57 protein-coding genes, 1 tRNA gene and 1 pseudogene (1 of these 59 only partly in view) are annotated in these 54659 nt (G+C 64.7%); 30 read left to right on the top strand and 29 right to left on the bottom strand.

Translation table 11 applies throughout. The features are described 5' to 3' along the window. A protein-coding gene (gene lipA, locus AC0L3X_RS16715) for a lipoyl synthase (RefSeq protein ID WP_085399550.1) crosses the window boundary here: on the top strand, positions 1–885 show its 3' portion. 72 nt of this gene lie to the left of the window's left edge; only the last 885 of its 957 coding nucleotides appear in the window; the start codon falls outside the window, past its left edge; it ends in the stop codon at positions 883–885. Between the two features lie 6 nt (positions 886–891). Then, a complete protein-coding gene (locus AC0L3X_RS16710) occupies positions 892–1362 on the top strand; it encodes a type II toxin-antitoxin system RatA family toxin (RefSeq protein WP_071914058.1) in 471 nt (156 codons plus the stop codon). Positions 1363–1472: 110 nt separating this feature from the next. Here the strand turns inward: AC0L3X_RS16710 and AC0L3X_RS16705 are convergent, their stop codons facing one another. From AC0L3X_RS16705 to AC0L3X_RS16680, 6 genes are read right to left on the bottom strand one after another with little or no spacing between them, the layout of a single operon-like run. Then, on the bottom strand, positions 1473–2288 hold the full coding sequence (locus AC0L3X_RS16705) for a c-type cytochrome (RefSeq protein ID WP_283016459.1): 816 nt from the start codon (positions 2286–2288) through the stop codon (positions 1473–1475). Beyond that, entirely contained in the window at positions 2288–3910 is a 1623-nt protein-coding gene (locus tag AC0L3X_RS16700) for a b(o/a)3-type cytochrome-c oxidase subunit 1 (RefSeq protein WP_473316527.1), read from the bottom strand. Before AC0L3X_RS16700 ends, AC0L3X_RS16705 begins: the two co-directional genes overlap by 1 nt. After that, positions 3897–4466 carry a cupredoxin domain-containing protein gene (locus tag AC0L3X_RS16695; RefSeq protein ID WP_208086771.1) on the bottom strand — a complete coding sequence of 190 codons (570 nt, stop codon included), beginning with the start codon at positions 4464–4466 and terminating at the stop codon, positions 3897–3899. The genes AC0L3X_RS16700 and AC0L3X_RS16695 overlap by 14 nt, the downstream gene beginning before the upstream one ends. Beyond that, entirely contained in the window at positions 4463–4639 is a 177-nt protein-coding gene (locus AC0L3X_RS16690; protein ID WP_166341619.1) for a hypothetical protein, read from the bottom strand. The genes AC0L3X_RS16695 and AC0L3X_RS16690 overlap by 4 nt, the downstream gene beginning before the upstream one ends. An 8-nt stretch (positions 4640–4647) precedes the next feature. Continuing rightward, positions 4648–5904, bottom strand: a complete 1257-nt coding sequence (locus AC0L3X_RS16685) for a cytochrome c (protein ID WP_408581365.1) — start codon at positions 5902–5904, stop codon at positions 4648–4650. Positions 5905–5912: 8 nt separating this feature from the next. Next, the gene (locus AC0L3X_RS16680) at positions 5913–6620 is read right to left on the bottom strand and encodes a c-type cytochrome (protein WP_063986378.1); all 708 of its coding nucleotides are present in this window, start codon (positions 6618–6620) and stop codon (positions 5913–5915) included. 466 nt (positions 6621–7086) lie between these two features. Between AC0L3X_RS16680 and AC0L3X_RS16675 the strand changes: the two genes are divergently transcribed. Next, positions 7087–7266 carry a hypothetical protein gene (locus tag AC0L3X_RS16675; protein WP_071914051.1) on the top strand — a complete coding sequence of 60 codons (180 nt, stop codon included), beginning with the start codon at positions 7087–7089 and terminating at the stop codon, positions 7264–7266. Positions 7267–7390: 124 nt separating this feature from the next. Continuing rightward, on the top strand, positions 7391–7576 hold the full coding sequence (locus tag AC0L3X_RS16670) for a hypothetical protein (RefSeq protein WP_354079896.1): 186 nt from the start codon (positions 7391–7393) through the stop codon (positions 7574–7576). Positions 7577–7583: 7 nt separating this feature from the next. Here AC0L3X_RS16670 and AC0L3X_RS16665 read toward each other — a convergent pair whose 3' ends face one another. Continuing rightward, entirely contained in the window at positions 7584–8195 is a 612-nt protein-coding gene (locus tag AC0L3X_RS16665; protein WP_028161429.1) for a CinA family protein, read from the bottom strand. A gap of 3 nt (positions 8196–8198) precedes the next feature. Continuing rightward, complete coding sequence (locus AC0L3X_RS16660; RefSeq protein WP_354079898.1) at positions 8199–9380, bottom strand: bifunctional 2-C-methyl-D-erythritol 4-phosphate cytidylyltransferase/2-C-methyl-D-erythritol 2,4-cyclodiphosphate synthase; 1182 nt, start codon at positions 9378–9380, stop codon at positions 8199–8201. Positions 9381–9662: 282 nt separating this feature from the next. On the opposite strand from AC0L3X_RS16660, the gene dusB reads away from it, so the two are divergent. From dusB to ntrC, 3 genes are read left to right on the top strand one after another with little or no spacing between them, the layout of a single operon-like run. Then, positions 9663–10664: a tRNA dihydrouridine synthase DusB gene (dusB, locus tag AC0L3X_RS16655; RefSeq protein ID WP_187388075.1), complete on the top strand. Its 1002-nt coding sequence runs from the start codon at positions 9663–9665 to the stop codon at positions 10662–10664. Next, complete coding sequence (locus tag AC0L3X_RS16650; protein ID WP_063986376.1) at positions 10661–11836, top strand: two-component system sensor histidine kinase NtrB; 1176 nt, start codon at positions 10661–10663, stop codon at positions 11834–11836. The genes dusB and AC0L3X_RS16650 overlap by 4 nt, the downstream gene beginning before the upstream one ends. Positions 11837–11845: 9 nt before the next feature. After that, a complete protein-coding gene (gene ntrC, locus AC0L3X_RS16645; protein ID WP_028147560.1) occupies positions 11846–13288 on the top strand; it encodes a nitrogen regulation protein NR(I) in 1443 nt (480 codons plus the stop codon). Positions 13289–13455: 167 nt separating this feature from the next. Here the strand turns inward: ntrC and AC0L3X_RS16640 are convergent, their stop codons facing one another. Then, positions 13456–13740: a hypothetical protein gene (locus AC0L3X_RS16640; protein WP_063983321.1), complete on the bottom strand. Its 285-nt coding sequence runs from the start codon at positions 13738–13740 to the stop codon at positions 13456–13458. A gap of 45 nt (positions 13741–13785) precedes the next feature. Here AC0L3X_RS16640 and AC0L3X_RS16635 point away from each other — a divergent pair, with 45 nt between their 5' ends. From AC0L3X_RS16635 to hflX, 4 genes are all read left to right on the top strand, one after another. Next, positions 13786–16173 carry a sensor histidine kinase gene (locus AC0L3X_RS16635; protein WP_071914046.1) on the top strand — a complete coding sequence of 796 codons (2388 nt, stop codon included), beginning with the start codon at positions 13786–13788 and terminating at the stop codon, positions 16171–16173. A 17-nt stretch (positions 16174–16190) separates the two neighbouring features. Next, positions 16191–17561, top strand: a complete 1371-nt coding sequence (gene ntrX, locus AC0L3X_RS16630; RefSeq protein WP_071914044.1) for a nitrogen assimilation response regulator NtrX — start codon at positions 16191–16193, stop codon at positions 17559–17561. A 248-nt stretch (positions 17562–17809) separates the two neighbouring features. Then, entirely contained in the window at positions 17810–18058 is a 249-nt protein-coding gene (gene hfq / locus AC0L3X_RS16625; protein WP_007591126.1) for an RNA chaperone Hfq, read from the top strand. Positions 18059–18069: 11 nt separating this feature from the next. Further along, entirely contained in the window at positions 18070–19449 is a 1380-nt protein-coding gene (gene hflX, locus AC0L3X_RS16620; RefSeq protein WP_354131522.1) for a GTPase HflX, read from the top strand. Between the two features lie 78 nt (positions 19450–19527). Here the strand turns inward: hflX and AC0L3X_RS16615 are convergent, their stop codons facing one another. Together AC0L3X_RS16615 and mazG are read right to left on the bottom strand one after the other, a co-directional pair. Continuing rightward, positions 19528–20550, bottom strand: coding sequence for a DUF2278 family protein (locus AC0L3X_RS16615; protein WP_063983317.1), 1023 nt, complete (start codon positions 20548–20550; stop codon positions 19528–19530). A 193-nt stretch (positions 20551–20743) separates the two neighbouring features. Further along, complete coding sequence (gene mazG / locus AC0L3X_RS16610) at positions 20744–21598, bottom strand: nucleoside triphosphate pyrophosphohydrolase (RefSeq protein WP_063983316.1); 855 nt, start codon at positions 21596–21598, stop codon at positions 20744–20746. Between the two features lie 137 nt (positions 21599–21735). On the opposite strand from mazG, the gene queC reads away from it, so the two are divergent. Both queC and AC0L3X_RS16600 read left to right on the top strand, forming a co-directional pair. Further along, positions 21736–22452, top strand: coding sequence for a 7-cyano-7-deazaguanine synthase QueC (queC, locus tag AC0L3X_RS16605; protein ID WP_354096317.1), 717 nt, complete (start codon positions 21736–21738; stop codon positions 22450–22452). Between the two features lie 340 nt (positions 22453–22792). Then, a complete protein-coding gene (locus AC0L3X_RS16600) occupies positions 22793–23887 on the top strand; it encodes an HD-GYP domain-containing protein (RefSeq protein ID WP_063980092.1) in 1095 nt (364 codons plus the stop codon). A 103-nt stretch (positions 23888–23990) separates the two neighbouring features. On the opposite strand, the gene AC0L3X_RS16595 is transcribed toward AC0L3X_RS16600, so the two are convergent. Beyond that, entirely contained in the window at positions 23991–25571 is a 1581-nt protein-coding gene (locus AC0L3X_RS16595; protein ID WP_063980091.1) for an AMP-binding protein, read from the bottom strand. Between the two features lie 185 nt (positions 25572–25756). Further along, entirely contained in the window at positions 25757–26167 is a 411-nt protein-coding gene (locus AC0L3X_RS16590; RefSeq protein WP_063980090.1) for a VOC family protein, read from the bottom strand. Between the two features lie 127 nt (positions 26168–26294). Here AC0L3X_RS16590 and AC0L3X_RS16585 point away from each other — a divergent pair, with 127 nt between their 5' ends. The 6 genes and pseudogenes from AC0L3X_RS16585 (at position 26295) to AC0L3X_RS16560 (ending at position 29748) form a co-directional block, all read left to right on the top strand. Continuing rightward, positions 26295–27269 carry a Bug family tripartite tricarboxylate transporter substrate binding protein gene (locus AC0L3X_RS16585; RefSeq protein WP_063980089.1) on the top strand — a complete coding sequence of 325 codons (975 nt, stop codon included), beginning with the start codon at positions 26295–26297 and terminating at the stop codon, positions 27267–27269. Between the two features lie 149 nt (positions 27270–27418). Continuing rightward, positions 27419–27697 carry a DUF3551 domain-containing protein gene (locus AC0L3X_RS16580; RefSeq protein WP_063980088.1) on the top strand — a complete coding sequence of 93 codons (279 nt, stop codon included), beginning with the start codon at positions 27419–27421 and terminating at the stop codon, positions 27695–27697. An 85-nt stretch (positions 27698–27782) separates the two neighbouring features. Beyond that, positions 27783–28076 carry a DUF3551 domain-containing protein gene (locus AC0L3X_RS16575; RefSeq protein WP_321576601.1) on the top strand — a complete coding sequence of 98 codons (294 nt, stop codon included), beginning with the start codon at positions 27783–27785 and terminating at the stop codon, positions 28074–28076. Positions 28077–28176: 100 nt separating this feature from the next. Then, positions 28177–28653: an ArsR/SmtB family transcription factor gene (locus AC0L3X_RS16570; protein WP_063980086.1), complete on the top strand. Its 477-nt coding sequence runs from the start codon at positions 28177–28179 to the stop codon at positions 28651–28653. A gap of 11 nt (positions 28654–28664) precedes the next feature. After that, a pseudogene (locus tag AC0L3X_RS16565) lies at positions 28665–28997 on the top strand (SRPBCC family protein); the annotation flags it as partial. 16 nt (positions 28998–29013) lie between these two features. Beyond that, on the top strand, positions 29014–29748 hold the full coding sequence (locus tag AC0L3X_RS16560; RefSeq protein WP_084795320.1) for a DUF899 domain-containing protein: 735 nt from the start codon (positions 29014–29016) through the stop codon (positions 29746–29748). A gap of 152 nt (positions 29749–29900) precedes the next feature. Here the strand turns inward: AC0L3X_RS16560 and AC0L3X_RS16555 are convergent, their stop codons facing one another. Further along, positions 29901–31145 carry a S1C family serine protease gene (locus AC0L3X_RS16555; RefSeq protein WP_063980083.1) on the bottom strand — a complete coding sequence of 415 codons (1245 nt, stop codon included), beginning with the start codon at positions 31143–31145 and terminating at the stop codon, positions 29901–29903. Positions 31146–31349: 204 nt separating this feature from the next. Between AC0L3X_RS16555 and AC0L3X_RS16550 the strand changes: the two genes are divergently transcribed. The 5 genes from AC0L3X_RS16550 (at position 31350) to AC0L3X_RS16530 (ending at position 34319) form a co-directional block, all read left to right on the top strand. Further along, complete coding sequence (locus AC0L3X_RS16550) at positions 31350–31967, top strand: hypothetical protein (RefSeq protein ID WP_028155350.1); 618 nt, start codon at positions 31350–31352, stop codon at positions 31965–31967. Then, positions 31954–32328 carry a winged helix-turn-helix domain-containing protein gene (locus AC0L3X_RS16545; protein ID WP_063985952.1) on the top strand — a complete coding sequence of 125 codons (375 nt, stop codon included), beginning with the start codon at positions 31954–31956 and terminating at the stop codon, positions 32326–32328. Before AC0L3X_RS16550 ends, AC0L3X_RS16545 begins: the two co-directional genes overlap by 14 nt. A gap of 27 nt (positions 32329–32355) precedes the next feature. Next, entirely contained in the window at positions 32356–33096 is a 741-nt protein-coding gene (locus AC0L3X_RS16540) for a di-trans,poly-cis-decaprenylcistransferase (protein ID WP_063980082.1), read from the top strand. 121 nt (positions 33097–33217) lie between these two features. Then, complete coding sequence (locus AC0L3X_RS16535) at positions 33218–33754, top strand: GNAT family N-acetyltransferase (RefSeq protein ID WP_063980081.1); 537 nt, start codon at positions 33218–33220, stop codon at positions 33752–33754. Positions 33755–33830: 76 nt separating this feature from the next. Further along, positions 33831–34319, top strand: coding sequence for a Crp/Fnr family transcriptional regulator (locus tag AC0L3X_RS16530; RefSeq protein ID WP_063980080.1), 489 nt, complete (start codon positions 33831–33833; stop codon positions 34317–34319). Here AC0L3X_RS16530 and AC0L3X_RS16525 read toward each other — a convergent pair. After that, positions 34258–35085 carry a metallophosphoesterase family protein gene (locus AC0L3X_RS16525; RefSeq protein WP_063980079.1) on the bottom strand — a complete coding sequence of 276 codons (828 nt, stop codon included), beginning with the start codon at positions 35083–35085 and terminating at the stop codon, positions 34258–34260. The two genes, AC0L3X_RS16530 and AC0L3X_RS16525, sit on opposite strands and share 62 nt — an antisense overlap. A 213-nt stretch (positions 35086–35298) precedes the next feature. Here AC0L3X_RS16525 and AC0L3X_RS16520 point away from each other — a divergent pair, with 213 nt between their 5' ends. From AC0L3X_RS16520 to AC0L3X_RS16510, 3 genes are all read left to right on the top strand, one after another. After that, positions 35299–35988 (top strand): DNA-3-methyladenine glycosylase I, encoded by a 690-nt coding sequence (locus AC0L3X_RS16520; protein ID WP_063980078.1) that lies wholly within the window; start codon positions 35299–35301, stop codon positions 35986–35988. A 25-nt stretch (positions 35989–36013) separates the two neighbouring features. After that, positions 36014–36307 carry a DUF1330 domain-containing protein gene (locus AC0L3X_RS16515; RefSeq protein ID WP_028151136.1) on the top strand — a complete coding sequence of 98 codons (294 nt, stop codon included), beginning with the start codon at positions 36014–36016 and terminating at the stop codon, positions 36305–36307. 205 nt (positions 36308–36512) lie between these two features. Beyond that, the gene (locus AC0L3X_RS16510; protein WP_063980077.1) at positions 36513–36806 is read left to right on the top strand and encodes a hypothetical protein; all 294 of its coding nucleotides are present in this window, start codon (positions 36513–36515) and stop codon (positions 36804–36806) included. A 123-nt stretch (positions 36807–36929) separates the two neighbouring features. Here AC0L3X_RS16510 and dinB read toward each other — a convergent pair whose 3' ends face one another. Continuing rightward, a complete protein-coding gene (gene dinB / locus AC0L3X_RS16505; protein WP_063980076.1) occupies positions 36930–38030 on the bottom strand; it encodes a DNA polymerase IV in 1101 nt (366 codons plus the stop codon). Positions 38031–38073: 43 nt separating this feature from the next. On the opposite strand from dinB, the gene AC0L3X_RS16500 reads away from it, so the two are divergent. Both AC0L3X_RS16500 and AC0L3X_RS16495 read left to right on the top strand, forming a co-directional pair. After that, complete coding sequence (locus AC0L3X_RS16500) at positions 38074–38517, top strand: TspO/MBR family protein (protein ID WP_084794905.1); 444 nt, start codon at positions 38074–38076, stop codon at positions 38515–38517. A 94-nt stretch (positions 38518–38611) separates the two neighbouring features. Continuing rightward, on the top strand, positions 38612–38821 hold the full coding sequence (locus AC0L3X_RS16495; RefSeq protein WP_014491045.1) for a hypothetical protein: 210 nt from the start codon (positions 38612–38614) through the stop codon (positions 38819–38821). Between the two features lie 25 nt (positions 38822–38846). Here the strand turns inward: AC0L3X_RS16495 and AC0L3X_RS16490 are convergent, their stop codons facing one another. From AC0L3X_RS16490 to AC0L3X_RS16470, 5 genes are all read right to left on the bottom strand, one after another. Beyond that, complete coding sequence (locus AC0L3X_RS16490) at positions 38847–39779, bottom strand: ferritin-like domain-containing protein (RefSeq protein ID WP_063980075.1); 933 nt, start codon at positions 39777–39779, stop codon at positions 38847–38849. A 448-nt stretch (positions 39780–40227) separates the two neighbouring features. After that, positions 40228–40304, bottom strand: a tRNA-Arg gene (locus tag AC0L3X_RS16485). A gap of 103 nt (positions 40305–40407) precedes the next feature. Beyond that, positions 40408–41127: a metallophosphoesterase family protein gene (locus AC0L3X_RS16480; protein WP_063980074.1), complete on the bottom strand. Its 720-nt coding sequence runs from the start codon at positions 41125–41127 to the stop codon at positions 40408–40410. A gap of 25 nt (positions 41128–41152) precedes the next feature. Then, a complete protein-coding gene (locus AC0L3X_RS16475; protein ID WP_283017878.1) occupies positions 41153–42064 on the bottom strand; it encodes a hypothetical protein in 912 nt (303 codons plus the stop codon). A 1-nt stretch (position 42065) separates the two neighbouring features. Beyond that, positions 42066–43208 (bottom strand): MBL fold metallo-hydrolase, encoded by a 1143-nt coding sequence (locus tag AC0L3X_RS16470; RefSeq protein WP_231145446.1) that lies wholly within the window; start codon positions 43206–43208, stop codon positions 42066–42068. Between AC0L3X_RS16470 and AC0L3X_RS16465 the strand changes: the two genes are divergently transcribed. Beyond that, complete coding sequence (locus tag AC0L3X_RS16465) at positions 43101–43550, top strand: hypothetical protein (RefSeq protein WP_231145501.1); 450 nt, start codon at positions 43101–43103, stop codon at positions 43548–43550. The genes AC0L3X_RS16470 and AC0L3X_RS16465 overlap by 108 nt on opposite strands. A 35-nt stretch (positions 43551–43585) precedes the next feature. On the opposite strand, the gene AC0L3X_RS16460 is transcribed toward AC0L3X_RS16465, so the two are convergent. The 8 genes from AC0L3X_RS16460 to AC0L3X_RS16425 all read right to left on the bottom strand — a co-directional run bounded on the left by AC0L3X_RS16460 (position 43586) and on the right by AC0L3X_RS16425 (position 54542). Further along, the gene (locus tag AC0L3X_RS16460) at positions 43586–44647 is read right to left on the bottom strand and encodes a sensor domain-containing diguanylate cyclase (protein ID WP_063980070.1); all 1062 of its coding nucleotides are present in this window, start codon (positions 44645–44647) and stop codon (positions 43586–43588) included. A 1-nt stretch (position 44648) separates the two neighbouring features. Further along, positions 44649–47762: a bifunctional diguanylate cyclase/phosphodiesterase gene (locus AC0L3X_RS16455; protein WP_063980069.1), complete on the bottom strand. Its 3114-nt coding sequence runs from the start codon at positions 47760–47762 to the stop codon at positions 44649–44651. Positions 47763–47936: 174 nt separating this feature from the next. Beyond that, positions 47937–49022 carry a branched-chain amino acid ABC transporter permease gene (locus tag AC0L3X_RS16450; protein WP_028149341.1) on the bottom strand — a complete coding sequence of 362 codons (1086 nt, stop codon included), beginning with the start codon at positions 49020–49022 and terminating at the stop codon, positions 47937–47939. Further along, positions 49019–50029 carry a branched-chain amino acid ABC transporter permease gene (locus AC0L3X_RS16445; RefSeq protein WP_063980068.1) on the bottom strand — a complete coding sequence of 337 codons (1011 nt, stop codon included), beginning with the start codon at positions 50027–50029 and terminating at the stop codon, positions 49019–49021. The genes AC0L3X_RS16450 and AC0L3X_RS16445 overlap by 4 nt, the downstream gene beginning before the upstream one ends. Then, positions 50026–50748 (bottom strand): ABC transporter ATP-binding protein, encoded by a 723-nt coding sequence (locus AC0L3X_RS16440; protein WP_063980067.1) that lies wholly within the window; start codon positions 50746–50748, stop codon positions 50026–50028. The genes AC0L3X_RS16445 and AC0L3X_RS16440 overlap by 4 nt, the downstream gene beginning before the upstream one ends. Beyond that, on the bottom strand, positions 50745–51509 hold the full coding sequence (locus AC0L3X_RS16435; protein ID WP_028155337.1) for an ABC transporter ATP-binding protein: 765 nt from the start codon (positions 51507–51509) through the stop codon (positions 50745–50747). The genes AC0L3X_RS16440 and AC0L3X_RS16435 overlap by 4 nt, the downstream gene beginning before the upstream one ends. Before the next feature lie 63 nt (positions 51510–51572). Further along, positions 51573–52757: a substrate-binding domain-containing protein gene (locus tag AC0L3X_RS16430; RefSeq protein ID WP_063985950.1), complete on the bottom strand. Its 1185-nt coding sequence runs from the start codon at positions 52755–52757 to the stop codon at positions 51573–51575. Positions 52758–53102: 345 nt separating this feature from the next. Then, positions 53103–54542: a sigma-54 interaction domain-containing protein gene (locus AC0L3X_RS16425; protein ID WP_063980066.1), complete on the bottom strand. Its 1440-nt coding sequence runs from the start codon at positions 54540–54542 to the stop codon at positions 53103–53105. Between the last annotated feature and the right edge of the window lie 117 nt (positions 54543–54659).

The raw sequence follows: 54659 nt of genomic DNA, 5'->3' as shown, positions 1-54659 counted from the left end.
TCCGCTTCGCCGCCGAAGCCGGACTGGATTCGCGTGCGCGCCCCCAATACCCGCGGCTATGCCGACACCCGCAACATCGTGCGCGCCAACGGCCTGCATACCGTGTGCGAGGAGGCGGGCTGCCCGAACATCGGCGAGTGCTGGGACAAGAAGCACGCGACCTTCATGATCATGGGGGACACCTGCACCCGGGCCTGCGCGTTCTGTAACGTCAAGACCGGCATGCCCAATGCGCTGGATGCGGCCGAGCCGCAGAACGTCGCCGAAGCCGTCGCCAAGCTGGGGCTGGCCCACGTCGTCATCACCTCCGTCGACCGTGACGATCTGGCCGATGGCGGCGCCGAGCATTTTGCAGAGACCATCCGTGCGATCCGGGCCGCGTGCCCCTCGACCACGATCGAGATCCTGACGCCGGACTTCCTGCGCAAGGAGGGCGCGCTGGAGGTTGTCGTCGCGGCGAGGCCCGACGTCTTCAACCACAATCTCGAGACCGTGCCGTCGCGTTACCTCACGGTGCGGCCCGGCGCGCGCTACTTCCACTCGATCCGGCTGTTGCAGCGGGTCAAGGAACTCGATCCCACCATCTTCACCAAGTCCGGCATCATGGTCGGCCTCGGCGAGGAGCGCCACGAGGTGCAGCAGGTGATGGACGATCTGCGCTCCGCCGACGTCGACTTCCTGACCATCGGGCAATATCTCCAGCCGACCCGGAAGCACCACGCCGTGATGCGCTATGTGCCGCCCGACGAGTTTTCGTCCTACGAAAAGGTCGCCTACACCAAGGGTTTCCTGATGGTGTCGGCGAGCCCGCTCACCCGTTCGTCGCATCATGCCGGCGAGGACTTTGCGAGACTGAAGGCCGCACGGGCCGCGACTGCCCGCTGAACCGCCATGCCCAAATTTTCAAGCAAGCGCCGTGTCCATCACAGCGCGTCCGAGATGTTTGATCTGGTCGCCGACGTCGAGCGCTACCCGGAGTTCGTGCCGCTGTGCAGCGCGCTCAAGATCCGCCAGCGGATGGCCAAACCCGACGGCACCGAGGTGCTGGTCGCCGACATGACGGTGTCGTTCAAGCTGGTCAAGGAGTCCTTCACCAGCCGCGTGACTCTCGACCGCGCCAATCTGAATATCCGGGTCGAATATCTGCAAGGCCCGTTCAGCAACCTCGAGAACCGCTGGACGTTCGAGCCCAAGGGTGAGGGCGTCTGCGACGTCGGATTCTTCCTGGCCTACGAGTTCAAGAGCCGGATGCTGGCGATGCTGATGGGCTCGATGTTCGATGCCGCGTTCGCGCGCTTCTCCATCGCATTCGAGAAGCGGGCGGATGCGATCTACGGCCGGCCGAAGCTGGCGTCGTCGTAAGGCGTACTCTCTCCGCCGTCATTGCGAGGAGCCCTTGCGACGAACCAATCCAGGGTCTTGCCGCGGAGGGATTCTGGATTGCTTCGCTGCGCTCGCAATGACAGTGAGGCTCAATCCACCGCCTTCACCACATCCGGCGGCTGCGAGGCGTAGTACGCCGCGGCCGCCTCGATCTCTTGCGGCGTCATCGCGCGGGCGATGTTGCGCATCTGCTGGCTGATGTCGTTGCGCCGCTCGCCGGACGCGAAGGCCTGGAGCTGCGCCTTCATGTAAGCTTCGGACTGGCCTTCGAGCCACGGACTGCCGGTCTTGTTGTCGAGGCTGCCATGGCAGGCGCCGCAGGGCGCGATCCCGCGCATCGGCGCGCCGTAGATGACGATGCTCGGTTTCGGCAGCTGCGGCGTCGGGTGATAGGCTGCCGGCCGCGGCAGATAGGCGTAATAGTTCGAGAGATCGGCGATCTCCTGGTCCGTCAGGTTGACGGCGAACGGCGACATCACGGCATTGGTGCGCGCGCCCGAGTGGAAATCGTGCAACTGCTTGTAGATCACGGCGGCATATTGGCCGGCGAGATTGGGCGAATCCGCGCGGCTGATGCCGGTCGGGCCGTGGCAGATGGCGCAGCGCTGCGCCAGCGTGGCGCCCCGGCCGATCGCTTCCTGGCTCGGACGTGCCAGTGTACGCGAGGTCAGCACGACCTCCGACAATTGCTTGCTCTGCTCGGGCGCCCTGACGTTCGGCGCACGCTGTGGCACGCCCGCGGCGCTGCAAATCGCGTCCCAGACACTGGCGAACTGCACCCAGGGTTGCGCGAATGGCAGCACGATGAAGCCGACGATTGCGGTCACGATCAGGATCGCGGCGGTAATGCCGACGCCAATCCTGAAATGGCTGTTCCGGAGGGTGAAGAGGTCGCGCGTGGTCATCACTGCGCTCCCACATAGACGGCGGGCACCGACGTTCCCGAACTCAGCGCCAGGTTCAGGATCGGATAGCCGTAATTGGTGAGGGTGAGGGCGATCATCAGTGCCACCCACAGCGCGTGAGTGTTGAGCGCAACCGGCACCGTCGTCGGCTGGTGCACGGCGACCGCAAAGCGGTAGGGGCCGGCGTCAACCCGAGGCGCACGCATGCCACGCGCCAGGATGACGATGAACATGATGCCCGAGGTCAGCAGGATGAAGCCGCCGATCGCCGAGAACGTGACCGAGAGCGCCTGCGGCGCGATCGCGGGATCGCCGAAGTCGAAATAGGCCATGCGGCGCGGCATGCCGAGAATGCCGACCCAGTGCCACGGGAAGGTCGTGATGATCATACCGATGAACCACAGCCAGAGCTGGGTGCGGATCAGGCGGATATCGATGAGTTCGCGCCCGGTCAGATGCGGCCACAGATCATAGGCGATCGCAAAATACATGATCACGATGGCGCCGCCGAAGATCAGGTGGAAATGGCCGGTGATCCACTGCGTGTTGTGGATCGACGCATCGAGCTGATAGCTCATGTTGATCAGGCCGCCGGCGCCACCAAAGCCGAGCATGAAGAACGAGAACGCCAGCGCCAGCATCATCGGATTGTCCCAGGGCAGCGCCTTGATCCAGCCGAATAGGCCGCGGCCGCCGCGCAGGCGCGCGGCGATCTCGACGGAGGCGCAGATCGTGAACACGGTCAGAAGCGTCGGCAGCGCGACCAGCGCCGTGAAGGCCGAATGGATGAACTTGAAGCCGGCGCCGACCTGCGGATCGGCGAAGGTGTGGTGCATGCCGATCGGCATCGCCACCACCAGGAACAGGATGAAGGAGATCCGCGCCATGCTGTCGGAATAAACCCGGCCGCCGATCGCGCGCGGCACGATGGTGTAATAGGCGATGTAGGTCGGCATCAGCCAGAAATAGACGATGGCGTGCAGCGTCCACGAGAAGAACACGCGGGCAAGACCCGCGTCGATCGTGGCCTTCAGCCCGGCCGCGACGGGAATGATCTGGAGCAACAGCTCGAGGGCGGCGCCGACCGCGGTCCAGGCCCACAGATAGGAGCCCGCGACATTGGCGAACATCGCCAGCGGCACCGGTGCACCGGGATGGGCCTTCCGCCAGACGCGCAGATTGATCGCCATCAGCGCGACCCAGATCCAGGAGCCGACCACCACGAGCACGACGCCGAGGTAATAGAATACGTTGCCGATCAATGGCGGATAGAACGTGTAGAGGACCGAGGCGCGGCCGAGCGCGACCGGGACCATCGCCATGACGCTGCCGATCACGATCAGCCAAAATCCGGTCCAGGCCCAGCGCACGCCGACCAGGCGCTGCTCCAGCGCGGACTCGCTGATGGCATAGCCAAAGCCCATCGCGACGAGCGTGGGAAAGACGTAGCCCATCACCGTGCCGTGCGCGGTCAGCGAGCGGTAATAGAGCTCGGGATTGGACAGCCAGGTGCCGATCGGGCTGCGGATGAACATCTGCCAAGCGCCGAGTGTCAGCGCAAAGCCGAACACGGCAAAGGCCAGCCAGAAATGGGCGAGGATGAGCTTCCTATTGACCAACACAGCTCAGCCTCCCGCCACCCTTCGCACGATTGGCGAAGTCGGCCTTGTCGATCACCTTGACCTTGCCCCACATGCCCTCATGGCCGAAGGAGCAGAACTCCTGGCAGGGCATCAGATAGTCGCCAGTCTTCGTAAAGCGCATCAATTGCTCGGAGATGTAGCCCGGCACCAGCATGGTGTTGATGTTGGTGCCCTGGATCAGGATGCCGTGGACGACGTCGGCGCTGGTGGCGCGCATCGTGATCGGCGTATCCACGGGCACCACGATACAGGCCGGCGTGAACGAATATTGCTGGCCGATCGCGCGCACCGTCACATTGCCATTGGCCTCCAGCACGCTGCCGAGATTGCTCTCGACGAATTCGCCGGACAGATGAATGCGCGAGGGATCGGTGGTCTCGACGCGCGGCTGCGGCATGGTGGCGCGATGGATGCCGGCGAAGGCCGCCAGAAGCGCCATGCCGACGACGATTATCACGGCAATGGTCGCCCAGCGCCGCTCGACGCGGGCCGCGACCTCGGCGCTGCCATGGGTGTGGGTGTCCCCTGCGCTCATTGCAGCGATCCGCGCGGCAGGAAGACGAAGAGATAGAAGGCAAACCACATCGCGACCACGCAGGCCGTGGCGATGCCGGCCAGCACGATCGCGCCGGACGGTCCTTGCGAGACGACTTCCTCGACGGCCTGGTCGGCGGCGGCTGGGCTGGTCGGCGGATCGGAATTGAACATGACGCCTCTCAGTTCAGCGGTGCGGAGCGCAGGTCGTTGGCCTCGCGCGCCGACACCGGCGTGCCGCGATTGCCCCAGGCGGTGCGGATGTAGGAGACGACGGCGGCGACCTCGTTGTCGGAGAGGAGGCCTGCGAAAGGCGGCATGCCGTACGGCATCGGATTGCCCTTGGTGCCCGGCGGATAGCCGCCATTGAGCACCATGCGGATCGGATTGACCGCCGACTGCATCTCGATCGACTGGTTGTTGGCGAGCGGCGGCCAGTGCGGCGGCTTGCCTTCGCCCTGCGCCCCATGACAGCTCGCGCAATTCTTGTCGTAGACGGTCTTGCCGAGGCTGATCAGCAGGCTGCTCTCGGTGGTCGGCAGCGCCGAGCTCGGCGCCGGCGGAGGCGAGGGCTCCGCGATGCCCTTGAGGTACACCGCCATGGCGCGCGTGTCCTCGTCGTTGAGGTATTGCAGGCTGTTGTGCACGACCTCGGCCATCGGGCCGTAGACCACGCCGCGCATGGAGACGCCGGTCTGGAGCAGGTCGGTGATGTCCTTGATGCTCCAGTCGCCGAGACCCGCCTCGCGGTTGGAGGTGAGGGACGGCGCGTACCAGTTCTGCATCGGGATCAGGCCGCCCTTGAAGGCGTCCGATTGCGAGGTGCCGCCGAGCGCGTTGATCGGCGAATGGCACATGCCGCAATGACCGAGCCCCTCGACCAGATAGGCGCCGCGATTCCATTCCGCCGACTTGGTGGGGTCGGGCTTGAACTCACCCTCGCGGAAGAACAGCGTACGCCAGCCGAGGATGAGCTGGCGGTTGTCATAGGGAAACCGCAGCTCGTGCGGCTTGTTCTTCTGGTTCACCGGCTGAATCGAGCGCAGATAGGCGAAGATCGCGTCGCTGTCGGCGCGCGTGACCTTGGTATAGGACGCGAACGGCATCGCCGGATAGATCAGCCCGCCATCCGGGAAACGGCCGTTGTGCATGGTTCTGTAGAAATCGTCCGCGCTCCACTTGCCGATGCCGGTCTCCGGATCGGGCGTGATGTTGGAGGTGTAGATCGTTCCGAACGGGGTCGGCATCGGGCGCCCGCCGGCAAACAGCCGGCCCTCAGCCGCAGTATGGCAGGCCGTGCAATCGCCGGCGCGGGCGAGATATTCACCCCGCGCAATGACGTCGCCGGCCTTGTCCTGCGCTTGCGCGGCCGTGATGAGCGCGGCAAGGGCCAGGAGCTTGATCGATAGCTGCGTGATCGACAGTCTTGAGCCCATCATGCGCCTCGTCAGTTGGGCTGGCTGCCGCAGCCGAACGGCAGCGCGTAGGTGCCTTTCGGGACGGGGGCCGGGTTGGTGGGCGCCGGCCGCGTCGCGAGCCAGGCCGCGACGGCGGTAACATCTGCTTCTGTCAGATGGCCGGCGACGAGCTGCATGCAGTCCGGCGATTTTGCCGTTCGCGTGCCGTAGCGCCAGGCGCCGAGCTGCGCACTGACGTAAGCGGCGCGCAAGCCCAGCAGACCGGGGATGCCGGGCTGCATGCCCGTGAGGCCCGGGCCGTGACAGCTCACGCACGCCGGTATGTTACGACCGGCATCGCCGCTGGTCGCGAGCAGCTCGCCCTGCGCCAGCACTTCCTTGCTGACTTCGCTCGGCGCGGGCTGCGGCAGCGGCGGATGCTCGCTGGCGAAATATTCGGCCATCGCCTCCAGATACGGATCAGGCAGAAACTCCAGCAGATAGTTCATCGGCGGGTATTTGCGCCGGCCGCTGCGGAAGGCGAGGAGCTGGTTGTAGAGATAGCCGGCCGGCTTGCCGGCAAGCCGCGGGAAATAGACGTCGCTGGTGCCTTCGCCCTTGTTGCCGTGACAGGGCGTGCACGCCTCCACCCGCGCCGCCATCGTATCCGGCGGCTGGTTGGCCGTTTGTGCGGCAGTACCATCAATGGCGGCCAAGGTAGCAATGGCGATTGCCAGTGCAGTGTCGCGAGCGAACACGCCGTCGCCCTCCAGAAAGCAGGACCGGGTTGATTCCTGGCCACAGCGTAGAGCCGCATTATTGCGCCAATACAGTCGCGCGCAAGATCGGACATGGCGATGACGCTTGGTCGCGGTTGCACATTTGCGATCCTGATCGAATTCGACAAGAATTGCGTGCTTTTTGAAAACTGGCGTAACGCCGCGATCTCGCGGCGTATTCCGCCCGAGCTTTGCTTCACAAGCGGGAAGCGCGGCAATGTGGAATCCGTTCGCGCGCGCGCGGATGTTCTGCCGCTTGGGCCGGGCAGACAATCTTTCATAAAAGTGCATCTTCCCGTCGGGCGACAAGTGCAGTTTGTGCCAAAACGCAGCGCGCTGACGCAACACCCCTTGCCGGAAACGGCGCGCCACGAGGTCTGCCCTTCGCGAAGGGTTCGACTACAATCCGAGTCGGGCGCGGGCGCCTTATCGCGGGATCGGGGAGATGGGACGCTGGAAGCAGGCATGGAGCGAAGAAGACCTTGGCAGGCTGAAGGTACTGGCAGGCACCAAGCCGATTGCGCTGATAGCGAAAGAGCTCGGCCGGACCCGCGGCACGGTGCTGGCGAAGGCGATTGAGCAGAAGCTCCCTGTCATTTGTCGGACGAAGCGCCAGGAACAATAATTGGATGTCGCGGAACCCATTCGGCTTCCTTGCGCCGAACGCACATGCCGGGAACGCGCGCTTGGCCGCGCTCAATTGACAGCATGGGACAGGCCGGCAGCTGGCTGACCAGATCCTGAAGAAGTTGCGTGAAAATCCTCGCGGCGACGAGCGGGCCGCGCCATCGGTCAATGTGTCGAAGGTGGTCGCCGCCGATCCCGCAGCGCCCGTCGTGGAATTGACGGTGAGCGCGAAGGTGGCGCCGTCCGACGCCGATGCGGTCAAGCAGCGCGTGCTCGACCACGCGAGCGCGCTGCTGGCGGCGGCATGAAGTGTCTCTAGCCGCGCGGTGACCGCGGCGTCCTGCGCTTCACCGCATGCCGGCGCGGCGAGCGGGTCACGCGAGGCCGCAGGCGGGTTGCCGCGGCGGCGCGCCGGGGCTTGGGCTGGGCCTTCGGGCCGCGGGCGAGATCCATCAGCATGCGCAATGCCTCGACCACCGAGCGCTGGCGCACGGCGGTCCGGCCGATCGCGCCAAAGCGATGCTCGCGATGGACGATGCGGCCGTCGCGCGCGGCAACCGCAAAATGCACGAGGCCGACCGGCTTGCCGGGCGTGGCGCCGCCGGGGCCGGCGATACCGGTGATGGCAACGGCGAGATCGACGCCGGCCCGCTCCAGCGCGCCGACCGCCATCGCGGTTGCGGTCTCCTTGCTGACGGCGCCGAAATTCGCGAGCGTGCTCGCCTCGACCCCTAGCATCGCGCGCTTGGCGTCATTGGAATAAGTGACGAAGCCGCGGTCGATCACGTCGGAGGAGCCGGGAATGTCGGTCAGCGCGCCGGCAACCAGGCCGCCGGTGCAGGACTCGGCGGTGGCAATCGTCAGCTTGCGCATCCGGCACAGATCGAGCAGCGAGCGGGAGAGGGCGCGTGCGTCGCTGCCGCCCATGACCTAGACGCTCCAGGGCAGGCGGATGGTGGCGCTCGCGGTGGCCGCGATGCCCTCCTCGCGGCCGGTGAAGCCGAGCCGCTCGCTGGTGGTCGCCTTCACCGCGACGCGCGAGATGTCGACCCCGGAGATCTCGGCGATGCGGGCGCGCATGGTGTCGCGCAAGGGGCCGATCTTCGGCCGCTCGCAGATCATCGTCACCTCGAGGTTGGCGACGCGGCCGCCACGCTGCGCAACGCGCTCGATGGCGTATTTCAGAAACTGGTCGGAGGAAGCCCCCTTCCATTTCGCATCGCTCGGCGGAAAGTGCGAGCCGATATCGCCGTCGGCGAGTGCGCCGAGGATGGCGTCGACCAGCGCATGCAGGCCGACATCGCCGTCGGAATGGGCGAGGAAGCCTTTGGTGTGCGGGACCCGCACGCCACAGATCATCACGTGGTCGCCTTCGCCGAAGGCGTGCACGTCATAGCCGGTGCCGGTCCTGATGTCGCCGAGCAGGCTGGCCAGGCGCGCTTCCTCGCGCACGAAATCCTCGGGAGTGGTAAGCTTCATATTGGCAACATCGCCTTCAAAGGTTGCGACCGTCAATCCCGCCCATTCGGCAATCGCGGCATCGTCGGTGAAATCGCTGCGCCCGTCCTTTGCCGCGCGACGATGCGCCTCGAGGATGACGTCGAAACGAAAGGATTGCGGCGTCTGCGCGATTCGCAAGGCTGAGCGGTCTGGCGTGTCCTCGACATTGCCGCTCTCGCCGGTGACCTTGATGGTGTCGGTGACGGCAACGACGGGGAGCGCAGCGCCGGTGCGGCTGGCCGCCTCGATTGCGCGCGAAATCACGCCTGCCGAGACGAAGGGACGCGCGGCGTCGTGGATGAGCACGATATCGGGCTTATGCTTGGCGAGTGCTTCGAGCCCTGCGAGCACGGAGGCCTGCCGCGTCGCGCCGCCATTGGTCGGCGGCTCATGGCTGAGACCTGCGACCGCTGCCGTGAACATGGCGCTGTCGTCGGGGTTCACCACCGGCTGCACGGCGAACACGTCGGGGTGGCGGCTGAAGGCTTCCATGGCGCGATAGATCACGGGAACGCCGCCGATCTCGCGATATTGCTTGGGACCACCGGCGCCAGCCCGCAGGCCGCGTCCGGCCGCGACGAGGACGACTGCGGTGCGCTGTGATTTCGCCATAGGACTCAAATACTCAGTTGGTGATGAAGAGAGTCGGGGGAGTGGGGTGATTGCCGCATGCCTCTAGCACGGCAGGCCCGCAAAAAAAGGGGTTTCCCCGGATTGTGGGAAACAGCATTTTGCTGCACTGCACTTGAAAGATTTGCAGAACTGTCTAAACTGTAGGCATGACGCTTGACTGCACAAGAATTGTGCGCAAGATAGGTCATGGCAGGCGCGATGAGGCCCTGCCTACACAACGAGACCCCTGTGACCGGCTCGGCAGTATCAGGCTCTAAGCCGTTGAAAATTGGCGATATCGAGGTCGCCACCCCGGTCTTCCTGGCGCCGATGTCGGGAGTCACCGACTCGCCCGTCCGCAGGCTCGCCGCCGAGCTCGGGGCCGGTCTGGTCGTGTCCGAAATGACCGCCAGCGATGAGCTCGCGAATGGCCACAAGATGTCTCGGTTGCGCTGCGAAGCGACCGGAATCGGGCCTCATGTGGTCCAGCTCGCCGGCTGCGAGGCGCACTGGATGGCCGAGGGGGCCCGGATCGCCGAAGCCGGAGGCGCCGACATCATCGACATCAACATGGGCTGTCCGGCCCGGCACGTCACCGGCGGCCAGTCCGGCTCCGCCCTGATGCGCGATCTCGACCATGCCGTCAGCCTGATCGATGCGACGATCGCGGCGGTGAAGGTGCCGGTGACCCTGAAGATGCGGCTCGGCTGGGACGATCACACCCGCAACGCGCCGGAATTGGCGCGGCGTGCGGAAGCCGCCGGCATCAAGCTCGTCACCGTGCACGGCCGCACCCGTTGTCAGTTCTACAAGGGCGAGGCCGATTGGGATGCGATCCGCGCGGTGCGCGAAGCGATCTCCATTCCGCTCGTCGTCAACGGCGACATCACCACTTACGAGAAGGCGCTCGCGGCGTTGGAGGCCTCCGGCGCCGATGCCGTGATGATCGGCCGCGGCGCGCAGGGGCAGCCTTGGTTGCCCGGCGAGATCGGCCGCCGCCTGAAGGGCGGGGCGGTCGAAGCCGCGCCGTCGCTCGCGACCCAGCTGCATTATGTCCGCACGCTCTATGAGGGCGTCTGCGCGCTCTACGGCCTGCGCATCGGCCTCCGGCACGCGCGAAAACATCTCGGCTGGGCGCTCGACGTCGCGGCCGATGTGAGCCGTGCGCCGGCCGAGAAGCTGAAAGCCTGGCGCCAGAAGATCCTCACCTCCGAGGATCCGCGCCTCGTCCACCAGTCGCTGCAAGATGCCTTCGACGATTTCGCATGGAGCGCTGCTGCATGAGCTCAGCTGCTGACCATCGCCGGCCGCTTCCGTCCGAGAGCGATGCGATCCTGGATGCGCTGCCCAATCCCGTGCTCATGATCGGGCCGGACGGCAAGATCGTCGCCGCCAACATCGCGACCGAAGCCTTCTTCGACATCTCGACGCAGTTCCTGAAACGGCAGTCGCTGAAAGAGCTGGTGCCGTTCGGGAGCCCCTTGCTGGCGCTGATCGACCAGGTTCGTTCGTCGAACTCGCCGGTCAACGAATACAAGGTCGATCTGGGCACGCCGCGCATGGGCGGCGACCGCCAGGTCGATCTGCATGTCGCCCCGCTGACGGAGCGGCCCGGCCATATCGTGGTGATGCTCCAGGAGCGTTCCATTGCCGACAAGATGGATCGCCAGCTCACCCATCGCAGCGCCGCGCGCTCGGTGATCGCGCTGGCCGCCATGCTGGCGCATGAGATCAAGAATCCGCTCTCCGGCATCCGCGGCGCGGCGCAGCTGCTGGAGCAGCAGGCCTCGTCCGAGGACCGCATGCTGACGCGGCTGATCTGCGACGAGGCCGACCGCATCGTGACGCTGGTCGACCGCATGGAGGTGTTCGGCGACGAGCGCCCCGTGGTGCGCGGTCCCGTCAACATCCATTCCGTGCTCGATCACGTGAAGCGACTGGCGCAGTCGGGCTTTGCCCGCAACATCCGCTTCATCGAGGATTATGATCCGTCGCTGCCGCCGGTCCTGGCGAACCAGGACCAGCTCGTCCAGGTGTTCCTCAACCTCGTGAAGAACGCCGCCGAAGCGCTGATCGACGTCCCCGACGCCGAGATCCAGCTCACCACCGCGTTCCGTCCCGGCGTGCGCCTGTCAGTCCCCGGTCAAAAATCCCGTGTATCGCTGCCGCTCGAATTCTGCGTGAAGGACAACGGACCAGGCGTGCCGGACGATCTTCTGCCCAACCTGTTCGATCCCTTCGTGACCACCAAGCAGACCGGCTCGGGTCTTGGCCTGGCGCTGGTCGCAAAGATCATCGGAGATCACGGGGGCATCATCGAATGCGAGTCTCAGCCGCGCAAGACCACCTTCCGCGTGCTGATGCCGATGTATTCCACATCGGTCAAACATGCCGATCCAAGCAGCCGCGACGGCTCTGCCGGGAAGTCGTCGTCTGCGTCACAGGGGGCGAAATGAGGATTAACGATGCCCGCAGGTAGCATTCTCGTTGCTGATGACGACACCGCCATCCGCACGGTTCTCAATCAGGCGCTATCCCGCGCCGGCTATGAAGTCCGGCTCACCGGCAATGCCGCAACGCTGTGGCGCTGGGTCAGCCAGGGGGAGGGCGATCTCGTCATCACCGACGTGGTGATGCCCGACGAGAACGCCTTCGACCTGCTGCCGCGGATCAAGAAGATGCGGCCGAATCTGCCCGTCATCGTCATGAGCGCGCAGAACACGTTCATGACCGCGATCCGCGCCTCCGAGCGCGGGGCGTACGAATATCTGCCAAAGCCCTTCGACCTGAAGGAGCTGATCGCCATCGTCGGCCGTGCGCTGGCCGAGCCGAAGGAACGGGTCTCGACGCCGGACGAGGACGCCGAGATGGAGGCGATCCCGCTGGTCGGCCGCTCGCCGGCGATGCAGGAAATCTACCGCGTGCTGGCGCGTCTGATGCAGACCGACCTCACCGTGATGATCACGGGCGAGTCCGGCACCGGTAAGGAGCTGGTGGCGCGCGCGCTGCACGATTACGGCAAGCGCCGCAACGGCCCGTTCGTCGCGGTCAACATGGCGGCGATCCCGCGTGACCTGATCGAGTCCGAACTGTTCGGCCACGAGCGCGGCGCCTTCACCGGCGCCAACACCCGCGCCTCGGGCCGGTTCGAGCAGGCCGAGGGCGGCACGCTGTTCCTAGACGAGATCGGCGACATGCCGATGGAGGCGCAGACCCGCCTGCTGCGCGTGCTCCAGCAGGGCGAATACACCACCGTCGGCGGCCGTACCCCGATCAAGACCGACGTGCGGATCGTCGCGGCGTCCAACAAGGACCTGCGCGTCCTGATCCAGCAGGGCCTGTTCCGCGAAGATTTGTTCTTCCGCCTCAACGTCGTGCCGCTGCGGCTGCCCCCCTTGCGCGAGCGCATCGAAGACCTGCCGGACCTCGTGCGGCACTTCTTCACGCTGGCCGAGAAGGACGGCCTGCCGCCGAAGAAGCTCGACGCGCTGGCGCTGGAGCGAATGAAGCAGCACCGCTGGCCCGGCAACGTGCGCGAGCTCGAGAACCTCGCCCGGCGCCTCGCCGCGCTCTACCCGCAGGACGTGATCACGGGCTCCGTCATCGACGGCGAGCTCGCGCCGCCCACGGTCAGCCCGGGCGCCGCGGTCCAGCAGGGCGTCGACAATCTCGGCGGCGCCGTGGAGGCGTATCTGTCCTCGCACTTCCAGGGTTTCCCGAATGGCGTGCCGCCGCCGGGCCTCTATCACCGCATCCTCAAGGAGATCGAGGTGCCGCTGCTCACGGCCGCGCTCGCCGCCACCCGCGGCAACCAGATCCGCGCCGCCGATTTGCTCGGCCTCAACCGCAACACGCTGCGGAAGAAGATCCGGGATCTCGATATCCAGGTGTATCGGAGCGGGGGCTAGTTTTTTCGAACGGACGGTGGCTCAGCTCCCCCTACCAAAGCGGAGCTGAGCCTGTCCGGATCGCGCTGGCCGTTGTGGCTAACGCGGTGAGCAAAAGTCCGAATCAGGCCGAAACGTTCCGCTGGAACGTATGAATTGTTATTCAACCGCCGAGCGCTGCGTCGCGCTCATCTGATCAGCCGCGCCGAGACCGGCTGGGCGCTGGCGACGTTCGCCAGCGGCTGCTGCACCCCGAGACCATTGACCAGGAGGTCGGCGGCTACGATCAGCAGCAGCACGGCCGATACCATCATCGCGAGAAAGAACCTGTCCATGGCGGTCAAGCCGCAGGGGCGGGAATCCGTTCCCGCAAGCGAGGTTTGCCAGAACAGCGGCCTGTGGATGCGCCGGTCCGTCGCGGCGAGGGCGCCGCGGAATTGTCGCAATTCGGCAACAATGTGGTACGAATACATCAGTATCCGCCCGCCGCGGACCCCGTTTTCAGCACCATTGCCGGAATGACCAGCGCAGACACCTCGGCCGCACACTTCGACACGGCCCCAGCGGAAGAGCCCCGGCGTTGGTCGGTGCGTCGCTGGCTGGCACCCCTTGCCGTGGCGATGGCGTTGCTGTCGGCCCTCCTGACCTTCCTGGTCCTGACCGGTCTCACGAGGATCGAGCCGACGCCGGAGGTGGTCCGCTCTTTCTATCTGATCAATGCGGCCACGATCCTGCTGCTGGTCGGCATCATCGTCCGCGAGCTCTGGCAGCTGATCCTGGCGCGTCGGCGGGGCCGGGCGGCGGCGCGCCTCCATGTCCAGATCGTCAGCCTGTTCTCGATCGTGGCGGTGCTGCCGGCGGTGCTGGTCGCCGTCGTCGCCAACGTCACCATCGAGCGCGGCCTCGACCGGCTGTTCTCCGGCCCGACCAAGGAGGTGATCCAGAATTCGCTGACGATCGCGCGGGCCTACATGCAGGACCACGCGCAGCTGATCCGCGGCGACATTCTCGGCATGGCCAATGACATCGCCCACGCCCGGCCGCTCTACGATCAGGACCGCCGCTCGTTCCGTGAGCTGCTGACCGCCAGCGCCGGCTCCCGCAACCTGCCGGGCGCGATGATCATCGACAAGAACACCAATATCCTGGAATCGGCCGACACCGGCATGCGGCTCGCCTATTCGCCGCCGGCGCCGGACTTCCTCAGCAACGTCAACGAATCCGAGCCCGAGATCGCCGTGCTGCCGGATGCGAGCTTCGTCGCCGCGGTGATCCGCCTGCGCGCCTTCAGCGACACCTTCCTTTATGTCGCGCGGCCGCTCGATCCGAACGTCGTCAACCAGCTCAAGCAGACCGAGGTCAGCGTCGCCGAATACGCCCAGATCGAGTCGCGCCGGCTCGGCATCCAGGTCGCCTTCGCGCTGATGTTCGCGGTGATCGCGCTGACCATCCTGATGGCCTCGGTGCTGATCGGCCTCAACTTCGCCAACTCGCTGGTGGCCCCGATCCGGCGGCTGATGAACGCCGCCCACACGGTCTCGACCGGCGACCTCCATGTGAAGGTGCCCGTGCACCAGTCGGAAGGCGACCTCGCCCAGCTGGGTGAGACCTTCAACAAGATGACGCAGGAATTGCGCAGCCAGCGTGACGAGCTCGTCAACGCCAGCGATCTCATCGACAGCCGCCGCCGCTTCATCGAGGCCGTGCTGTCCTCGGCGAGCGCCGGCATCATCGGCGTCGACAATTCGGGCAGCGTCGGCATCCTCAACCGCTCCGCCGAGAAGCTGATCGGGCACTCCGAAGCCGAGACGCTCGGCCATCCGCTCTCCGACGTGCTGCCCGAGCTCGAGGAGATGATGAAGACGGCGCGGGAAGGGACCCAGCGCCTGGTGCAGGGCCAGATCACGATCACGCGCGACGGCACCGAGCGCAACCTGTCGGTCCGCGTCAGCGCCGAGAAGACCAGCCAGCCGCACGACAGCTACATCATCACGCTCGACGACATCACCGAGCTGGTCTCGGCGCAGCGCACCTCGGCCTGGGGCGACGTCGCGCGCCGCATCGCGCATGAAATCAAGAATCCGCTGACGCCGATCCAGCTTTCGGCCGAGCGCATCCGCCGCAAGTTCGGCAAGGACATCACCGAGACCAAGGACAAGCAGATCTTCGAGCAGTGCACCGATACCATCGTGCGACAGGTCGACGATATCCGCCGCATGGTCGACGAGTTCTCGCGTTTCGCACGGATGCCGAAGCCGGTGATGGAGGGCGAGGACGTCGCCGACACCGTGCGGCAGGCGGTGTTCCTGATGAAGGTCGCCCATCCCGAGATCGATATCGAGGCCGAATTCAAGGAAGATCCGCTGCGCGCGCAGTTCGACCGGCGGCTGATCTCGCAGGCGGTCACCAACATCGTCAAGAACGCCACCGAGGCGGTCGAGCAGGTGCCGCCGGAGGAGCTCGGCAAGGATTACGGCAAGGGCCGCATCGACGTCGTGGTCTCGCGCGAGGGCGAGGACGTGCTGATCGACGTCATCGACAACGGCATCGGCCTGCCCAAGGTCGCGCGCTCGCGCCTCCTCGAGCCTTATGTGACGACGCGGGCCAAGGGCACCGGCCTTGGCCTGGCGATCGTCGGCCGCGTGCTCGAAGACCATGGCGGGCGTATCGAGCTGAAGGACGCTTCCGATTTCCGCGAGGGCCAGCGCGGCGCGTGGATGCGGATGCGTTTTGCGATCTCCGGTGCCCCCGCGAAGAGCGAGGGGAGCGTGCAGGCATCGTCGGCCGCAAATGCGGTCACGGACATCGCCAAGCCCCCCGAAACAAAGCAGCCGGCCGCCGAAACCAAAGAGCCGGCTGAAAAGACCAATGATTCAACGAAGATCGAAGCCTCAACGGGCATCTGACAAGACAGGCGCGAACCATGGCAAGTGAAATTCTGATTGTCGATGATGAGGCCGATATTCGCGATCTCGTCGCGGGCATTCTCGAAGATGAGGGCTTCGTGACAAGGACCGCCCGCGACAGCGATACGGCGCTCGCCGAGATCGCCAATCGCAGGCCGCACCTGGTGTTTCTCGACATCTGGCTCCAGGGCTCCAAGCTCGACGGCTTGCAGCTGCTGGAGCAGGTCAAGAAGGACAATGCCGATCTGCCGGTCGTGATGATCTCCGGCCACGGCAACATCGAGACCGCGGTCGCCGCGATCAAGCGCGGCGCCTACGACTTCATCGAGAAGCCGTTCAAGGCCGACCGGCTGATCCTGGTCGCGAACAGAGCGCTCGAGAACTCGCGGCTCAAGCGCGAGGTCAAGGAGCTGAAGCAACTCGCGCCGAGTGCAAGCTCGCTCGTCGGCCGCTCGCCGAGCATGAACCAGCTGCGCCAGACCATCGATCGCGCGGCCAAAGCCAACAGCCGCATCCTGATCGTCGGCCCGGCCGGCGCCGGCAAGGAGCTGACCGCGCGCACGCTGCATACGGCCTCGGGCCGCGCCGATGGTCCGTTCGTCGTGATCAATGCCGCCGCGATCACGCCGGAGCGCATGGAGCACGAGATGTTCGGTGTCGAGCAATCTAACGGCGAGCAGGCGCGCAAGCCCGGTGCGCTCGAGGAAGCCCATGGCGGCACGCTGTTCATCGACGAGATCGCGGACATGCCGCGCGAGACCCAGAACAAGATTTTGCGCGTGCTGGTCGAGCAGTCGTTCCAGCGCGTCGGCGGCACCGGCAAGGTGCAGGTCGACGTCCGCATCATCTCCTCCACCGCGCGAAATCTCGAAGAGGAGATCGCGGCCGGCCATTTCCGCGAAGACCTCTATCATCGGCTCTCGGTGGTGCCGATCCGCGTGCCCGCGCTCTCGGAGCGGCGCGAGGACATTCCGGAATTGATCGACTATTTCATGGAGCAGATCTCGGCCGGCAGCGGCCTGCCCAAGCGGCAGATCGGGCAGGACGCGATGGCGGTGCTGCAATCGCATGTGTGGCCCGGCAACGTACGCCAGCTTCGCAACAACGTTGAGAGAGTCATGATTCTGGCCGCGGGCGGACCGGAGGTGATTATCACCGCCGACATGCTGCCGCAGGACGTCGGCTCGATGGTGCCGGCGATGCCGACCAGCAACAATGGCGAGCACATCATGGGGCTGCCGCTGCGCGAAGCGCGCGAAGTGTTCGAGCGCGACTATTTGATTGCACAGATTAGCCGTTTTTCAGGAAATATTTCTCGCACGGCTGAGTTTGTTGGCATGGAACGTTCGGCGCTGCACCGGAAGCTGAAGGCGCTCGGTGTCGGCTGACACCGCGACGTCGCGGCCGCACCTCAGGGATTAGCGAGGAAAATCATCGATTTCCGTAGTTTTTCGGGGCAATTGGGCGTGGCCTGCCGCGTGAAGCGGCTTGCCTAATAACCCGTCCTGTCCTCTAATCGAACCGCTGTTCCTCCGAGGGGGATCTCATGAGGAATAGCAACCGGAAGAGGCCCCGAATGTCACAAAGAGGGCCGCAACCGGCGCAATAAAAAGAAACTCAAAGCGAGAAAAAAACAATGGCGGCAGACCGCGCACAAAACCTACAGGACACCTTCCTCAATCACGTTCGCAAAACCAAGACGCCACTGACGATCTTTCTGGTCAACGGAGTGAAGCTCCAGGGCATCGTGACCTGGTTCGACAATTTCTGTTTGCTGCTTCGGCGCGACGGTCACTCGCAGCTTGTCTACAAGCATGCGATCTCGACCATCATGCCGGGCGCTCCGATCCAGTTGTTCGAAGGCGGCGAGGATCAGCCGGCTTGAGAGTGATCTGATTGGAACCCCGGAATTTCGACGGGGAGGCCGACCGTCCGCGGTCGGCAGGGGCGAAGCAGACGGGGCGGGTGCTTGTCATCGGCCCCTACTTGCGTGTGCGCGCGGGCGGTGCCGACACGCAATCGGAAAGCCATGTTCAGCGTGACGCGGAGGCCCGGCTCGATGAGGCCGCCGGCCTCGCGCGGGCGATCGACCTCGTCATTGCCGATGCCATCATCGCGCCGATCAGCCAGATCCGCCCCGCAACCTATATCGGCAAGGGCAAGGTCGAGGAGATCGCCGCGCTGGCCAAGAGCCTCGATGTCGAGCTCGTGGTGATGGATTGCGCGCTGGCGCCGATCCAGCAGCGCAATCTCGAGAAGGAATTGCACGCCAAGGTGCTCGACCGCACCGGGCTCATCCTGGAAATCTTCGGCCGCCGCGCCAAGACCAAGGAAGGCTCGCTCCAGGTCGAGCTTGCGCATCTCAACTACCAGCGCTCGCGCCTCGTTCGCTCCTGGACCCATCTGGAACGCCAGCGTGGCGGCTTCGGCTTCATGGGCGGTCCCGGCGAGACGCAGATCGAAGCCGATCGCCGCCTGATCCAGGAGCGCATCTCGAAACTCGAGGGCGAGCTGAAGAAGGTGCAGGCGACGCGGCGGCTGCATCGCGCCGGACGCCAGCGCGTGCCGTATCGCGTCGTCGCGCTGGTCGGCTACACCAATGCCGGCAAGTCGACGCTGTTCAACCGCCTGACCCGCGCCGACGTTCAGGCCGCCGACATGCTGTTCGCAACACTCGATCCGACCCTGCGCGCGCTCACTTTGCCGCATGGCGGCAAGGCGATGCTGTCCGACACCGTCGGCTTCATCTCCAACCTGCCGACCCAGCTCGTCGCCGCCTTCCGCGCCACGCTGGAAGAGGTGCTGGAAGCCGACGTCATCCTGCATGTGCGCGACATCTCGCACGAGGATGCCGAGGCCCAGCAGGGCGACGTCGACGCCGTGCTGCGCCAGCTCGGCATCAATCCCGACGACAGTGGCCGCATCATCGAGGTCTGGAACAAGATCGACCGTTACGAGCCTGACAAGCGCGAAGAGCTTTTGAACATCGCCGCGCGCCGGCCGGAAGATCATCCGGCGATGCTGGTCTCGGCCGTGTCAGGCGAGGGGATCGATGCACTGCTTGCGGCCATCGAGGAACGTCTCGCCGCAAAGCGCACCACGCTCGATCTCTCCATCGACGCCGCCGACGGCGCCGGCATCAGCTGGCTGCACAGGAATTCCGAGGTGCTGGCCAAAGAGCTGCACGACGGCCGCTTCGACATGACGGTGCGGGTCGACGAGACCAAGCGGGATATCGTGGTGAACCGGTTCGATGCCGTGCCGCGCGTGGCGTGATCCGAAGGGCGCGGTGCGCCCGACCGGCCTGCGTGCGATATCGACCATATCCGCGTTTCCGGGTTGAGACGCGTAACGCTAGAATGGAATGGTCAGGCCCGGATTCTTCGCCTGCGCCTTGGTATAGGCGACGCCGTGGATCTTGATCCCGCGCTCGTCCAGCAGCGAAATGATGCCGCCCTGGTTCGACAATTCCATCGGCTTCTGCACGACGACGGCGAGCGTGCCCCCGGCCGCGATCTTCCCTGACAGGACCATCTTGTTCTTCTGCTTGTCGGCCAGCATCCAGCCGGTGAGATCGATGTCGCGATCGGCCGTATTGAGCAGCGTGACGACTTCCCGCTCAGGCGTCTTCAAGGCATTGACGAGTGCTGCGATGATGCGCACGAGTCCGTCAGGCATTTGCCCGGTCGGAGGAGCGGTCGGATCTGGCGGCTGTGTCGGAGCGCCGAGATCGATGGGGTCACCGGTCTTGTCGTCGGTGTGCCAGGCCTGGGTCTGGAATTTGAGGAAGACCGCCGTCCATAGCTTCTGATCCGGGAATTCGAACACCAGCCCGCCGTCTTGCCATGGCCCGTTGTCGCCCGAGAATCGTCCGATTGGATTTCCCTGATTCATATGGATATCGTGAATGCCGCGGCCCGGCCGGAAGCCGAAATAATTGTCCGCCTTGGTCTCCGGCCCCCATGTCTCACCGAATGCGTAGATCATCGCGCTTTCGTTTGAGAGCGCGCGCTGGACGAACTGGTCGAGCTTCTCGTTGAGGTCATTGTCGGGTCCGGGCACGGACAGCGGCAGCGGGATCATCTCCTGGGGCTGCATCAGATTGCCGCGAATGAAGTCCAGCGCGATGCTGGCCGGCTTCGGCGGCTGCGGGTGCAGGCCCTCCGGCAGCGCCGCGAGATGATCGGTGATCGGATGGACAAAGTGCGATCGCACCAGGAACTCGACTTCGCTTCCGTCGGCTGACTGCACATTGACGGCGATGCGGAAATCCGCGTTGTCGGCCACGACATGGACTTGATAGTGCGGCGACTGGCCGGTGCCGAAACGCATCGCGATCGGGCGTCCTTTGAGGACCGAATAGTGCTTTAATGGCATCGCACTCACCTGAGGTGGGATTTCGGCTGCGCGGGCTCCGTTGCTCAACTCTAGACTGCTTGTCGTGACGGTTTCATGGCTTGACTGCGATCCGCCATGACCGCCTCGCTGCATTCGGGAAAAGATGCTGACCTATATCTCCTTCGCGACCGCTTCGATCCTTGCGGGTACACCGATGGAGCAGGCCACAACGCTAGCGGCGGGCCTGCGAGCGAGTCTCTGATACCGGTTTCCCCTCACTCTTCGCCGCGTTCCACAGCGCGTCCATCTCCGCCAGCGACGCCTGCTCGAGCGTCCGCCCTTGCGCCTCAAGCGCGCGCTCGATGAAGGCGAAGCGCCGCTCGAACTTTGCATTCGTCGCGCGTAGCGCGGCTTCCGGATCGGCGTCGACGTGGCGGGCGAGATTGACGAGTGCGAACATCAGATCGCCGGTTTCCTCCGCCAGCCCCTCGCTGTCGTTGCGGTCGAGCGCCGCCTCGATCTCGTCGGCTTCTTCGCGGATTTTCGCCAGCACCGCGCGCGGGTCGTTCCAGTCGAAGCCGACGGTGGAGGCCTTGCGCTGGAGCTCCATCGCGCGCGTCAGCGCGGGCTGACCGGCCTTGACGCCCGAGAGTAACGACTTGTGCGTCGGCGTTTCCTCCGGCGGCCGGCGAGCCGCACGTTCGGCTTTCTCCTCGGCCTTGATGCGGTCCCAGACCTCCTTGACGTGGGAGGAGGCGAGGTTGCCGTCCTTGTCGGCGAAGACATGAGGGTGGCGCCGGATCATCTTGCGGGTGATGGCCTCCACGACGTCGCCGAAGGTAAAGGCATTCTGTTCTGAAGCCATCTGGGCGTGAAACACGACCTGGAGCAGGAGGTCACCGAGCTCCTCGCGCAGATCATCGAGATCGCCGCGGCTGATGGCCTCGACCACCTCATAGGCCTCCTCGATCGTGTAGGGCGCGATCGTCGCGAAATTCTGCTCGAGGTCCCAGGGGCAGCCGGTCACCGGCGTGCGCAGCGCCGCCATGATCTCGATCAGACGGGAAATGTCGCGGGAAGGGGTCATTGCGGGGCAGTCTCCTGGCTCCAAAGCCTTATGCCAAAAGCGGCCCGCCGTTCCCAGCGCGGCGCTGCGGAACAGGCCGATTTCCACCGATTGGCGGCAGATTGGCGAGCCGCGCCCGCAGTGCTAAAGCGCGGGCCATGAGTGACGCATTTTCATCACAAACCGCCCTGGTGCTCTTTTCCGGCGGCCAGGATTCCACCACCTGCCTCGCCTGGGCGCTCAGCCGCTTTGCACGCGTGGAGACACTGGGTTTCGAGTATGGCCAGCGCCATGCCATCGAACTCGCCTGCCGCGACCGGCTGTTCGACGGCATCAAGGGGCTGCGTGCCGATTGGGCCGCAAGGCTCGGCGAGAGCCACACGCTGTCGATTCCGACGCTGGCGGCTGTGTCCGAGACGGCGCTGACGCGCGACGTCGCCATCGCGATGGGCGCCGACGGCCTGCCGAATACGTTCGTGCCCGGCCGCAACCTGGTGTTCCTGACGTTTGCCGCGGCGCTCGCCTACCGGCGCGGCATCACCCACATCGTCGGCGGCATGTGCGAGACCGATTATTCCGGCTACCCCGATTGCCGCGACGACACCATCCGCGCCATGCAGGCCGCGCTCTCGCTCGGCATGGCCAGGCAATTCGAGCTGCATACGCCGCTGATGTGGATCGACAAGGCGGCGACGTGGAAGCTCGCTCACGACCTCGGTGGCGCAGGACTGGTCGATCTCATCCGCGAGCACTCGCACACCTGCTATCTCGGCGAACGCGGCGCGCAGCATGAGTGGGGTTTCGGGTGCGGCGAGTGCCCGGCGTGCAGTTTGCGGGCGAAGGGATGGCGAGAGTTTGCGGCGGGGCGCAAATAGCGCTCCAATCTCCGCCGTCATCGCCCGCGAAAGCGGGCGATCCAGTATTCCAGAGAAGGTGCTTGAGCCGAGAAGCCGCGGCGTACTGGGTCGCCCGGTCAAGCCGGGCGACGACAGCGGAGAGTGGGCGAGAGCGCCCCAAATTCCCCTTTCCCATCAAGGCCCGTTCTACTGTGCATGGGGTTGTTTTCGCCGTTTTCGACTGGAACCGCGCCGGGACCCAAAATCCCTAAAATTGCGCGCAATTCCGCAGGGTTCCGTTGAGCACGCCTCTTAAGGGCCGGAGAACCTGATCCGGCTTAGGCTGACGTCAAATCCAGTCCCGTGCTCTGGGGAAGCCATGAACGCGCCAGCCAAATCCGCCGCAAAACGCCGGCTCTTGCTCGCTTCCGACCGGAGCGACGAGAGCACCGAGCTTGCCAGCATCCTGAAGGCCGTGGGCGACGTTTCGACGGTGACGACGCAGGACATTCCCGAGCAGCCGTCGCGCGATCTGTCCGGTCTCGTGGTCGACATCAATCTGCGCTCGCCCGAGAGCGTGCAGCGGGTGCGCAACAAGCTGCGCGGCGATGCCTATCGCACGATGCCGCGGCTGTTCGTGCTCGCCGATGCCCTGCATCACGGCACCATGCAGGCCTGGGCACTGGGCGCCACCGACACGATCTCGCGGCCGCTTCAGCCCGATGCAATTCTTCAGCGCATCCGCGCCGCGTTCCCCGACACCGCCACCTATGACGCGACCGATCGCGGCAAGACGCTCAACCGCGGCGTCGAGGCGGCGCATGCGGTGCTGGCGAAGATGTTCGAGAAGCTGCCGCTCGGCGTGCCCCTGACCTTCGACGACGTCATCGCCGCCGAGAGCAAGATCCTGAAGGCGATCAAGCATTCATCGCTGCGCGAATGGCTCACCACCGTCGGCTGCCATCATGTCGGCAGCTATCGCCACTGCCTGTTCGTCACCGGCTTCGCCGTCGCCTTCGCGCAGCATCTCGGCATGCGCGAGGACGACCAGCGTCGCCTGACCCGCGCCGCGCTGTTGCACGACGTCGGCAAGGCCTTCGTTCCCTCCGTGCTGCTCGACAAGCCGGGCAAGCTCACCGACGAGGAGATGGCCGAGGTCCGCCAGCATCCGCGCCGCGGCTATGACGCGCTCGCGGAGCAAGGCGGCTTCCCGCCGGAGATGCTCGACGTCGTGCTGCATCACCACGAATTCCTCGACGGCTCTGGCTATCCGAACGGCCTGTCGTCGAACCAGATCAGCGACATCGTGCGGGTCACGACGATCGTCGATATCTACGCGGCGCTGGTGGAGAAGCGCGCCTACCGCATGCCCTTCACCCACTCGCGCGCCTTCACGATGATGGAAGGCATGGGCGGCAAGCTGGATCAGCAACTGCTGCAGGCGTTCCGGCCGGTGGCGCTCGGATCGTTTTGATTCCGGTCTCGTAGGGTGGGTTAGCGCAGCGTAACCCACCACTTCTGTCTCCGCGGATACCAAAGAGGTGGGTTACGCCTTCGGCTAACCCACCCTACAAAACTCACCCCACCATCTTCCGCAACTCCGCCTTCGCCACCTTCTCCAGCGTCGAGCGCGGCATGTCGTCGACGAGCCTGATCTCGCGCGGCACCTTGAAATCCGCGAGTCCCGCGCCGCAGGCCGCCATCACGCGATCATGCAGATCGGGCGCCGCGCCCGCGACGCCGCCGTGCGGGATGATGAAGACAACAGGCACCTCGTCCAGCATCGGGTGCTTCTTCGCCACCACCGCGGCTTCGCGCACGCCTGCTACCACCGCGATCACCTGCTCGATCTCGGAGGCCGCGACGTTCTCGCCGCCAACCTTCAGCATGTCCTTGGCGCGGTCGCCGAACCTGATGAAGCCGTTCTCCAGCCGCTCGACGCGGTCGCCGGTGAGGAAGAAGCCGTGCTCGTCGAAGCTTTCGCGCGTCGCCTTTTCATTGTGCAGATATTCGGCGAACAGCGACAGCCCGACGATGCCCTTGATCGAGAGATTTCCGGTGTCGCCGACCTCGGTCGGCCGTCCGTCATCGTCGGTGATGCGGATCTGATATTCGGGCGCGGCGCGCCCGATCGTCATCGGGATGTTGGGCTGGTCGACCTCGCCGACGATGCCGTGGGTGATGGTCTCGGTCATGCCCCACCAGCCGATCATCTTGACGCCAAACGCAGCAAACGCCGGCGGCTCGTTGATGGCGGTGCCCCACAGGCGGAATTTGTGGTCTTTCGGGATCTCCTGCTCGAGCAGGGCCTTCATGCAGAACGGAATCGTCGAGGTCCAGGTCGAGCCATGCTCGCGCGCGACGCCCCAGAAGCGGCTTGCGGAAAAGCGCGGCTGGATCACGCAGGTGGCGCCGACCCACAGCGTTGCCAGCATCGAATAGGCCAGCGCATTGGTGTGGAACAGCGGCAGATAGGTCTGGTGCACGTCGTTCGCATGAAGGTCCTCATGCGCGGCGTTGATCTTGGCGCCCCACAGCGCGTTGGCGTGGGTCCACAGCACCGCCTTCGGGCGCGATGTCGTGCCCGACGTGTACTGCACGCTGCACGGCGCGAGCGGGTCGGTCGCGCGCCTGGGACGGTCGGCGCTGTCGGCGAACAGTGAATCGAAACTGTCGCCGCGCGAGACCGCTTGCGCGGGCGCCGCACCCGCATCGTGCGAGGTCACCGCCAGCCAGCGGATGTTGCGGCAGTTCTGCGCGACGATCTCGGCATAGGCCGGCTGCGTGATCGCAGCGACCGCGCCGCAATGATCGGCGAAATATTCCATCTCCGCCGGAGCCGAGCGGGTGTTGGTGGTCACCGCGATGGCGCCGAGTTCGACGCAGGCGAACCAGGCCAGCAGCGCCTCGATGCAATTGTCCAGATGAATGAGCACATATTCGCCCGGCTTGACGCCGCGCTTCACCAGCCCCGCCGCGAGCGCGCCGACGCGCTCGTGAAACTCGCCGTAGCTCCAGCGCCGCGCCGGCGCGTCGAACGGCGCCCAGATCAGGAACGCATGATCGCGGCGCACCGCGGCGCGCATCTTCAGCAGCCAGGGTACGTCGAGCCCGTCGAACGGTCCTACGAGTCTGGATTCGGTGTATTGAGGTGGCATGGCTCCTCCCGTGCAGCCTGCATCTTGATGGCGGCTGCCTTTTGATTATTGCGTCTTCCTGCCATTGGATGACGCAGGGAGCAAATCGGGGGGCGCGAAAGATGGGCGCGGCGTACTCCGTGGTGCGCGCACGCTCTCTCCTCCGTCATGGCCGGGCTTGACCCGGCCATCCACGCCTTGGCGCGCTAGTCCTCGTACGACGAAATCTCAATCAGGCTGCCATCCGGATCCCTGCAATAGACCGAGCGCAGCGTGCCGCGGGCACCCTGCTTGGGAACCGGGCCTTCCTCGATCGCGACGCCATGTGCCTTCAAATGCGCCACGACTTCGTCGGGCGATGCAGACGTGAGGAAGCACAGATCCTCGCTGCCGGCGGTCTGATGGTCCGCGGTGAACCACTCCACCTTGTCGGCATCGCGCGGCCGGACGTTGATCTTTTGGTTACCGAATTGCAACGAAGTCCGCGGCGCTTTGCCGCCACCGGGGTCGAACACCTTGACTTCCATGCCGAGAATCTTGCGGTACCACTCGGAGGTCACTGCCACGTCGGCGACGTTGATTACGAGATGATCGAGGGCTTCGACCTTGACCGGCATGCCTTAATCCTTTCGTCGTGATGCGCCCGGCGCACTTTCCGCCTGCAGCAAGCTTTGTTACAACCGCGTCGACGCCACTTTGAAGCCATCTGGCTTTCAAGAACAACACGTTGGGAGAATCCTTGAGATGATCACTCGCCGTACCGCGCTGGGCCTGCTCGCCGCCAGTCCGCTTGCAGCAACCCCGCTGTCGAAGGCCTTTGCCGCCGACTATCCGGCCCGGCCCGTGAAATGGGTGGTCGGCTATCCGCCGGGCGGAGCCACCGACATCCTGGCGCGGCTCATCGGTCAGCGGCTGTCGGAACGGCTCGGCCAGCAATTCGTGATCGAGAACAAGCCCGGCGCCGGCAACAATATCGGCACCGAATCGGTCGTCAATGCCGAGCCCGACGGCTACACGCTGCAACTGGTCAATCCGGCCAACTTCATCAACGCTTCGCTCTACACCAACCTCAAATTCAACTTCGTGCGCGACATCGCGCCGGTGGCCTCGTTCCAGCGGGTGCCGAACGTGATGACCGTCAACAAGGACGTTCCGGCCAAGAACGTCGCCGAGTTCATCGAATATGTGAAGGCCAATCCCGGCAAGGTGAACATGGCTTCGTCCGGCAACGGCACCTCGGTGCATCTGTCCGGCGAGATGTTCATGGCGCTGACCGGCTGCAAGATGCAGCACGTGCCCTATCGCGGCGCGGCGCCGGCGATCACCGACATGCTCGGCGGCCAGGTGCAGGTGATCTTCGACAACATGCCCTCGATCATCCAGCACATCCGCTCCGGCTCGCTTCGCGCGATCGGCGTCACCACCACGGAGCGCTCGCCGCAGCTGCCCGACGTACAGGCTATCGCCGAGACCGTGAAGGACTACGAGGCCAGCGCGCTGTTCGGCATGGGCGCGCCGAAGAACACACCCAAGGAGATCATCGCCAAGCTCAACAATGAGATCAATACGCTCATGAAGGAGCCCGACATGACCAAGCGACTGGTCGAACTCGGCGGCGAGCCGCGGGTGCAGACGCCGGAGGCGTTCGGCGAGGAGATCAAGGCCGAGACCGAGAAGTGGAAGAAGGTCGTCGAGTTCGCCGGCCTGAAGGTCGAGTAGCGATCTTGTGATCCCTGAGATTGGAGCCCTGCCGCCTGGCAGGGCTTTTTTCTTGCGTACTTCGTTCCGTTGATCTGGAATAAAACGGCGCGGCGAAACCTGATGATACATGGCGCGTATCTCGCCCTGTGAAGAGAGGAGTCTGGATCATGCGCAAGACGCAATTGGCGCTGCTGACGCTGGGCGCGACGGTCTTTGCCGGCTTCGTCACCGTCACGCCCGCGGCGGCCCGCGACTACCCCTGGTGCGCCCAGGGCGGCGAGTATGACTATCCCGGCGAATGTGCCTACAGCACCTATGAGCAATGCCAGGCCAGCGTCTCCGGCCGCTTGCTGTACTGCGGGCCCAATCCAATGGTGGCCTATGGCCAGGCGCCGCAGCCGCAACCTCGGCCGCACCGTCGCGCGCGGCCCGTTGCACCGTACTAGCCGCGCGCGCATTGCGCAGCCGCGTATTTTGCGCGATCGCTCCGGAATAAACCGGCTCCGCGAGCCTTTCACTCTGTGAGGTCGGATGTCGCGCGGCGAACATGGGAGGTCGGTCATGGGCAAGGCGCAATTTGTGCTGGGCACCATAGTCCTTGTGTGGCTCGCTGGCGGGAGCCCGGCGCGCGCGGACTATGATTACGCGTGGTGCATTCAGAACTCGGAATACGGCTATCCCGGCGACTGCTCCTATCAGACCCGCGAGCAGTGTCAGATGAGCGCGTCGGGCCGCAAGGGCTATTGCGCGCAAAATCCTGCCCAGGTGGCCGTACGGCCTCCGCTTCAGCCGTCACTACGCGGTCGGTACGTTCGTCCGTACTAGTCGCGCCTCACACTGAGCACTGCCTGATCACGCAGTCGTGCAGATCCGGACGCGCGGGTTCCTGCTTGACGCCTTCTCGTTCACGTCTATACTAAACCAAATGGTTAAGTATAGAGACGAGACGCTCGACCGGACCTTTGCGGCGCTGTCCGATCCGACGCGGCGTGCCCTTCTCGCGCGGCTCGGCGAGCGGGACGGCCTGTCGGTGAGCGAGCTGGCCGCGCCGTTTCCGGTCTCGCTGCCGGCGATCATGAAGCATCTCGACGTGCTCACGGATGCGGGCCTGATCGTGCGGGAGAAGACCGGACGCACGGTGTCCTGCCGGCTCACCGCGCAGCCGATGGAGCAGGCGATGAACTGGCTCAATCGCTACGCGCAGTTCTGGTCCGAGAAGTTCGACCGCCTCGCCACCTTCGTGGAGGACAAGACATGGCCAACGCAGCCGTCAACGCCGATCCCCGCACAGCCGAACGTCCAAGCGAGCGTCCAAACGAACGTCCAAGCCTCACGCTCACGCGCCGGCTCCGCGCACGGCCGGAGAAAGTCTACGCCGCCTGGACGCAAGCCGCGCAGCTAGTCCAGTGGTTCGGGCCGCCGAACATGAAGCCGGCGACGCTGGACGCCGAGCTCGATGTCCGTACCGGTGGCCGTTACCGCATCAGCTTCACTGGTGACGACGGCGAATATTTCGAGGCCGGCGGCATCTATCGCGAGGTCGTGCCGAACGAGCGGCTGGTGTTCACCTGGGCCTGGCATTCGACGCCGGAGCGCGAATCGCTGGTGACGATCACGCTGAAGCCCGATAGCGCCGGCACGCTGATGATCTTCCATCACGCCCAGTTCTTCGACGAAACCGCACGCGACAATCACCAGCGCGGCTGGAGTTCGTTCCTCGACAAGCTCGACGCCTTCGTCGCCTGACACCATGGAGGATACCGTGCAGCAACATCAGATCGTCTCGCGCGAGCAATGGATCGCGGCCCGCAAGGCCCACCTGGCACATGAGAAGGAGCTCAGCCAGGCCCGTGAGCGCCTCGCCGAGCAGCGCCGCGCGCTGCCCTGGGTGAAGGTCGACAAGAACTATGTGTTCGACGGACCGAACGGCAAGGTGACGCTCGGCGATCTCTTCGGGGGGCGCCCGCAGCTCGTGGTGCAGCATGTGATGTTTGCACCCGACTGGGAGGCCGCATGCAAGAGCTGCTCGTTCTGGGCCGACGGTCTCGATCGCATGGTGCCGCACCTCGCCGCGCGCGACACCTCCACGGTTGCGATCTCGCTGGCACCTAGCGCCAAGCTAGAGGCCTTCAAGAAGCGGATGGGCTGGACCTTCGACTGGGTCTCGTCAGGAAGCAACGACTTCAACTACGACTACGAGGTCTCGTTCACGCGCGAGCAGATCGACAAGGGCGTGCCCAAATATAATTTCGGCACCACGCCGTTCTACGGTCCGGAGCTGCCCGGTATCAGCGTGTTCTACCGCAACGAGGCCGGCGAGATCTTCCATACCTATTCATGCTTCGCGCGCGGTCTCGACATGATGAACGCGGCCTATCAGTATCTCGACCTCACCCCGCTCGGTCGTCACGAGGGCGGCCTGCCCTATCCGATGGACTGGGTCCGCCTGCGCGACCAGTACGAGCCGCAGGCGAAGGGAGCGTGCTGCCACGGGTGAGGGGGCGGGTGCGCTGTGCCCACACCAACGGTGTCATCGCCCGGCTTGACCGGGCGATCCAGTACTCCGAGACGGTCGTGTCGAATCTAGAAGCCGCGGCGTACTGGATGCCCCGCCTTCGCGGGGCATGACAGCGGAGGCTGAAGCGCAGTCTACCGCTTCGCGTCGGCCTGCTCCGTGCCGTTGCACGAGATCAGCATCGTGTACGGCCGCGCGTTGCCGGCGATGTCGGTGGTCTTGAGCTCGCCCTTCGGTTCGGCGGTCTGGTAGGGCACCACGGAATTGTCGAGGAAGTCGCGCAGCATGCCGGTCTTGATGGCGAAGTTGATGTTCTCCGGAATGTTGCCGGTCGCAGCGACGATGCGCAGTGCGGGGATCTTTGCGGTGACCACGCCCACGATCTGACCGGTGGTGTCGAACAGCGGGCCGCCGCTATTGCCGGGCTGCACCGGCGCGCTGATTTGCAGGAAACGCGTGTCGTTGCGCATGCCGCTGAGCGAGCTCGCGATACCGGTCGTCACGGTGAAGTCCGACGTGAGCAAGCCATGGAAGGGAAAGCCGATTACGATGACGGAATCGCCGGAGCGGATCGAGCGATCGCGGATCCGCGCAAAGTCCTTGAATGTCGTCATCGACGGCGCCTGCAACAAAGCGAGATCGTTGTTGACGTCGCTCGACACGACGCGCAGCACCATCGCGGCCTCACCGGTGAGGTTGCCCTTGATGTCGCCGACACAGCCGTCGATCACATGGTTGTTGGTGACGACGTGGCCGTTCGCGCTGACCACGAAGCCGGTGCCGGTCTTGGCTCTGGCAACTTTGCCGCCGGCCGGCGGCGCCTGCTTGTCCGGCGCAGGCTGCGGCTTGGCGGCGATCTTGGTGAAGTCGCCGGCCTTGTCGAGCCCGTCGGCTTTTACCTTGGTCACGCAATTGGCCAATGCAGCGATCACCGGCCCGGTCGAGGTCAGATCGAAATTCAGAACGGCGCGGCCGGCCGTCGCCACCATCAGGCTCGCCTTCTGAAACGTACGCACAACATTGACCGGCATGATGGCCGTGAGCATGTTGGGCTGGTACGCCGTGGCGAACAGCCTGGCTTGCTCCTGCCCGTCAAAGGTCACGTCGATCGCGGCGTTCTCGCCCTTGTTGAAGCGGTAGCTGGGACTCGCAAAGGCGAGCGACCATGTGCCGGCGGCATTTTGGCTCACGACGAGGATGACGCCGTTCGCATAAGGCGTCGTCGCGGCGCAATGCGAGAAGGCGCCCGTCTCGTCATTGCTGAAGGCGCCGCCGATCCAGTTGCCGACATTGACGCTGCCGAATGGTCCTTTCGCATGCGCGATGCCGGCGACGCTCGCCTGCAACAGAGACGCGACGACAAATGACTTAAGCCACATACTTCCTTCCCCCCGGAATGCTTTTGAAGCCATCTTATCCGGCCGAGGTCGTGCGGCGCAACCGACAGTTGTTTGTGCGGATCGAACCATCCGGCTGCGACTTCCGGGCTTGCCTTTACTTTGCGGTGCTATATACTTTGCGATACAAAGTGACGGGACGGGCGGTCCCGGTTAATTGGGCGGAGCGGGGTTTTGGCGTTGCCAATGCGCGATCTCGACAAGGCACTGGCCGACATCGTGGCGATCCGCAACCAGATTGCGGCGGGCACGGCGTTCCGCGGCTACGGCCCGGCGACGATCGCTGCGACGGGCGCCGTCGCGCTTCTCACCGCAATCCTCCAATTCTGGCTGCTCGGCGATCCCACCAGCGAGCCGGTCGGCTTCTTCTTCGGCTGGTTCATGGCCGCGGTGCTCTCCGTCCTGATGATCGGCATCGAGATGCGCGCACGCTCGCGCCGTCATCATTCCGGCCTGGCCGATGCCATGATCCATCAGGCGGTCGAGCAGTTCCTGCCCGCGGGCGTCGCCGGCGTGCTGCTCGCGGTGGTGATGTGGAAGTTCGCGAGCGAGACGCTGTGGCTGTTGCCCGGCCTGTGGCAGATTCTGGTGTCGCTCGGCATTTTCGCTTCCGTCCGCTCGCTGCCGCGCACCGTCGCGCTCGCCGGCGCCTGGTATTTTATTTCCGGCTTCGCGGTCGTGGTGCTCGCGAGCCGGACTCACACGCTATCGCCGTGGACCATGGGGCTGCCCTTCGTGATCGGGCAGTCGGTGATGGCGGGCATTCTGTATTTCGCGTCCGGAGACCATGATGTCGAAGACTGACAGCGCACCCTTCTCCTATGAAGGGCTCGACCGCGTCATCCATGAGAAGGCGAGGCTCGGGCTTCTGACCTCGCTGATGGCGCATCCGAAGGGTCTGGCGTTCGCCGACCTCAAGCAGCTCTGCGGCCTCACCGACGGCAATCTCAGCCGGCATCTCGCCGTGCTCCAGGAGGCCGGCCTCGTCGAGGTGACCAAAGGCTATGAGGGCAACCGCCCGCACACGACCTGCCGCCTGACCAAGGCGGGCCGCCGCCGCTTCCTCGACTATCTCGCCGTGCTCGAGCGGCTGGTGCGCGACGCCGCCAAGGCCGCCGGCCGCGACGCGCCGCCGCTCGGCCGTCTCGGTATCATCTCGACCTGATCCCCCTTTTTGACCGGAGACTTTGCAATGCAAAGCGACATGACCTCTCGCAACGAGAAGCTTCACGTCGGCATCATCATGGACGGCAACGGCCGGTGGGCGACGCGCCGCGGCCTGTCGCGCCTGCGCGGCCACGAGGCCGGCGTGGAGGCGATCCGCCGCATCGTCGAGGCCGCACCCAAGCAGGGCATCGGGACGCTGACACTTTACGCCTTCTCCACCGACAATTGGCGACGGCCGAAAACCGAAGTCGCCGCGCTGATGACGCTGCTGCGCTTCTATCTCGCCAACGAGGTGCAGAGCCTCGCCAGGAACGGCGTGCGCCTCACCGTGATCGGCCGCCGCGACCGTCTGCCCGACGGCATCGCCAATGCGATCGCGCGCGCGGAAGACGCCACCGCGCACGGCAGCGCGCTTCACTTGCGCATTGCGGTCGACTATTCCGCGCGCGACGCGATCCTCAACGCCGCAGCGAAGGCGGCGGCATTGACGAGCCTCACCCGCGAAGCCTTCTCGCAGCTCGTTACCGGCGAAGCCGGCCTTCGCGACGTCGATCTCATCATCCGCACCTCCGGCGAGAAGCGGCTGTCGGACTTCCTGCTCTGGGAAGGCGCCTATGCCGAGCTGCACTTCACCGAGCGGATGTGGCCCGAATTCGACGCGGGCGATCTCTCCGCGGCTCTGGCGTCCTTCCACGGCCGCGAGCGCCGCTTCGGCGGCCTCCAGGCGATCATGCCCGACGAGGTGCCGTCACTCTCCCGTGTGTGATGCACGGCACGGGACAACGAGCTGTTCGTTTTCAGCCGCATGATTGGCAGTGGTGTCCAAGCCGCGGAAGCGCGGCCTCGGTTAGGTGTGCGAGCCACGCAACCTGCCGAGAGCATCACGCATGTCACTGTTGTTTCCGGGAGCCGTCGTCGAGCCGGTCGAACTGGCCGAAGCGAAGGGCATGGTCTGCATCAGGACCGCCAGCGTATCCGATGTCGAGAACCTGTCGGTTTATTTCACCGGCCTGTCCACGACGTCGCGCAACAAGCGCTTCATGGGCGCGCGTACCGACTTCGCCCTGGTCGCTGCCGAATGCGTGGCGAAGACGGGCCGTCCCGGTCATTTCACCCTGCTCGCCGAAGTCAGGCAGGACGGGCAGCACGCCATCATCGGCGAAGCGAACTACGCCTATGATGCGGCTGCACGGCATGGCGAGTTTGCCATCTCGGTCGCCGATGCGTTCCAGCGCCTGGGCCTCGGCTTGCAGATGATGACGGCGATGGAGACGCGGGCGACCGATCTTGGCCACGAGATGATCGCCGCGGAGACGGCGCGGACAAATACCGAGATGCGTGGTCTGGCGAAGAAGGCGGGCTTCCGGGATACCGGTCTCGGAGACTGGCAGTCGGTTCACCTCGCAAAGCGCCTGTCGCGGTAGCCGTCCGCGCGTTGCCGCCTGGCACGGATCGTGCTCTAGTATCGCCTGGATTTCCCCAGCGATGGGAGCTTCGGCGATGCGCGCAGTTCTGGATCATTGCACCGGCGGAACGGAGCGGCAGGTCATGGCCGGCACGTCGGTCGTTACCGAGGGCGGCACCAGCAGCGGCCATCTTTACGTGCTCGTCGAGGGCAGGCTCGAGGTGCTCAAGAGCGACACGGTGGTCGCGACCATCACCGAGCCCGGCGCCGTGTTCGGCGAGATGTCCGTGCTGCTCGGGCTGCCGCACACCGCGACGGTGCGGGCCAGCTCGGATTCCGTCATCTATGAGTTCGAGGACGCGGCGTCATTCCTCATCCAGCGGCCCGAGGTCGCGCTGCTGCTCGCGCGCACGCTGGCGCAGCGGCTCAACGTCGCCAACACTTATCTCGCCGATCTCAAGCGGCAATATGCTGGCCACGGCACGCATCTCGCCATGGTCGGCGAGGTGCTCCAGAGCATGATCAACCTGCCGCCGCTCGAGGTGTCGCCAGGCTCGGATCGGCAATCCGATCCAAGGATGTGAGCCAGTCCGGCGGCTCCTCGATGGTGTTTGCGGGCCGCTTCAGCGGTGCGCCGAGGTCGATCCACTGCGCTTCGCCCGCTGCCAGCCAGAACGCCTTGTCCGCAGCGAGATCCAGCACGATATGCGTCGGCGGCCGTCCCGGTTGCAGGCCGGCGTTGAACACCCAGGTCTGGCCGAGCCGGTCGAACCACGAGCCGTCGGCGACGAAGGGCGACTGGTGCACATGGCCCGAGATCACCATCGACGGCTGATACTGCATGATCCATTGCACCAGATCGACGTCGCCGAAGAAACGCTTGCCGCCCCAGCTGGTCGGTGAATTCGCCGGCGGCGCATGATGCGCCCAGATCCAGTGCTGCGGGCGGCTTTCGGCGGCGTCGCGCAGCTGTTCGACGATGCGCTGCTTGACCAGCGGGCCGTCCCACCACGGGCACACCGTGAACAGCGTGTCGCCGATGGTGAGGTTGCCGCCGTCGCAAGTGATCCCGAGCTCCCGCACCTCGGAGATCCAGCGCGAGATCTTTTCGCCCTCCGCATTGCGCTCGTCGAGGTCGTGATTGCCGGAGCAGAGGATCACGCGGGTCTGCGCCGCGAGCAACGCGAGGTATTTCTTCACCACCACGATCTGCGCGCGAAAATCCACCACCGAGCCGATGTCGAGCGCATCGCCGGCGAAGATCACGAGGTCGAACTGCGGTGCCGCGCTGACCAGCCAGTCGAGCTGCGGCAGCGAGTAGTGCAAATCGGCCACGACCAGGCAGCGCATTGAAAATCCGTGGGCGGGTTTGAAAAGGTCTGGGAATTCCAAAACGTTAATTACAAAGCAAGAAGCAGACCAGAATGGCTGCCTCTCTTCGTCAAGCCAATGGCCGGCAGCATGCTGCGGCGCATTGGCGTGCGCAAGTGACCGGGCGCCGCAGGGCTGGACCGTGTCATCGAATTCTGATGTCGTGGCGCATCCTCAAACGCCCGTATCCGCATGACCTCCTTCAAGACCATTCGTGCCCGCGCCGAGAAACGCAAGGGCGGCCCCAAGGCGCTGGACAAGCTGATGCCCGAAAAGCCCGACCTGAAGGGGCTCGCCAAGCTCGGCGACGATCGCATCCTCGCCGAGATGACCAGGCGGGTGTTTTGCGCGGGCTTTGCCTGGAGCGTGATCGATTCGAAATGGGACGGCTTTGAAGCGGCGTTTTTGCATTTCCAGCCGGCCAAGCTCACCTTCCAGCCGGAGGACTATTGGGAGGGCCTCGTGCGCGACGCGCGCATCGTGCGCAACGGCGCCAAGATCATGTCGGTGCGCGACAACGCCAGCTTCGTCCAGGAGATCGCAAAAGAGCACGGCAGCTTCGGCAAGTTTCTGGCGAAATGGCCGCCATCCAACGAGGTCGGCCTGCTCGATCTCCTGACGAAGCGCGGCAGCCGGCTCGGCGGCAACACCGGGCAGATGCTGCTGCGCTTCGTCGGCTGGGATGGTTTTGTCACCTCCAGGGATGTCGTCGCCTGCCTGCGCGATGCCGGCCTCGACATCGCCGAAGAGGTCAAATCAAAGGGCGATCTCGCAAAAGTGCAGGCACAGTTCAACGCCTGGGCCGAGGAGACCGGTCTGCCATACACATATCTGTCACGCATCTGCGCGCTCTCGGTTGGCGAGAACCGAGGCGAGCACTAAGTCACGAGAAACCAGGAGAATAAAAATGGCAAAAGCCTATTGGGTTGCCACCTACCGCGCGATCAAGAGCCCCGACGCCATGGCGGCCTACGCCAAGCTGTCGCGTCCGGCCATCGAGGCCGCCGGTGGACGCGTGCTCGCGCGCGGGATGCCGGTTGCGGCCTACGAGCACGGCCTGATGGAACGCGTCGTTCTCATCGAGTTCGATAGCGTCGAGCGCGCCAGGGCGGCGTATGAAAGTCCCGCCTACAAGGCCGCTCACGACCTGCTCGGAGACGGCGCCGACCGCGACATCCGGATCGTCGAAGCCGCCGAATAGCGGCATCGACAGGCGGATCGTGTGCTTCGTGTGGCGGTCCCGTGCCGTGAGCGCGGCAGATGAAACTCGCGATCACGAAATGCATTTTTCCGGAACATTCGTGCGCAACACCCGTTCGGGAATTTGAGCCAGGCGACACAGGCGCAGGGAACGCCCGTTTTGGCTCAACTCACTGAAACCCGGCACGACAGAAACGGAGCAGCGCATGAAGCTCACATCCGAACAGGTGAAGCAGACCGTCAACCAACTCGGCGCCCAGGTGCTGCCCGACGAACATCCCGCCATGCCGCAGCTCAACAGCATGTTCGGCGAACACACCTTCTTCGTCGACGAAACGGGCCTGAAGGTGCTCGAGCCGACGCCGTCGGTCGGCGCTGAGCGCCAGACCGGCGAAGTCGTCAGCCTCGCCAACTGGAGCGATGCCGACCTCACGCGCCTGATGGCCCATGAGCCGGAGCCGACGGGTGTGATCGTCGTGTTCGAGCATGTGAGGCATTGATTGGCCCGAGCGGATCGGCCTTCATCGGTGGCGGGTCTGAAAATCCCGCCACCTTCCATGGCTGGTTTGGAGCCGCGCCGCGGACAAGGATCTCGCGTTCGCGGAGGGCCTTTCCAGCCTGGTTCAAAGACCGAAAGTCAGCTGCGGCTCCGCATCGTCGCCGTCCTGGAGGGCAGACAGCGACACCCCCAGCAGCCTGACGCGCTTGGGTAGCGGTATCTCGGCTTCGAGCAAGCCGCAGGCCAGCCGCCCCAGATCGTCCCGGCCTGCAACCGGCGCCGTGACGGACCTGCTGCGCGTGATGATCTCGAAGTCGGCGAATTTGATCTTCAGGGTGACGGTCCGGCCGCGGTTGCCGGTCGTCTCGCAATGGCGCCAGACCTTGTCGACAAGCGGCTTGAGCTCGGCGGCCAGCGCGCCGTATTCGTCGAGGTCGGTCGAGAACGTCGTCTCCGCGCCGATCGACTTGCGGATCCGGTTGGCCCGGACCGGTCGCTCGTCGACGCCGCGTGAGATCCAGTAGTAATAGGCGCCCGACTTGCCGAAATTCGCATTCATGAACTCCAGCGTCTGGTTGCGGATGTCGAGGCCGGTGAACAGGCCGAGCGCGTTCATCTTCGCGCTGGTCGCCGGGCCTATCCCGTGGAACTTGCCGACGGGCAGCGTCTCGACGAAGGCGGGTCCCATCTCCGGCGAGATCACGAACTGACCGTTGGGCTTGCGATGATCGGAGGCGAGCTTTGCAAGAAATTTGTTGTAGGAGATGCCCGCCGAAGCGTTGAGGCCGGTCTCGGCCTTGATCTTCTCACGGATCCGCAAGGCGACGTCCCGCGCCAGCGGGATGCCTTGCAAATTCTCCGTCACGTCGAGATAGGCCTCGTCGAGCGACAATGGCTCGATGATTGGCGTGTGCTCGGCAAAGATGTCGCGGATCTGCTTGGAGATCGCCTTGTAGACCTCGAAGCGCGGCCTGACGAAGATCAGGTCGGGACATTGCCGCTTCGCGGTCACCGACGGCATCGCGGAGCGAACACCGAACTTGCGGGCCTCGTAGCTCGCGGCCGCGACGACGCCGCGTTCCGCGGAGCCGCCGACGGCGACCGGCTTGCCGCGCAGCTCCGGATTGTCGCGCTGCTCCACGGACGCATAGAAGGCATCCATGTCGATATGGATGATCTTGCGGACGGGCGTGGCCTCGCCAGTCACCGTGCCGGATTCGCTCATGGAACGATGATACAATTGCCCGAAGAGAAGCGCGAGGTGATGGATGCTTCAGTTGTTGGTCTTCGTCGTCGGTGTGGTCGGCATCGGCTGGCTGATCGGCGCGACCAATCTTCCGGGAGAGTGGTATGCGGCCCTTGCCAAGCCGGGTTTCGTGCCGCCGAACTGGGCGTTCCCGGTGGCGTGGACTATCCTTTACATCATGATCGCGGTTGCGGGCTGGCGGACTTTTCGCCGTGAGCCGCCGGGTCGAGCGATGCAGGTCTGGGCCGCGCAACTGGCCCTCAATTTCGTCTGGTCTCCGGTGATGTTCACGATGCACCAGATCGGAGCCGCGCTCGTCATACTCATTTGCCTGTTCGTCGCGATCGTGACCTACATCAGTCTCGAGACGTCACGGGACAGGCTGGCCGCCGCGTTGTTCATACCTTATGCAGCCTGGGTCGCCTTTGCCGGCCTGCTCAATGCGGCCATCTGGCGCTTGAATTGAGGCGATTTGTCCAAGGTTCATCAAAGAGCAATCTCAGGCTCGTGAGTGGCGAGCCTAGGCACGCGTTCCTATATAGGAGCGCGGAGGACAGCCAATGCAATACAGCTCCGAGCTCATTCAGACCATGCGCCAGGCCCTCGAGACCGTGATGGCGAGCGTACCGGCCGATCAGTCGGTGTTCGGTCTGAAAGCCGCTGTCGCCGAATGCATTTTGAAGGCTGCCGCGCACGGTCATACGTCGTATGACGCCCTGGTGACGTCCGCCTCCGATCAGATCCAGTCGATCATCTCGATGCTGACGTGAGGGAGGCAGGCGGCAGATCCGGAGTTCATGCCGACGGAGGCGCCCATAGGAACTCAGGACGAATGCCCTGCTGGATGAGGTCCGTGCCAAGCGACTGAAGTGTGAACATGGCGCCGATGCTGGGTCTTGTACCGCTTGTCCAGCACGTTTGAAGGCCGATCAAGAGCTGCGACAGGGCCTGATTGAACGCAAGCGACGGACTCGGTGTGACGGTCGATTGCTGAAAATCGAACCAGGTCGGAAACGGGATTGGTGCTCCCGTAAAGCTCCAATGGCCAGCCGCATCCTGCACCAGCGTTTTCTCGGTGTAGATTTCCTTGAAGACATAATAGTGGGCGAATGTTGCATTGCCGGTTGGGGGTTGGTTAGGAGAGCCTTCCGTACCTTCACCTTCGGCCTTGATCAGCAGGATCGCCGCCTGCGCATCGGCGATGCTCTTGATCGGCGTTGCTTCCCCCGAATTGACCGCGAAAGCGCTGGCATTGATCGCGGGATTGACTGTGGTGAAACCCTCGGCGATCGCATCGTAGAAATCACCAATCGTCGCAGGTCCCGTTCTTGCGGCGAGCGCAACCGGTGGAAATTCCGGATACTCGATCTGCATGAAGACCTGAACTTGATCTGGCGTAAGCGGCTTCAGATCAACGGGCAATTTTTGCAGAATTTCTCCGGGCAGGACATTGGTCGGGTAGCTCGGAATGAAGGTCGCATTGGCAATGGATGGCACGCCGCCGATCGCGGTCAGCATGTTGCCTGCCAGGGCAAAGTGATACATCTCTTGCACCACAATGTCCTGAATCATACCGCCGACACCGCCCGGGTCGCTGTTGATCGACCATTGCGCGCAAAGATAAGGCGGGATGGTGGAGAACTCCAATTGCATCGCGGTCTGGAGTGCGTCTTTCAGGTCGGAAAGCGTCGTAATGCGATCCTCGACGAACTGGGCGATGGTTTTCATCTGAAGCACCCCTCCCGACTCGGTTGATTGCGAAGCCCTGTTCCTGGCGCCGCCACTGGATCGACGTCGTCAAGCAGGTTCCGTGTTGGCTCATTGCTTGCGGGACGAGCGCTCCTGGGGTGATTCAGTCCGACAATAACCGGATATCGGTCTGCGACATCACGCCTACAATCGGACCTGCCCCGATGATCGCGACCAGAAACGTGCCGCGATCGGGCTCATTTTCCGCAACCCATGAACAATAGTACAATTTAAGGGTGCAATCAATTGCGCCGTTGGTCAGAGATTTGTGACCGCTTTTCCATTCGACGTGCTTAGCCGGACGCGCGCGCGACGTTGCGAAGGCCAGATTGCGAGCCGCAACATTTGATGGATGGTGCCGTCACAGCGTCAAAAGCCGGCACACAGTCTCGGTCCGGCACACAGTCTCGGTAAAGAGTAGGGAGACTGGCGCACCCGACACGATTCGAACGTGTGACCTTTGCCTTCGGAGGGCAACGCTCTATCCAGCTGAGCTACGGGTGCTAGTCGAGGTTCATTTAGCCGATTGGCGGGGGGTGGGCAACCTCCGCTTTGCCCGTGCCCGGACGCCCGGCATCGCCCAATTCCTGGTCTTATGCTTCGCTCTTCAATCCCGGAGGGCGGCCGGTCCCGAGATCTCGCCGGAATCGGTCACGAACATCAACGGGCCCGTCTCCGAGGTGGCGAACACGGCCGCGGTGAGCGGGCCGCCAAAGCAGGCGCCGGTATCCAGATTCAACCGGTTGGCTCGCAGATCAGGTGTCCCGGACCGGACCGGCGTATGACCATGGACAACGAAAAGCCCGTGGTCGTGATCCGACGACAGGAAGGGTTCCCGGATCCACAGCAAGTCTCGCTCGGATTGTGACGCCAGCGGCACGTCCGGCCGTAGTCCAGCATGGACGAACAGCCGCCCATGCTCGATTTTCGTCAGCTGAAGCGCGCGTATCCAGTCGAGATGCTCGCTCGGCAGATCGGCGGGATCGTCGATCCCGTAGCTGTCGAGCGTCTGCTCGCCGCCGTTGCCCCACCAATTCATGAGGTCGCGGTCGGTGCGCTCCATGTCGGCCGCGCGAAGCAGCATCTCCTCATGGTTGCCCCGCAGACAGACGAAGGGGCGGTCCTGCTTCCCTTCGCTGCCGACGAGAAAATCCATCACCTCGCGGCTTTGGGGTCCCCGGTCGATATAGTCTCCGACAAGCACAAACTGCGCGCTCCGCTCGCCGCGAAGCTCCTCGCACGCGGCGAGCAGCGACGTCAGCTTGTCAAAGCAGCCGTGGATGTCGCCGATCGCGAAGGTGAGTTCTTCGTGCTCGGGAAGATGCAAAGCCAGGTTTCTCCCGCGTGCCAACTTAGATGGTGAGACCCTTTGTCGTGCCTTTGAGCCTGATCCGCTCCGGACCCACGCCCACCTTCGCGAGCGATTCAATCACTCTGTCGCTCAGCGCCTTGCCGTCCTTGTCCTTGCGATCGCGTTGAACCGCGGTGAAATCATACACGAGCAGCCCGACATTGGCGCTGCTCACGTTGAGCTTGGCCCCGTCCGCAACAGCGCGGATCGCCGCAGCCACATTGCGATGTCCGTTGCTCCATTTCGCCATGCCGGCCAGATTATTCGCAACGCATCGATAGCTGTCTTCGATCTCCGTCTTGTGAAGGTCGATCACCTTCTGATAGTCCGCGATCTGACCGACAATATCGCCGTTCTCCAGCTCGGGGTTGCTGAACGTCTTGGCCTCCCAGAACACTAGATCCACGCTGGTCGCCGTCGTTTCGAAGTTCGCCAGGTCCATGCGGGGGAGGTTCCGCTTGATGCCGGGGACGCCGGATGCGTTGATCGCAATCTCGACGTCGACGACGGAGAGATTGGACGTCGCGATCTCGTGGACGCCTTCCTTCTCCTGTCCGGAATAGGGCGATGCGGCCCTTTTGAGCTTCGCCAGCGTCTCTGCGCCTTCGTAGTCGCGCGTCAGCATTCTTGGCTCGGCGTTGCCGAAGGCGAACTTCCCCTCGACCAGCGAGACCTGATCCTTCAAGTCCGGATTCAGCAGATATTTCTCGTGCGTCGAGGCGGTCACCTTCCCGCCCTTGAATGACACTTTGAAGATGGATTGCCCCTGCCAGTAGACGTTCAGGTACTCGTCCCGAATGCCGATGATGAGTGTGGGATCGGCGAGAACGTCTTTCCACCAGCCATCCTGCTGGGCGAGTGTCTCGAGTGCCTTGCGAAAGTCGTCGCCCCGGATTCCGCGTCTGAAGCTCATCTCATACCTCCCACCATTCGCCATCGCTGCGTCGCGTGACGTTGTCAAAATATCTGGAGAAACTGTCGCCTTCGAATGTGTGAACGGGCACGAGCCTGTCCGGCTGTATTGCGTTCGCGAGCCGCTTGAGATCCAGGATGCTGGCGTGGCCCGAGGTGTGGATGATCTCGATGGGAACGCCGCGTGTCGCGAGATCCGCCTTCAGTCTGGCGCCAGGACCGTCCTTCAGATATCCGTCCCATTGCGACCAGATCGCTCTGGTGCCGGGCCAGAGATTTGCGGTCTCCACGTCGTCGGCCATCGCCGGGCGAAACAGCATCACGGTGCGATCGGCGATCTCGGTGATGCGCTCGCGGTAGATCCGTGCGGATTTGTAGGGATCCAGCAGGTCGAAGCGCTTTTTCCTTGCGATCTGCCGCCGTTGATATTCCGGCACATAGACCGACAAATTGGGCCAGCCGGCGTTCGGCAAGCGCTCGTTGCCAGTGGCCCGCAATATCTCCATCGCATAGAGGTCCAGCAGCAGCGTCCGGCCGCTGCGCTTGCAGGCGCGATAGATACTGACGATGCGATCGATGTTCTGCGCGGACGCCGAGAGGATGACGAAGCCTGGCTGCTCAAAACTCTCGGTCAGCCTCGCCTCGATGTCGTCCTCCGTCGGGAATTGCGTGTGCTCGTCGAGACGGCCGAGGCTCGACCCCTCCATCAGCATCGTGTCGATACCGCGGGGCGGATGGCTCACCAATCGCTCGAACAGACCGCCCTTGCGACCGTGCGCACGGATGTCGCCGCTGTAGAACAGACGCCGGCCGGCAGCCTGGATCAGCAGCGCATAGGCATCATAGGCCGAGTGATCGACAAGATAGGGCGTGATGCTGAACGGGCCGATCTGGAAGGTTCTGCGATCGTTCAGCTCGAATGAAACATTGGGCACGAAGGCGTTGGGCACGAAAGGAGCTGCCGCACACATGATGCGCGCGGTCGCAGCGCCCATGGCGAGGGGGACATTGGGTCTGCACAGGGGGAGCAAACCCCAATGATCGCCGTGTCCGTGCGACAGGACAACCGCACGCAGGGTTGGATCTTCGACGCGAAGCCCGGCCACAGGCGGGAGAAGATCGTCGGACGCGCCGTCGGCATCCAGCGGAAGGCCAAGGTCGAGCAGGATTCGCTCGCCCGCGGCCTCGAGCTCGATGCAGGTGCCACCAATTTGCTGCGTTCCGCGGTGGACACGTCCGCGAAACGAACCGGCTGCTTCGGTCATCAGCGGTTGGTCTTGGCGGCCGAGCCGGGTTCGGCCGTGACTCGCGACCAGGCGATGGCGTTTTTGGCGGAGGGGAGGGCACTGCGAGATGGGCGGGGAAATTTCAAAGCGAATACGGCTCCAGGCAACGACATATCTATATTCAAACGAGCGCCCGAGAAATTGCGGCTTTTCGAGAAGAAAATGTCCGTGTTGTTCCGGCGCAACATCACCTGCTGGTGAGGCCGAACGCAATAGAACCTTCGGTGGGATGAACGTCAGCCCCGGCTGGACCGGCGATTGGCGGCGACTTGAATCCCGGGCGAGCCGCGATCGGCGTGCGCGAATTCGGCAAGCAGGCGTTCGGAGCAGATGACGCGGTTGCGGCCGAGCCGTTTTGCCGCATAGAGCGCCTCGTCGGCCGCACCCAGCAGCCGGTCGGGGCTGCCGTCGGCCTCAGTGGGAATATGGCTTGCGACGCCGACGCTGAGGGTGACGTGGTCGCCGGCGTCAACAGCTCCATGAGCGATCCGCAAGGCCATGACGGCACGGCGGATCTCCTCGGCGATGGCGCAGGCGGCATCGCAATCCACGTCGGGCAGGATCAGCGCGAACTCTTCTCCGCCATAGCGGCTGGCGAGGTCGAGCGGGCGCACGGCATGGCGGCTGACGACATCAGCGACCGCGCGCAGGCATTCGTCGCCGCTCTGGTGGCCGTGCCGGTCGTTGAACAGCTTGAAATGATCGACGTCGACGAACAGCAGCGCCATCGGCTTCTGCGTCCGCTGGGCGCGGGCCCATTCGCTCATCAGCATCTGGTCGAAGGCGCGCCGGTTCGACAGGCCGGTCAGCCCGTCCTTGGTGGCGAGCTCCTTAAGCGCCATCTCGGCGCGCTTCTGATCGGTGAGGTCGCGCAGCGTCTCCACCACGGCGATCAGCTGGCCGGCCTCGTCGTGGATCGGGCCAGCGTCGATCGCGAGATAGAGCTGGCTGCCGAGCTTGGGCATCACGCACCAGTTCTCCGCGGAAAAGCCGAGCCCGTTGTGGCCGCGTGCGGCATATTCCGAATAAAACTCCGGCAGCTGCTCGGGACGGTCGAGCGCGACCAGGTCGGCGAGGCAGGGGCGCCGGGTCTCGTAGAAGGCCTGCCAGTGTTTCGTCGTGCCGATCACCTCCGCGGCGGGGACGCCGGTCAGCCGCTCGCAGGCTCTGTTCCAGATCACGACGCGGCGCTTGGGGTCGATCACGAAGGTCGGCACCACCAGATGCTGCATCAGCCGCACGGCATAGGAATCCGCGACGTCGACGCCTTTCGCTGACGTTTTCCTCGGCTTCGCCATCTCAGGCCACCGCCGCCACCGGCGCGGCATCGTTCGGACCGAACAGCTTTCGCACCTCGGCGGCCGGCTTCGGTTTGCTGAACAGATAACCCTGCATCTCCGTGCAGCCGAGCGCGCGCAGCATCTCGCGCTGCGCCTCGGTCTCGACGCCCTCGGCGACGGTGGTCATGTGGCTCGCCGCGGCGATGTTCACCACCGCCTGCACGATCACTGGCGCGCCGCTGGTCTCCGCGATGTCGGCGACGAAGCAGCGGTCGATCTTGATCTTGTCGAACGGGAAGCGCTTCAGATAGCTCAGCGAGGAATAGCCGGTGCCGAAATCGTCGAGCGCGATGCGCACGCCGATGGACCGGAGCTGGTGCAGGATCGAGAGCGCGGCCTCGTCGTCGCGGATCAGCACGGCCTCGGTGATTTCGAGCTCGAGCCGGGAGGGAGAGAGCCCGGAGGCGGCGAGTGCGCCGGCAATCCGCAGCGCCAGCGTGTCGCATTTGAGCTGCACCGGCGAGACGTTGACCGCAATCCGCACATGCGCCGGCCAGGTCGCGGCCTCGTTGCAGGCCATGCGCAGCACCCAGTCGCCGAGCTCGTTGATCAGGCCGGTATCCTCGGCAATCGGAATGAACTCCGCCGGCGACACCCAGCCGCGTTCGGGATGCCGCCAGCGCAGCAGCGCCTCGCAGCCCGACACGTCGTTGGTGCTCAGGTCGACCAGCGGCTGGTAGTGGATCTCGAAGCCGCCATTCACCAGCGCCTGGCGCAGATCCTGCTCCATGGTCAGGCGCGCCTTGGCGCTCGCATCCATCTCCGGCTCGAAGAAGCGATGGGTGCGGCGTCCTTCGGCCTTGGCGCCGTACATCGCAAGATCGGCGTGCTTGATGAGCTGGTCGAGATCGGTCCCGTCCTGCGGCGCCAGCGCGATGCCGATGCTGGCGTCGGTGGAGAGCTGATGGCCGAGGCAGTGATAGGGCTGGCGGATCGCCTCGTAGATCCGCGTCACGAACGATAGCACGTCCGCAGAGGACTGGATTCCGGTCTGGATCACGGCGAATTCGTCGCCGCCGAGCCGCGCGATCAGGTCGCTCTTCTTGAGGCAGCCGCGCAGCCGGGTCGCGATCGCCTTCAGCAGCTCGTCGCCGACGTGATGGCCGAGCGAATCGTTGATGCCCTTGAATTCGTCGACGTCGATATAGAGCAGCGCGAACTGTTCGCCGCCGGCGACCTTCGCCAGCTCGCGCTCGATCTGTTCGCGGAACAGCGTGCGGTTCGGCAGGTCGGTCAGCGCATCGTAATGCGCCATATGCGCGATCTTCTCGTGGGCGCGCCGCCGCTCGGTGACATCCTCGACGACGCTGATGAGGTAGCGCGGCTCGCCGGACTTGTCGCGAATGCCGATCCGGGTCGAGGTGATGTAGCGCGGTCCCTTGGTCTGGCTCTGCCAGGTGTGCTCGTCCTTGAACAATCCCCCGGGCGCCTGCAGCGCCTTGCTGTCGTCGTCGTTGACGATCCTGGCGGCGGCCTCCGGATACATGTCGAAAGGAGTCTTGCCGACGATGACGTCACCCGACTGGCCGAACTGCTCCTCGGCGGTCCGGTTGACCAGCAGATATTGCCGCGTCAGGGCATCCTTCACCGTGATCTGCGAGGGGATGTGATCGATGATCTCGCGCAGGAACATGTAGTTGCGGTCGCGCTCCTGCTCCAGATTGCGCCGCTCGGTGATTTCCTCGATCGTGGCGACCCATCCGCCCTGCGCCAGCGGGGTGTTGATGACCTGGAAGGCGCGGCCGTTGGGCAGTTCGTGGATCCTGCTGGAGACCTTGCCCTCGGCGACGACCCGCATCACATCGGTGCAAAACGTCTCGACGTCGCCGCCGAACGTGCCACGCTCCTTGCGATGCTGCATCGCCTCGCGGATGTGACAGCCGGGCTTGATGATGTCGTCGGACAGGCCGAACATCTCGGAGTAGCGGCGGTTGCAGGTGACGATAAATCCGGCGGCGTCGTACAGGATCAGCCCTTGCGACATGTTGTTCAGGGCGGTGTCGAGCCGGAGCCGTTCCGCTTCGATCCGCTCCTGGGCTTCCCGGTTCTGCCGGCTGATCTGGCGGATGATCAGGAAGAGGATCAATGCGATCACGATCGCCGAAAGCGTTGCCGTGGTGACCATGAAGCCGGTCTGCTGACGCCAGTCGGCCAGCGCGGCGCTCGTGGTGTTGGTCGCGACGATGACCAGCGGGAAATGCGACAGCGAGGCCCCCGAGCCGAGGCGGTCCTCGCCGTCGATCGGACCCTTGACGCGCAGCGTGTGCCGGCCGCCCTCGGCCAGCATCTTGCGCATCAGCGGCGCGTCCTTGAAATTCCTGCCGATCAGCTCTTCGACATGTGGATAGCGCGCCAGCATCTTGCCTTCGCGATCGAACAGCGAGATCGCCGTACCCTCGGCAAGCGCGACAGAAGCGAAATACTGCCGGTAGCTGTCCGGATCGATCCGCCGGACCATGGCGCCGAGGAAGGTGCTGCCGTCCGCGCCGCTCAGCCGCCGCGCGACGATCGTGGTCCATTTGCCGATGATGAAGCTGCGGACGGATTCCAGGATGACCGATTCGGCCATCGGATCGGATTTGAACGTCTGGAAATAGGCGCGCGAGGAGACGTTGATCTTGGGCAGCGGCTCGGCCCGCGACCAGTTGATCAGCTCGCCGTCGGCATCGTAGATCGCGATGTCGCCGAGATAGGAGACGGAGCTGATCTTGCTCCGCAGCATCTGATTCGTCGCGAGCCCGGACATGCGCTCGCGGAACATCGCCGGCGAGGTGATCTCCGGCAGGTTCATCTGCCCGATCAGGTCGGCGGCGACGACGTCGGAATCCTGGAATTGCTGATCGAAGTGCCGTGCGATCAGCTGCACCGTGTTTTCCAGCTCGCGCTCGCGGTTGGCCAGGGTGCGCTCGCGGAATTCGCCGACGGCCATGGCGGTCACGGCGAAGATCCCGGCGACCAGCAACACGCCGCACAGGGTCAGCCAGAGGACAGGACCACGCCGCGCCAAGGCCGCCCAGCCGTTGGTCGCGGCTGATGACATTCCGGCTGTCACCGTGGAAAAGACCTGGCGCATTCCCCCTCCCTGGAAGGACAGGAATACACCGCACAAATGGCGCAAACCTTAGGAAAGCCAGTTACCTAAGCATTAATCCGGTTGTGCAGCCGCGCCCGTATGCAGTGGGGCGGGAATCACGTCGCGGTTGTGCCGTGCCCATCACAACCGCTGCGCTGCATCATTAACCGCAGCTTAATGCGAAGCGCCCGCGCTCTTGTCGCGGCCGGCGTTGCGCAGACGTCCGACGACGCCGGTCGGGAAGAAGTAGACGCTGGCGATGAACAGCAGCCCGAGCCACAGCAGCCAGCGATCGGGATGCAGCAGCCCCGGCAGCAACGGCAGGCCGGCTTCGCTCGCCGCCTTGGAGGCGACGCCCATCAGCGATTGCAGATAGTTCTGGGCGAGGATGAAGATGGTGGCGCCGATGATCGCGCCGTAGATCGTGCCCATGCCGCCGATCACCACCATCAACAGAATGTCCAGCATGATCGAGAAGCTGAGCGAGGTGTCGGGACCGGCATAGCGCAGCCACAGCGCGTTCAAAATGCCGGCGCTGGCGGCGACCAGCGCGGCGAGGCAGTTGGCGTAGGTCAGGTGGAAGACGGTGCGAAAGCCGAGCGCCTCGGCGCGAAAGCGGTTCTCGCGGATCGCCTGGAGCACGCGTCCGAACGGCGAGTTCACGACACGCAACAGAGCGAGGATCATCAGGGCTGAGACGGCGAACACCAGGTAGAAGGTGAGGATGCGGCCGTTGATCTCGAATCCGAACAGGTTCTTGGAGATCAGCACCGTGCCGGGCCGCAGCAATTCCGGCAGCTGGAAGCTGCGCCCGTCCTCGCCGCCCGTCAGCCAGGAGAGCTGCGAAGCCAGCACCTGGAAGGCGGAGGCGACCGCGAGCGTGATCATGGCAAAGAAGATCGCGGCCACCCGCAGCGAGAACAGGCCGATCGCGAGCGCGAGCAGCGCCGCGAGCGGCAGGCCGACGACGATGCCGGTCGCGACCGCGGCCCAGTTCGGGCCCATCCCGTACAGCGCGATCGCGATGGCGTAGCTGCCGATGCCGTAGAACATGGTGTGGGCGAACGACACCGAGCCGGTATAGCCGAGCAGGAGGTCGTAGGAGGCGACCAGCGCGGCGAAGACGCAGATCTTGGCCGCGACGTTCAGCGCCTTGGCACCCGGGAACAGGAACGGCGTCGCCGCCAGCGCCAGGATGATGACGATGAGGAGGAGCGTGAGCACGCGGCTCTTCGGCGGATCGCCTGACAGGAGCATCATCGGCTGGTCACCGCATAGAGGCCGCGCGGCCGCCACATCAGAATGGCGACCATCAGCAGGATGTTGGAGACGAGGGCGAGTTTCGGCACCAGGAAGCCGCCGTAATTGGCCACCATCGCGACCAGGATGGCGCCGATGAAGCAGCCGCCGATCGAGCCGAGGCCGCCGATGATGACGACGATGAAAATCAAGACGGTGAGGTCGTCGCTCATGGAGGCGTGGACCTGCTCGCGATACAGCGCCCACATCACGCCGCCGAGGCCGGCGAGCGCCGATCCCGTCATGAACACGCCGAGGAACAGGCGGCGGATGCGATAGCCGAGCGCCTCGACCATCTCGCGGTTCTCGACGCCGGCGCGGATCAGCAGGCCGAGCTTGGTGCGGTTGAGCACGAGCTGGATCGCGATGAAGACCGCGAGGCCGACGAGCATCGCCAGCACACGGTATTTGGCGATCGCGACGTCGCCGAGGATGAAGGAGCCTCGCAGCGAGGTCGGCAAGGGTGTCGGGATGATCTGCGGTCCCCACAGCGCATAGAGCGTCTGCTCGGCGACGATCAGGCCGCCCGTCGTCATCAGGATCTGCTTCAGGTGCTGGCCGTAGACGGGCAGGATCAGCACGCGCTCGACGACCAGGCCGAGCGCGCCGGACACCGCCATCGACAGCAGCGCTGCCGGCGCCAGCACCGCGAGGTTCGTCCACAGCGAATCCGCCTGCATCGAGGCCGCGAACGGCGCCAGCACGAGGGTTGCCACATAGGCGCCGACGGCGATGAAGGCGCCGTGGCCGAAATTGAGCACGTCCATCAGGCCGAACACCAGCGTCAGCCCCGAAGCCATGATGAAGATCATCATGCCCATGGCGAGACTCGCGGCGGTCAGCGTCAGCCAGGTGCTGGGTGACCCCACCAGGGGAATCATCGCAAGCGCCAGTGCGACCGGCAGCAGGATCGGCGCGAGATCGCGCTTCGGCTTCGGCAGTGGATCATTTGCGGCGAGTTCAGTCACTGATGCGCCTCCAGGCTCAGGCCGAGCAGCCGCTCCTGCAGCGGCACGTCGGCGGCGAGCGCCGCCATCTCGCCGCGATGGACGATGGTGCCGTTGTCCATGACCAGCACGTTGTCGCCGAGCTCGCGGGCGGCAAAGAAATTCTGTTCGACCATCAGGATCGTCGCGCCCTTGCGCTCGATCTCCTTCAGGCACTCGATCAGTGCCATGACGATCGCGGGCGCCAGCCCCTTGGTCGGCTCGTCGATCAGCAGCAGCTTGCGCGGCTCGACGATGGCGCGCGCGATCGACAACATCTGCTTCTGTCCGCCCGAGAGGCTTCCCGCGCGCGACAGCCAGAACCGGCGCAGCGCGGGGAAGAAGCCGAAGATCCAGTCGAGCTGGGTATCGTCGAGCGGCCCGTCGCGCGCCGCCAGCACCAGGTTTTCCTTCACCGTGAGGTCGGAAAACACCGCCATGCTCTCCGGCACGTAGCCGACGCCGAGCCGCGCGATGTCGGGCGTGGCGCGGCTCTCGATGCGCTCGCCTGCGAGCGTGATTTCGCCGCTGGAGGCCTGCCACAGGCCCATCACGGTGCGCAGCGTCGTGGTCTTGCCGGCGCCGTTGCGGCCGAGCAGCATGGTGGTCTGGCCCTGCGGTACCGCGAGGTCGATGCCCTGGAGGATGTGGTAGCGGCCGATATGCGTGTGCACGCCGGAGAGTTTGAGCAGATCTGTCATGCGGCACTCTTTGGAGCAACGCCGAGATAGGCTTCCTGCACGATCGGTGAGGCGATCACCTCGGCCGGCGGACCGTCGGCGACAAGTTGTCCGTTGTGCAGCACGATGATGCGGTCGGCGAGCGAGCGCACCACGTCCATCTTGTGCTCGACGAGGAGGATGATCTTGCTCTTGTCCTGCTTGAGCTGGGCGATCAGGTTCAGCACGACCGGCACCTCGTCGATGCTCATGCCCGCGGTCGGCTCGTCGAACATGAACACTTTGGGTTCGAGCGCGATCATCAGCGCGACCTCGAGCTTGCGCTGGTCGCCATGCGACAGCGCAGTGGCGGCGACGCCGCGGCGATTGCCGAGTGCGACCTGGTCGAGGATGGCATCGGCGCGGGCGATCAGGTCGCGGCGGACCATCCAGGGCCGCAGCATGTCGTAATGGGTGCCGCTGGCCGCCTGCACCGCGAGGCGGACGTTCTCTTCCACGGTGAGATTCGGAAACAGGTTGGTGAGCTGGAAGGCGCGGCCAAGGCCCGCGCGGGTGCGCAGCGGCGCGGAATGTTGGGTGATGTCGGTGCCGTCGAATAGGATGCTGCCGTGTGAAGCGCGCAGCTGGCCCGAGATCAGGTTGAAATAGGTGGTCTTGCCGGCGCCGTTCGGCCCGACGATGGCGGTGAGCTCGCCGGGGCGGAACGTGCAGGTGACGTTGTTGACCGCGACATGGCCGCCGAAGCGGATGGTGAGGTCGCGCGTCTCTAGCGTCAGGGCCATGAGGATAACTCTGGAATAGGGAAGGATCCTCTCCCCGCACGGGCGGGGAGAGGGGATTCGATATCAGCGCTTGTTGCGGACCGGAACGTCCATGTCCTCGATCTTCAGCTCGCGTACCGGCTCGAGCACGGCCCAGGCGACGTTCGGATCGACCTTGACCTTGAAGTGATACATGCTCTGCAGCGCCTGATGGTCCTCCTTGCGGAACACCATCTTGCCCTTCGGCGTGTCGAACTCCAGGCCTTCCATCGCCGTGATCAGCTTCTCGGTGTCGGTCGACTTCGCCTTGGTGACGGCGGCGACGACGGACATCGCGGCGGCGAAACCGCCCGCGGTGAAGAAGTCCGGCGGCGCGTTGAAGCGCTTCTGGTGCTCGGCGACCAGCCAGTCGTTCACCGGGTTCTTCGGGATGTCGTAGTAGTAATAGGTCGCGCCTTCCATGCCGGGCAGGCCCTTATACGCCGCGAGCGCCGGCAGGATGTTGCCGCCGGTCGAGAGCTCGATGCCGTAGCGCTTCGGGTCCATGTCCTGCAGCTTGGCCAGCGGATTGCCGGCGCCGGCCCAGATCACCCAGATCACCTTGCGGCCGGGCTTGTCCTTGAGAGCGTCGAACAGGCGCTGGCCGACCGCGGTGAAGTCGGTGGTGTTGGTCGGGGCGTATTCTTCCGCGGCGAGCGTCGCGCCGGTCTTGGCGAGCGCCTCCTTGAAGGCGGCGACGCCGTCGCGGCCGAAGGCATAGTCCTGCGCCAGCGTGGCCACGGTGACGCCCTGCTTGCCGATCGCGACCGCGTTCGAGATTGCGTCCTGCGACGAGTTGCGCGCGGTGCGGAAGATGTAGCGATTCCACTTCTCGCCGGTAATCTGATCCGCGACGGCGGGCTCGACGATCAGGATCTTCTTGTTCTCCTCGGCGACGGGGAGGATGGCGAGCGCCGCGGCCGACGAGGTCGTGCCGATCGCGATGTCGGCCTTGTCGTCCTGATAGGCTTCCGCGAGCGCGGCTTTCGACAGGTCGGGCTTGCCCTGGTCGTCCTTGGTGATGACGACGATCTTGCGGCCGTCGAGCATCATGGTGCCCTTGGTGGCGTATTCAAAACCCATCTGCAGGCCGGTTTCGGTCTGCTTGGCATAGGCTTCGAGCGGGCCGGTCTTGCCGTAGATCAGCGCGACCTTGAGGTCGTCGGCCTGCGCGGAGGTGTTCGCGGCCAGGCCGAGGATGGCTGCCGTGAGAATGAGCGATCGACGCACGATGATTTCCTCCTTGAATGAACTGCCTTGATCACAGCGATTTGCACAAGTGTGCATACATTGCAATTCCACCTTCCGGCGGAGCTTGCACGAGGCTCATGTGACAGTCTCTTGACGTGCGCGTGCCGGATCGTCGCAGGCCGCGATGAGTTCGCGTTAACGATCCCCTGGCTTCACATCAGCCCATGCGTTTCCTCAGGCCGCCTCAGAGCAAGCCCTGCGCCAGATCCGGAGTTTTGCGCGGGAATGCCTGAAATTGCGGCGGATCGCGCGCGAATGCCACAGGCGAGTGCCGATATGGCGGTGTCAGGAGTCCGAGACTCCGGACACGTGCCGTCTCGAAAGTCAGACAGGCGGCGATCCCGACGCCAGTCCGAACTTGGCGAGCTTCTTGTAGAACGTCGCGCGCGAGATGCGCAGCATCCGCGCGGCTTCCGAGATCTGGCCGTTGCTGGCGGCGAGCGCATGTTCGAGCGTCTGCTTCTCGAACTCCGCCTCGGCTTCGGCATAGGGGACGACCGAGCCGGTCATCTGCGGCGCCGGTCCAGGGCCGGCCTCCGCGCTGACCGGCAGGATGTGAACGAAATCATCGCCGGTCAGGCGCCCGGAATCGCTCAGGATCAGTGCGCGTTCCAGAATGTTGCGGAGCTCGCGGACGTTGCCGGGCCAGTCGTAGCGCGCGAGCGCCGACAATCCGCTCGGCGTGATCCTGGCATTGAGGAAATCGCCGGAGGCGCTGATGTCCTCGATCAGCCGCGCACAGATGTCGGGCAGATCGTCGAGGCATTTTCTCAGAGGGGGCAGGTCGATCGAGAGCACGTTGAGGCGGTAGTAGAGATCGGCGCGGAAGGCGCCGTCGCTGACGCGCTTGCGCAAATCCACATTGGTCGCGGCAATGACGCGCACGTCGACCTTGCTGATCTTGTCCGAGCCGAGCGGCTCGATCTCGCGCTCCTGCAGCACGCGCAACAGCTTGGCCTGCAATTGCAGCGGCATCTCGCCGATCTCGTCGAGGAACAGCGTGCCGCCATCGGCGATCCGGAACTTGCCCTCGCGCCCCCTGCGGTCGGCGCCGGTATAGGCGCCCGGAGCAGTGCCGAAGAATTCGGACTCGATCAGCGTTTCCGGGATCGCCGCGACATTGACGCTGACGAACGGTTTTTCCGCGCGCGAGGACGCATTGTGGATCGCCTGCGCCAGCAGCTCCTTGCCGGTGCCGGTCTCGCCGGTGAGCAGCACGGTCACGCTCTGCCGCGCCGCGCGTTTGGCGAACTCCTTGGCCTGCGCGATCGCCGCTGTCGTGCCGACGAAATCGGCAAGGGTGAAGCGCGCCGCGCGGGCGTTGGACAATTGCCGCCGCGCCAGCCGCAGATCGCTCTCGAGCTGGGTGACGCGGGCAAGCAGCGGCTTGAGACTCTCGAGGTGGTCGTAGAGCACGAACCCGATCGCGCCGATGACGTTGCGGTCCTCGTCCTCGATCGGCATGCGCGTCACCACGAGCTGTTCGCCGCCGAGCTCCATGATGTCGAGCAGGATCGGCTCGCCGCTCTCGGCGACGTTCCGCATCAGGCTGTTCGGGATGATCTCCTCGATCGGCCGGCCGATCGCTTCGGTGGTCTGCTTGAGGCCCAGCGACGCCAGATATTTCTCGTTGACGTAGATCACCCGCCCGCCGCGATCGATCGCGATCGCGCCCTCGCACAGATGCTCCAGCCGCTCGAACAGCGTCACCATCGCCCGCGCGCGGACATAGGCGGGATCGCTGACGTCGGGGGAGGAGGGCATGGCGTACCTCAGGGAAGTCCGCCCGTGTATTAGCAAAAGGGCAGTAATTTCAAAGGGGGAAATGGGTGTTGCGGATGCGAGCCGCCCCCACCGCTGTCATGCCCCGGCTTGACCGGG

It is taken from the genome of Bradyrhizobium sp. MI1.7 (genome assembly GCF_055811795.1).
The sequence above is the reverse complement of the archived record's forward strand: the minus strand, read 5'-3'. Positions and strand labels throughout refer to the sequence as shown.

Coding starts and splice junctions, on each gene's coding strand:
- AC0L3X_RS16660 (WP_354079898.1), bottom strand. CDS start 9,380: ATGGCGAAATCACAGCGCACCGCAGTCGTCCTCGTCGCGGCCGGACGC.
- AC0L3X_RS16585 (WP_063980089.1), top strand. CDS start 26,295: ATGATCACTCGCCGTACCGCGCTGGGCCTGCTCGCCGCCAGTCCGCTT.
- AC0L3X_RS16705 (WP_283016459.1), bottom strand. CDS start 2,288: ATGACCACGCGCGACCTCTTCACCCTCCGGAACAGCCATTTCAGGATT.
- AC0L3X_RS16460 (WP_063980070.1), bottom strand. CDS start 44,647: ATGGCGAAGCCGAGGAAAACGTCAGCGAAAGGCGTCGACGTCGCGGAT.
- AC0L3X_RS16635 (WP_071914046.1), top strand. CDS start 13,786: ATGACCAGCGCAGACACCTCGGCCGCACACTTCGACACGGCCCCAGCG.
- AC0L3X_RS16675 (WP_071914051.1), top strand. CDS start 7,087: ATGGGACGCTGGAAGCAGGCATGGAGCGAAGAAGACCTTGGCAGGCTG.
- AC0L3X_RS16685 (WP_408581365.1), bottom strand. CDS start 5,904: ATGATGGGCTCAAGACTGTCGATCACGCAGCTATCGATCAAGCTCCTG.
- ntrX (WP_071914044.1), top strand. CDS start 16,191: ATGGCAAGTGAAATTCTGATTGTCGATGATGAGGCCGATATTCGCGAT.
- hfq (WP_007591126.1), top strand. CDS start 17,810: ATGGCGGCAGACCGCGCACAAAACCTACAGGACACCTTCCTCAATCAC.
- AC0L3X_RS16455 (WP_063980069.1), bottom strand. CDS start 47,762: ATGCGCCAGGTCTTTTCCACGGTGACAGCCGGAATGTCATCAGCCGCG.
- queC (WP_354096317.1), top strand. CDS start 21,736: ATGAGTGACGCATTTTCATCACAAACCGCCCTGGTGCTCTTTTCCGGC.
- AC0L3X_RS16575 (WP_321576601.1), top strand. CDS start 27,783: ATGTCGCGCGGCGAACATGGGAGGTCGGTCATGGGCAAGGCGCAATTT.
- mazG (WP_063983316.1), bottom strand. CDS start 21,598: ATGACCCCTTCCCGCGACATTTCCCGTCTGATCGAGATCATGGCGGCG.
- AC0L3X_RS16695 (WP_208086771.1), bottom strand. CDS start 4,466: ATGAGCGCAGGGGACACCCACACCCATGGCAGCGCCGAGGTCGCGGCC.
- AC0L3X_RS16530 (WP_063980080.1), top strand. CDS start 33,831: ATGCGCGCAGTTCTGGATCATTGCACCGGCGGAACGGAGCGGCAGGTC.
- AC0L3X_RS16520 (WP_063980078.1), top strand. CDS start 35,299: ATGACCTCCTTCAAGACCATTCGTGCCCGCGCCGAGAAACGCAAGGGC.
- AC0L3X_RS16550 (WP_028155350.1), top strand. CDS start 31,350: ATGCGCGATCTCGACAAGGCACTGGCCGACATCGTGGCGATCCGCAAC.
- AC0L3X_RS16475 (WP_283017878.1), bottom strand. CDS start 42,064: ATGAGCTTCAGACGCGGAATCCGGGGCGACGACTTTCGCAAGGCACTC.
- AC0L3X_RS16590 (WP_063980090.1), bottom strand. CDS start 26,167: ATGCCGGTCAAGGTCGAAGCCCTCGATCATCTCGTAATCAACGTCGCC.
- AC0L3X_RS16570 (WP_063980086.1), top strand. CDS start 28,177: ATGGTTAAGTATAGAGACGAGACGCTCGACCGGACCTTTGCGGCGCTG.
- AC0L3X_RS16600 (WP_063980092.1), top strand. CDS start 22,793: ATGAACGCGCCAGCCAAATCCGCCGCAAAACGCCGGCTCTTGCTCGCT.
- AC0L3X_RS16490 (WP_063980075.1), bottom strand. CDS start 39,779: ATGAAAACCATCGCCCAGTTCGTCGAGGATCGCATTACGACGCTTTCC.
- AC0L3X_RS16435 (WP_028155337.1), bottom strand. CDS start 51,509: ATGGCCCTGACGCTAGAGACGCGCGACCTCACCATCCGCTTCGGCGGC.
- AC0L3X_RS16500 (WP_084794905.1), top strand. CDS start 38,074: ATGCTTCAGTTGTTGGTCTTCGTCGTCGGTGTGGTCGGCATCGGCTGG.
- AC0L3X_RS16545 (WP_063985952.1), top strand. CDS start 31,954: ATGTCGAAGACTGACAGCGCACCCTTCTCCTATGAAGGGCTCGACCGC.
- AC0L3X_RS16615 (WP_063983317.1), bottom strand. CDS start 20,550: ATGCCATTAAAGCACTATTCGGTCCTCAAAGGACGCCCGATCGCGATG.
- AC0L3X_RS16595 (WP_063980091.1), bottom strand. CDS start 25,571: ATGCCACCTCAATACACCGAATCCAGACTCGTAGGACCGTTCGACGGG.
- AC0L3X_RS16640 (WP_063983321.1), bottom strand. CDS start 13,740: ATGTATTCGTACCACATTGTTGCCGAATTGCGACAATTCCGCGGCGCC.
- dinB (WP_063980076.1), bottom strand. CDS start 38,030: ATGAGCGAATCCGGCACGGTGACTGGCGAGGCCACGCCCGTCCGCAAG.
- AC0L3X_RS16665 (WP_028161429.1), bottom strand. CDS start 8,195: ATGGGCGGCAGCGACGCACGCGCCCTCTCCCGCTCGCTGCTCGATCTG.
- AC0L3X_RS16650 (WP_063986376.1), top strand. CDS start 10,661: ATGAGCTCAGCTGCTGACCATCGCCGGCCGCTTCCGTCCGAGAGCGAT.
- AC0L3X_RS16690 (WP_166341619.1), bottom strand. CDS start 4,639: ATGTTCAATTCCGATCCGCCGACCAGCCCAGCCGCCGCCGACCAGGCC.
- AC0L3X_RS16555 (WP_063980083.1), bottom strand. CDS start 31,145: ATGTGGCTTAAGTCATTTGTCGTCGCGTCTCTGTTGCAGGCGAGCGTC.
- AC0L3X_RS16450 (WP_028149341.1), bottom strand. CDS start 49,022: ATGATGCTCCTGTCAGGCGATCCGCCGAAGAGCCGCGTGCTCACGCTC.
- AC0L3X_RS16465 (WP_231145501.1), top strand. CDS start 43,101: ATGATCGCCGTGTCCGTGCGACAGGACAACCGCACGCAGGGTTGGATC.
- AC0L3X_RS16425 (WP_063980066.1), bottom strand. CDS start 54,542: ATGCCCTCCTCCCCCGACGTCAGCGATCCCGCCTATGTCCGCGCGCGG.
- AC0L3X_RS16580 (WP_063980088.1), top strand. CDS start 27,419: ATGCGCAAGACGCAATTGGCGCTGCTGACGCTGGGCGCGACGGTCTTT.
- AC0L3X_RS16495 (WP_014491045.1), top strand. CDS start 38,612: ATGCAATACAGCTCCGAGCTCATTCAGACCATGCGCCAGGCCCTCGAG.
- AC0L3X_RS16710 (WP_071914058.1), top strand. CDS start 892: ATGCCCAAATTTTCAAGCAAGCGCCGTGTCCATCACAGCGCGTCCGAG.
- AC0L3X_RS16515 (WP_028151136.1), top strand. CDS start 36,014: ATGGCAAAAGCCTATTGGGTTGCCACCTACCGCGCGATCAAGAGCCCC.
- ntrC (WP_028147560.1), top strand. CDS start 11,846: ATGCCCGCAGGTAGCATTCTCGTTGCTGATGACGACACCGCCATCCGC.
- AC0L3X_RS16525 (WP_063980079.1), bottom strand. CDS start 35,085: ATGCGCTGCCTGGTCGTGGCCGATTTGCACTACTCGCTGCCGCAGCTC.
- AC0L3X_RS16440 (WP_063980067.1), bottom strand. CDS start 50,748: ATGACAGATCTGCTCAAACTCTCCGGCGTGCACACGCATATCGGCCGC.
- AC0L3X_RS16535 (WP_063980081.1), top strand. CDS start 33,218: ATGTCACTGTTGTTTCCGGGAGCCGTCGTCGAGCCGGTCGAACTGGCC.
- AC0L3X_RS16510 (WP_063980077.1), top strand. CDS start 36,513: ATGAAGCTCACATCCGAACAGGTGAAGCAGACCGTCAACCAACTCGGC.
- AC0L3X_RS16540 (WP_063980082.1), top strand. CDS start 32,356: ATGCAAAGCGACATGACCTCTCGCAACGAGAAGCTTCACGTCGGCATC.